We start from the raw sequence: 56389 nt of genomic DNA on the forward strand, positions 1-56389 counted from the left end.
ATCCGGTCACCCGCCAGTGAGCGAAGGCGACATTCAGTCACTCAGAGTGAGCGAAGGCGACATCCGCACACCCGACGCGAGCGAATGTCACATTCGGTCACCCGCCGGTGAGCGAAGGCGACATTCAGTCACTCAGAGTGAGCGAAGGCGACATCCGCACACCCGACGCGAGCGAATGTCACATTCGGTCACCCGCCGGTGAGCGAGGGCGACATTCGGTCACCCACCAGTGAGCGAAGGTGACATTCGGTCACCCACCAGTGAGCGAAGGTGACATTCGGTCACCCCCCCCGCCGGTCTGACCCCCGAACCCCGGACACCCGGAGATACGAGAACACCCCGAATCCGGCCGGGGTGGGGCGGGTTCGGGGTGTTCTGTTCCTGCTGTTCCTACGCGACACCCTCGGCTCGCGCTGCTGCCGCAACTGCGTCCGCAACGGCCGGGGCGACGCGTGGGTCGAGCGGGCTGGGCACGATTTTGTCCGCAGCCAGCTCGTCGCCGAGAACCGAGAGGATTGCCTCGGCAGCGGCGAGTTTCATGCCTTCGGTGATGCGGCGTGCGCCGGCGTCGAGTGCGCCTTTGAACACGCCGGGGAAGGCGAGCACATTGTTGATCTGATTCGGGAAGTCGCTGCGTCCGGTGGCCACGATCGAGGCATACAGTGCTGCTCGTTCCGGGTGGATTTCCGGGTCGGGATTGGACAGCGCGAACACGATCGACTGCGGCGCCATCGAGGCGATGAAGCTTTCGTCGATCTGGCCTGCCGAGACGCCGAGGAATACATCTGCTCCGGCCAATGCTTCGGCTGCGCCGCCGGACAGTCCGCGCGGATTGGTGCGTGCTGCGAGGTCGCTCTTCACGCTGTTCAGATCCACACGATCGGACGAGACGATGCCTTTCGAATCCAGCACTACGACGTCGGGGATGCCGGCGAGAAGCAGAATGTTCGCGCATGCGACGCCTGCAGCGCCTGCACCGGAGATGACGATCTTCAGGCCTGAGGTGCTCCGGCCCTGAACTTTGGCCGCTCCGTTGAGGGCTGCGAGAACGACGATCGCGGTTCCGTGCTGGTCGTCGTGCATCACGGGGCAGTCGAGGGCCTCGATGACACGCTTTTCGATCTCGAAGCAGCGAGGTGCCGAGATGTCTTCCAAGTTGACCGCGCCGAAGCTGTGACGAAGGCGAACGATGGTCTCGACGATCTCGTCGACGTCGTTGGTGTCGAGCACGATCGGAATCGAGTTCAGGCCCGCGAAGTTCTTGAACAACGCGGCCTTGCCCTCCATGACGGGAAGCGACGCGCGGGGACCGATGTCGCCGAGACCGAGCACAGCCGAACCGTCGGTGATGACCGCGACCAGACGATCGGTCCACGTGTACTGCTTGGCGAGCGAGGAGTCCTGCGCGATGGCCCGGCTGACCTGGGCCACTCCGGGCGTGTAGGCGATGGACAGATCGCGCTGCGTCTCGAGCGGAGCCGTGAGCTCGACCGAGAGCTTTCCGCCGACGTGGCCGAGGAAGATCTCCTCCTCGGTGATTGCGGACAGGTCTGCAGCGTTGTTTGTCGGTTGGGTCACAGTCGTCACGTTATAACTCCTCGGTGGCCGAGACGAGATCGGCGGTCGAATCGAAGAAGAAGAAATTCGGAGTGCGCCCGTACAAGGCTGCGACCACCGAAGAACTGGTAGGACGTGAGGCGTGTGCGCCGTCACCGTCCAGCATGGCGCTGTGGCGCCACTGCGGTGGACCAAGTGTGCCACCGCAGCGGCGGAGTGTGCAAACTTCTCATCCCCACCATTGTGTCCACAGAAGCACCCCGGCGATGACGAACACCAGCACAGATGCGACGACCGACACCGCGCGTGTTCGATGGTCCGCGAAGTGCTGCACGACGACGGCCAGCACAGCCGCAGCGATGTGAGCGGCGACCGATACCGTGCCTGGCCCCGGGAATTCCCGCTGGCTGCCGATGTACTGCGCACCGACGACGACAACTGCCAGCACGACCAGTCCTGCCGTGACTGCTCCACTCAGACCCCGAAGCAACCCGTCATCCTCCTGTGATGAATCCGCGGACCGAATCCGCAATGAGCTGAACCGCAATCGCGGCCAGCAACAGACCTGCGATGCGGGCCAGCAGCGTGATGCCGCCCTCACCGAGGATCCTGATCAACACCGTCGAGAACCTGAGCACCAGAAAGAACAGTAGGTGAATGGTCACGATGGCGAGTCCTACGGCAAGTAGTGACCCTACGTGCCCGCCGGCTTGGCTGACGTAGACGATGACCGCCGCGATCGCTCCCGGGCCCGCCATCAACGGCGTGCCGAGGGGCACGAGCGCGACATTGACGTCCTCTGCTTCCGATCCGCTGCCTGCGCCGCGACCTGTGAGCAGCGACAGCGCAATGATGAGCAGCAGCAGACCTCCAGCGCCCTGCAATGCCGGGATGCCGATGTGCAGGTATTCGAGGATCGCCTGGCCACCGATCGCGAACACCGTGATCACCGTCAACGACACGGCGGGCGCCTGCCAGGCCGCCTTGTTTCGCGCTTGTCTGCTCTTGCGTCCGACGAGCGAGAGGAACACCGGAATGGCTCCCGGTGGATCCATGATGACGAACAGTGTGATCAGAACCGTCAGGTAGAGGGTGGTATCGAAACTCATACTTCGATACCGGACGACTGCGCGAGAAGTCGCTCGTACTGCTCGACGGCGGTGGTGTGCTGGCCGAGCCGCAGTGTCTTGTTGTCACCGTGATAGTCGGAGGATCCCGTCGCGATGAGGTCGAGTTCCTCGGCGAGGTCACGCAGTATCCGCGTGTCCTCGGCGTCGTGGTCGGCGTGTTCGACTTCGAGGCCACCGAGACCATGCCCGACGAGCTCGCGCACGTGCTCCAGATCGAGCAGACGTCCCCTCGCCCGTGCGCGTGCATGAGCGACGACGCTGACGCCTCCCGCGGTGCGAATCATCGCCACGGCCCGCTCCAGCGGGGTGTCGATCTTGGCGACGTAGTAAGGGCTCTTCGTCGCCAGTGGCCCGTCGAATGCAGCCTGCACGTTCGCTACGGCACCGGCGGCGACGAGGGCACGCGCAAGGTGCGGCCGGCCTGCCGACGGGCCGATCGCGGCGAGAATCGCGTCGGGTTCGATCATCGGATAATCGGTCGCCAGACGTTCGGCCATGAGGCGGATCCGCTCGGTTCGCTCGCCGAGCAACCGGCTGCGTTCCGCCGCGAACACCTCGTCCTCCGGGTCGAACAGGTACGCGAGCAGATGCACCGGGACGGGATCGCCGTCCTCTCCCCTGCCCTCGCACGACATCTCGATCCCCCGTACGACGGTCAATCCGGTGGGCGCGGCGCCCAGAGCCTCGGCCCATCCGTCCGTGGTGTCGTGATCGGTGAGTGCGACGACGTCCAGTCCTGCGTCTGCCGCCGCTCGGACCAACTCTGCCGGGGTGTCGGTGCCGTCGGAGACGGCAGAATGGGTATGGAGGTCGATGAGCACGAGAGCCAGTCTCTCAGGCACACGAGCAGTTCGTATCCCAGGCGTACGATTGCGCGTCGCGCGTCCGCTCGACCCGAAGGAGAGCCGCCCATGCCATCGTTACCACCGCGGCCGTCGTTGCCGTCCCTGCATTCACTGCGTCCGACGGGCCGCAGCCAGGCGGCAGGGCCGAAGGTCCCCGTGCCCACCGCACGTGCGATCGTCGACTGCGCGATCTACGTCGACGGTGTTCGACTCCCCGGCAAATTCACTCACTCGGCTGCGATAGCGGAGGTCCGTAAGCGCGGCGAGGGCTTCGTCTGGCTCGGTCTTCACGCTCCCGACGAAGGGCAGATGAACGGCGTCGCGGAGTGTTACGGCCTCCACGAGCTCATGGTCGAGGACGCCGTCCACGCTCACCAGCGTCCGAAGCTCGAACGATACGACGACGTCTCGTTTCTCGTGCTCCGTACGGTCAGTTACGTCGAGCACGAGTCGGTCACGACCGCCAACGAGATCGTCGAGAGCGGCGAGATCATGGTCTTCCTGGCTCGCGATTTCGTCGTCACGGTTCGGCACGGTGAGCACTCGGGGCTCTCCGGAGTTCGGCATCGGCTCGAGGAAAATCCGGAGCGGCTGGCGCTCGGCCCGTCCGCGGTGCTGCATGCCGTCGCCGATCACGTCGTCGACGAGTATCTGGCGGTGACGTCGTCGATCGAACGCGACGTCGATGTCATGGAAGAAGAGGTCTTCTCCCCGAATCATCATGTCCCGATCGAGAACATCTATCTGCTCAAGCGCGAGGTGGTCGAGCTGCGACGGTCGGTGACCCCGCTGTCGACGCCGCTGAGCCAGCTCGTGCAAGGAGTGGACACACCGATCCCCAAAGCGGTTCGACGCTATCTACGCGACGTGCAGGACCATCACACGACGGTCGCCGAGCGGGTCGCCGAGTTCGACGAGGTGCTGAGTTCTCTCGTCGATGCCGCGTTGGCTCGGGTGACGATGCAACAGAACATGGACATGCGCAAGATTTCGGCGTGGGTCGCCATCGCCGCGGTGCCGACGATGGTGGCAGGCATCTACGGCATGAACTTCGACAACATCCCCGAACTGCACTGGACGTACGGGTATCACACCGTCATCGCGGTGGTGGCGATCTTCTGCGTCGGGCTGTTCGCGACCTTCCGGCGCAATCACTGGCTCTGAATCGGGTCTAGAGGGTCACGGCCGACCGGTGGGGATCGCGAACGTCGACGCCCGCTTCGACCCATGCCTCCCGAAGCGCGTCGGCCCCGCGCAGGCGCACCCATGCCGCTTCGGTGCCGGTGATCGGGACGACCGACAGGAAGTGGACGGGGTCGGATGGTTCGGGGAGCGGCAGGTCCGGCACCTCGCTCGCACCGAGGAGCACCGCGGTGAACGGGGCACCGACCCAGAGCGGCTCACCGAGGTCGAGCAGGGCGTCGTCGACCAGGACGACGCCTTCGACGGCAGGTGAGGCCGCGAGCACCGCGAGCTTCTTGTGCACGCCCGATGCGATTCCTGCGCCCCCGACCAGCGTCAACACCAGTTCGGCTCGTGGGCCGCGGTTGGGGTCGGCGACCAGTTCGTTCGGGTCGGCCATGGGGTGCCGGGAGCATCCGAGCGTCGCGTAGCGCACGATGCCGTCGGGGTTGTCCGCGAAACGAAGCACGTCGAGAGATTCCAGTCCGAGAAACGTCACCGACGCCGATGACGGGTTCTCGTCTCCGATCTCCGCGATCAGATGCGCCCGGACCCGGGCAATCACGCTGCCGAAGACACTGTCGCTCACGAACTACATCCAACACCACAGCGGCCCGGTAGCGTCGTCCGAGTGGTCTCCGTCCTCGCAGTTGCCGACGAGACGATCGAAAGCTTGTGGAGCGCACAGGTCCGATCGTTGAGTGTCGATCTCATTCTCGGTGCGGGTGATCTTCCGTTCGATTATCTGGAGTATCTGACCGACGCGCTCAATGCGCCGTGCGTCTTCGTCCCCGGCAATCACGACGCGGACCTGACGGGATATTCCGCGGGACGCGCAGGCTGGATGCGGGCAGGGCTTCCGACGACGTGGCCCGGTCCCGTGGGTGCGGTCAACGCCGATCGCAAGATCGTCTCGGCCGCGGGTCTGCGCATCGCAGGACTCGGCGGGTCCATCCGCTACAACGGCGGCCCCAACCAGTGGACGCAGCGACAGCAGCGGCGCCGGGCGAGGACGTTGACGCGGACCACATCGTGGGCGGAACGGGTGCGCGGCGATCAGCGCGGCATCGACATTCTGTTGACGCACAGTCCCCCGTTCGGCGTCGGTGACGACACCGACCCCGCGCACATCGGTTTCGAGTGCCTCGACGACGTCACGCGCGTTCTTCGCCCCCAGGTACTGCTGCACGGTCACATTCATCCGCACGGCCGGACGCCCGAGGATCTGCGTCTGCACAACTCGGATGTGGTGAACACCGTCGGATACACGTTGCTCGAGATCGAGCCGGGTGGGGAACATCGAGACACAGCTCCCACGATCGTGAGGCGACGCCATGGCACGTGACACCGGATTTCCAGCAGCCGACGCGGAGAACGATTTCACCAGACAACGCAGGCGAGCCGACGTCGCTCGGCTCGTCGGGTGGCTTCGTCGCCAGCCCGACGACGTCAATACGATCCTGCCGTTCGACGAGGTCGTCGCCGCTCTCGGCAAGATCGGCGAGCGGCAGTTGGGCGTGCAGGTCATTCGAGTCGACTCGATCGTCGGGAGTGTCGATCGAACTCGCGATTTCGACCGATTCTTCCGTCCGACGTCGGCGCGCATCAGGGAACGGTGGCAACGGTTGGCGGCCGCGCAACGGCGCGGCGAGTCGATGCCGCCGATCCAGGTCTATCGCATCGGTTCGATGCACTTCGTGCTCGACGGCCATCACCGTGTGTCCATCGCGTTCGCCATGCATCGAACGACGATCGACGCGCTCGTCACCGAAATCATCACCCGGATCTCACCCGAGGGAATTACCCGTCGCGGTGACCTGCTCATCAAGGATCACCGGCGAATCTTCCTCTCCCGTGTGCCACTCGTCGGCAAGGCACGTGAGGCTGTGACCGTGACCGATCCGTTCGAGTACGCCGAGCTCAGCGAATGCGTCGAGGCGTGGGGCTTTCGGTTGATGCAGGAGAAATGTGAGTTCGTCGACCGAGCCACGGTGGCGCGCCGATGGTTCGGTGAGGAATTTCTGCCCGTCGTGCGGATGGTGCGCGCGGCCGACATTCTCGAGGGCCGGACGGATGCGGAGGCGTATCTGTGGATGATTCGGGAGCGTTACCGCCTGGTCCGCGAGCACGTCTGGAACGACGAGATCGTCTCGGAACTGCGCGAGCGGGCCGTCGGCCGAACCACTCGACCACCGCGCTGATAGACGGGATCCTCGCACAGTCACCTTTCAAGTCGGCGGCAAACCTGATAACTACTTAGATGCACACATCAAGCATTCTTGTAATTTGAAATTTGCTCGACCCAAAAATGTGAACGAGGTTCCTCGCCCATGCCTTCGCCTGTCCGCACCGTCGCACGCCAACCAGGCCGCTTGCTGCTTCCCAGCCTCTGCCTCGTCGTCATGACGCTGACCATCCTGCAGACGATGGTCATTCCGATCGTCGGAACCATCGGCACCCAGCTGCACGTGAGCACGACTGCCGCGGGATGGGTGCTCACCGCCAATCTGCTCGCCGCCGTCGTCGCCACTCCCATCATCGGAAAGCTTGCCGACCTGCACGGCAAGCGGCCCGTCCTGCTTGCCGTTCTCGGCCTCGTCCTCGTGGGCACGCTGATCTCCGCGTTCACCCACTCACTTGCATTTCTGATCGTCGGCCGGGTTCTGCAGGGTGTGTCCTACGCGCTGTTCCCGATCGCGCTGGCGATCCTGCGCGACGAGATGCCGCCGCACAAGTTGGTCGGGTCGATGGCGATCCTGTCCGGAACGCTCGGTGTCGGCGGCGGATTCGGGTTGGTCCTGACGGGCCTGTTGACCGCAGACGGCGCCGACTATCACCGTGTCTTCTGGCTGACCGCCGTCTTCGTCGTCGTCACACTCGTGTTGGCGTGGTTCGGGCTTCCCGCGCGGCCGCGCAGCGGTACCGGCACCGTCGATTGGGTGGGCGCCCTGTTGCTCGCCATCGGGCTGATCCTGCTGTTCCTCGCGCTCACGCAGGGTCGCTCGTGGGGCTGGGCGTCGGCGTTGACGATCGGCTGCGCGGTCGTCGGCGCCGCGACACTGGCAGTGTGGTGGATCTTCGAACGCAGGATTCCTGCCCCACTCGTCGCACCCCGGCTTCTGACGCACGGACCATTGCTCGCGACGAACATCGCCACGCTGTTCATCGGCATCGCGATGTTCGTCAGCTTTCTGTCCAGCTCGTACTTCGTGCAGACGCCGCGTGAGATCGCCGGATACGGATTCAGCGCGGACGTGCTGAGCGCCAGCGTGGTGTACCTGCTGCCGGGAGCTGTGGTGGGCGTCATCGCAGCGAGCTGCGCAGGCGCATTGATCCGACGCTTCGGCGGGCGCCGCGTACTGATCTCCGGCGCCGTCATCGGGTTCTTCGGGTTCGTTTTCGTCGCCGTCTTCCACGAATTCTCCTGGCAGATCATCGTCGGAACGATGGTCGTGAACATCTTCGTCAGTTTCGCGTTCGCGTCGATACCCAATTTGCTGATGGCCGAGGTGTCCGCCCGCGACACCGGAGTCGCGAACAGCGTCAACTCCATCGTGCGCACCGTCGGAACCTCCATCGCCAGTGCACTTCTCACCACGATGTTGGCCACCTACACGATATCGGGAACCGCGATTCCGCTCGAGGCCGTGTTCGTCTTCGCGTTCGCGGCGGGGGCGATCGCCTGCGTCGTCGTCGCCTGCGCAGCAGGTGCGATTCGTGTCGTTCCGCGGGACTCGAACGATGCCAGCACATTCACAGGCAACCCGACGGATGCGGCGTCCCAGGACCAGGGCAAACACCGCGAAACCGCAGCAAGCGGGGCACTGGCAGAGGACTGCTGAGGTCCTGGGAGAGTCCCGTTCTCCCTTTCGCCACCGGGTGCGGCGAGCCTACTTTCGAGCATGCAGAACGCAGTCACTCGAAAGGGAAATACATGAACACCCGAAAGATTCTCACCCGCACCGCAATCACCGGCGCACTCGTCGCAGTACCTCTCGTCGCAGTCGTCGGCACCGCGTCGGCGGATCCGATCCACGACGACCACGGCCAGCAGAACCAGCAGAACCAACAGTCACCGCAGTGGGAGTGGCCGCAGTTCGAGCTGCCGCAGTTGCCGAATCTGCTGCCGCAGCAGCATGATCCGGCACCGCAACCCGCGCCCGCACCCAACGAGGTACCGAGCTTCGCCCCTGGCTTCTTCCAGAATTTCAGCACCGGCTCCGCCGGATAGGCCGCGCGACTCGGGCGCCGACACCCGGCGCCCGAGATCGCAGCCCTACAGCGTCAGATTGTTCCCGGACGCGTGATCGAACACCGACACCTTGGCCGGGTCGAACCACAACTCCACCTGACGCCCCTCGGCGGCCTTCGATTCGGCAGCCAGACGCGCGACCACCTGTGCGCCACCGAGATTGGCGATGCCCGCATCGGCCGCAAGTTCCTGCAGCTCGGCGGACTCGACCTGTGCGCCCTTGAGGGTGAAGTAGGCGTACTTGTCGCTTCCCATCGATTCGAGGACATCGACGTCGGCAGTGAAGGTTGCGCCGTTGATCTTCTGGTAGGAGTCGATCAACGCCGCATCCTCGAAGTGCTCGGGACGGATACCGACGACGACCTCCTTGCCCGGATTCTTGGACGCGATCAGCTGCAGGCGATCGGCAGGCAGTTCGATGTCACCGAGGTCGGTCTTCACCCCGTGCGCCGTCAGCTCGCCCGGTACGAAGTTCATCGAGGGCGATCCGATGAAGCCGCCCACGAAGAGGTTTCGCGGCTTGTCGTACAACTCCTGCGGTGATCCGATCTGCTGCACCAACCCGCCGCGCAGCACCACCACACGATCACCGAGCGTCATGGCCTCGGTCTGGTCGTGCGTGACGTACACCGTCGTGGTGCCGAGACGCTTCTGCAGACGCGAGATCTCGGCGCGGGTCTGCACACGCAGTTTCGCGTCGAGGTTGGACAACGGCTCGTCCATCAAGAACGCCTTCGGCGTGCGAACGATGGCTCGGCCCATGGCAACTCGCTGTCGCTGACCACCGGACAGGTTCGCCGGCTTGCGGTCGAGATGCTGGCTCAGATCCAGAATCTTCGCCGCTTCCTCGACCTTGGAGTTGATCTCGCTCTTGCTGAGCTTGGCGAGAGTCAGCGGAAAGGCGATGTTCTGACGCACCGTCATGTGCGGATACAGCGCATAGGACTGGAACACCATCGCGATATCGCGATCCTTCGGTGCCCGCTCGTTGACGCGCTCCCCCGCGATCCGCAGCTCACCCGACGAGATGTCCTCGAGCCCTGCGATCATGTTGAGCGTCGTGGACTTTCCACACCCCGACGGCCCGACGAGGATGATGAATTCACCGTCGGCGATGGTGATGTCGACGTCGCTGACTGCAGCTGCGCCGTCCGGGTAGAGCTTGGTGACTTTGTCGAGAACGATTTCGGCCATGACGGTTATCCCTTCACTGCGCCGGACGTCAAGCCCGCCACGATACGTCGTTGGAAGAACAGCACGAAGATGATGATCGGAATGGTGATGACGACTGCGGCTGCAGCGATCGATCCGGTGGGCTCCTCGAACTGCGAGCTACCGGTGAACTGAGAGATCGCGGCAGGCACCGTGATCGACCGCTCCGTCGCGGTCAACGAGATGGCCAGCAGCAGGTCGTTCCACGCGAAGATGAACACCAGGATCGCGGCGGTGACGATGCCCGGCGCCGCGAGAGGCGCGATGACCTTGCGGAACGCCTGGGCGGGCGTCGCGCCGTCCATTTTCGCGGCTTTCTCGAGCTCCCACGGAATCTCACGGAAGAATGCCGACAGCGTGTAGATCGCCAGCGGCAGAGCGAACGTGATGTACGGGATGATCAGGCCCAGCCATGTGTCGAACAACCCGAGCTTGCGCTCGATGTCGAACAACGGTGTCACGAGCGAGATCTGCGGGAACATCGCGATGAGCAACGCAGCTCCGACGAGCAACTTCTTGCCGGGAAAGTCGAGGCGCGCGACGGCGTAGGCGGCCATCGTGCCGATGACGACGGCAATGACCGTGGTGATCAGCCCGATTCCGATCGAGTTGATCAGCGCCGAGGTGAACTGGTTGGTGGAGAAGATGCCCTTGTAGTTGTCGAAGGTGATGGACTGCGGAATGAACCTGCCGTCGGCGATGGTGGCCGTCGACTTGAAGGACAAGCTGATGATCCAGGCGAGCGGTATCAATGCGTACAGAAGCACGAGCACATTGATGACGGTCCAGCCGACCTTCTTTCGAGGCGTTACGGTCGTCATTACTTACGGCCTCCGTCGTCCGAGCCCGGTGCCGATGCACCGAACAGCTTGATGAACACGAACGCGATGATGGCGACGCAGAAGAAGATGAGCACGCTGATCGCCGAGCCGAGTCCGAGGTTGAATGCGCCGAACAGGTTGTCGTAGCCGAGAATCGACACCGATCCGGTGCCGTTGCTGCCCTTGGTGAGCACGTAGATGTTGTCGAAGATCCGGAACGCGTCGAGCGTGCGGAACAGCAACGCGACCAGGATTGCCGGTTTCATCAACGGAATCGTGATGCGACGCAGGCGAGTCCAGGCGCCTGCGCCGTCGACCTCGGCTGCCTTGAGAAGGTCGTCGGGTACGAGGGCGAGTCCTGCGAGCAACAGCAGCGCCATGAACGGCGTCGTCTTCCACACCTCGGCGAGAACGACGATCGCGAGCGAGGGCAGCTGCTCGGTCAACGGCGCACTGCCGTCGGGAAGCAGATTGGCGAGATATCCGGTGCCCGGCGTCCACGCGTAGTACCAGCTGTACGCGGCCGCGACGGTCACGATGCCGTACGGGATCAGCACGACGGTGCGCACCAATCCGCGCCCGAAGATGGTGCGGTGCATGATGAGTGCGACCGTGAGGCCGAGTACGAACTCGATGATCACCGACACGATCGTGATGCCTGCGGTGACGCCGAACGCCGTCCACCAGTAACCGTCGGTGAGCACGGTGACGTAGTTGGAGAGGCCGACGAACTGCCGATCGTCCGGGAAAGCCAGGTTGTACTTCTGGAAGCTGAGCCAGAACGCGTAGACGATCGGGTAGCCGGTGACGGCGATCATCATGATCGCCGCGGGTGCGATCAACATCAGGCCCAGCCTGCGCTCGGCCTTCTTGCCGTCGGAAATGTGCTCGAGTACTTCTTGCTTGTCGACGCTGTCGCGCTCGGTCGTAGGTGCGCTCATGGAATCAGCCCTTCGGAATTGACTGCCTTGGAGACGAGGTCGGCGAGCTTGTCCACGTCCGCCACCGGATCGATGTTCTGCGGCGGATTGAGCGCGTCGGCGAGCAGGATCGAAATGCTCTGGTAGGCGGGCGAAACCGGGCGAACCGCAGCATTCTCGATGGAGTTCAGCACGCCCTCCCATGCGGGGTAGACCGCCTGGAACTCGGGATCGGAGTAGAGCGACTTCATGACCGGCGGGACGCCGCCGTCGACGGCGTTGTTGCGCTGGTTCTGCTCGTCGGTCAGGCACGCGACCGCTTCCCAGGCGAGATCCTCGTGCTGCGTGGTCTTGGCGACACCGATGTTGAACCCGCCGATGGTCACCTTCGCCGGGGTGTTCGGCTCGACGGCCGGGTACGGCGCACTGCGGAACACCTCCGCGATCTTCGCATCCTGTTGATCCGCCGGGACATTGGTGAGGTCGAGGAACGGAACCGCGCCCGCGGCCGCGTTCTCCTTGATTCCGGGAAGAACGAACGGATAGTTGACCTGGAATGCCGAATTTCCGGCCTCCATGCCCAACCGGGCGGTGGCCTCGTCGGTCTGCGAGATCGACGGGTCGTGGCCGTCGGCGGTGGCCACCCGCTTCATGATCTCCAGCGTCTTCTCGGTCGCCGCGCGATGCTCGGGGGTGTCGTTGAGCGTGACGGTCGTACCGTCGTCCGCGACGACCTGCCCGCCCGCGCTGACGAGGAGACTGTTGAACCAGACCATCAAGCCCTCGTACTGCTTGGCCTGAACGCCGATGTACGCGGGTTTGCCCTCGGCAGCGTTGGATTCGGCCATGTCGACCATCTCGTCCCACGTCTGCGGGGGCTGGCCCCCGGGCACCACGTCGGGGCGATACCACAGCAACTGCGTGTTCGAGTTGAGCGGAACGGCGTACAACTGGTCCTGCCACTCGGCCGTCGCGAGCGGACCTTCCAGCGTCGATCCGTCCTTCAGCTTCGCCGCGAGGTCGTCCGGGACGGGCAACGCCCACCCCGCCTCGGCGAATTCGGCGGTCCACACGACGTCGAGAGTCATGAGGTCGAGACTGTTGTCGTTGCCCGCAAGTCTGCGGGCCAATTGAAGTCGCTGATCGTTTGCGCTCTTGGGCAGAGTTCGTTGCTCCACCTTGTACCGGCCACCCGACGCGGCCGAACAGGCTTCCGCCGCGGCGGCATACTGTTCGGCACCGTCTGCTGCGGTATAGAAGCTCAGCACCGGAGTGCTGCTGTCGGACGATCCGCAGGCGGCGAGCAGAGGGCTGGCGACCAATGCCGCCGCTGCCAACACGCCTATTCTGGTTGCGTTTCTCGGCCTCGGACCACGCTGTCTCGGCACTTTCCGCCTCCGTATTTTCGGTTGCTCGTACATGGCTTCTTCACCTACTGCCCTGCACGTAAAGAAACGTAACCGAACTACTCGAACTCGAGGGGGAATTGGGACAATTCCGTGACCTCCACGAAACTACAGCGAGAGCTTCGCGAGCATGTCCCGAGCCTTCTCCGCAGTTTTCGGTTCGCAGAGTACGTCGTAACGACCTGCGACCAACTGCATGCTCGACGCGAAGTCACGCTGTCCGCGCGTGGCCGCGTACGGAATCGCCGTGGAAATGAGACCGAAGATTATGCCACCGATGATGCCGATGACGAGGGCGCCCAGGATATTGCCGTTGGTGAAGATTCCCAACACCAGGCCGAGGAACAGGCCGAGCCACGCGCCTGAAACAATGCCTCCGCCAATGACTTTGGCCCATGTGAGGCGACCGAGGACACGTTCGACCTGCATCAGGTCGACGCCGACGATGGTCAGGTCCTGCACCGAGAACTGTTGATCGGACAGGTAGTCGACAGCCTTCTGTGCCTCTGCGTACGTCGGATAGGAACCGATCGGCCAGCCCGACGGCGGCGTCGGCAGCCCCTGGCCACCGCGGCCCGGCTGCGAAAGTGGGTTCGTCATGCCCCTATTGTGCCCCTGATGTCCGGTTCGCATCGTCACTGCGTGCCATTCCTGCTGCCCGGCCCTTCGCGGAGACGACCAGTGCCATCTTTCGGCTCGCCTCGTCGATCATCTCGTCGCCCAACATCACCGCGCCCCGGCCGCCGCCCGCAGCGGACGTATGGAACTCGTATGCCTCGAGAATCTGTTCGGCCTTGTCGAAATCGACCTGGCGGGGGCTGAAGATCTCGTTGGCGGCGTCGATCTGCGTCGGATGCAGCACCCATTTGCCGTCGAACCCGAGACCGGCCGTGCGCCCCGCCGCGCGGCGGAACGCGTCGAGATCACGAATCTGCAAATACGGGCCGTCGATGGCCTGCAGGCCGTGCGTACGCGCGGCGAGAAGGATGGTCATCAAGATGTGATGGTAGGCATCGCCGGTGTCGTAGCCCTGCGGCTGCTCCCCCACTACGAGTGTGCGCATATTGACACTTGCCATGAGGTCGGCCGGGCCGAAGACCAACGTCTGCACTCGTGGGCTGGCGGTGGCGATCTCGTCGATGTTGCGCAGACTGCGCGCACTCTCGATCTGCGGTTCGATGCCGATGGCGCCGACGGGCAGCCCGGCAACCTTCTCCACCTGCGTCAGCAACAGATCGAGCGCATGAACATGGGAGGCCGTCTCGACCTTGGGGAGCAGAATCGCATCGAGGTTGGCGCCCGCACCGGACACGACATCGATGACGTCGCCGTGCGTCCACGGCGTCGTCCAGTCGTTGACGCGCACGACCTTGATCTGGCTTCCCCAGCCTCCCGAGTTCAATGCTTCGACGACGCGTCCGCGGGCCTCGGCCTTGGCGATCGGCGCGACTGCGTCCTCCAGGTCGAGGAAGATCTCGTCGGCGCCCAGGCCCTTGGCCTTCTCGATCATCTTGGCGGAGCTACCGGGAACTGCCAGAACCGAACGCCTGGAACGACCACTTTCCACCGAACTCACCTTCGCAGCGCTCCTTGTCGATTCTCTGGTTGGTACTTCCACGCTCTAACCTTGCCATCATGGCAGCACTGAGCAAGGTATTCGCCGCCAGGCTCGCAGGTCTGGTGGTACTCGGACCGGACGGTGAATCCATCGGCCGAGTTCGAGATCTCGTCGTCACCATGAGAGTCGGGCGCGCGCAGCCGCGCGTACTCGGACTCGTGGTCGAACTCGCTACGCGCCGAAGAATTTTCGTGCCCATGCTGCGGGTGACGAGCATCGAACCCAACTCGGTGCAACTGACGACCGGCAACGTGAGCCTGCGTCGATTCAGCCAGCGCGCGAACGAGATCCTGGTGTTCGCGCAGATTCTCGACTCGAAGGTACGCGTCGACGATCCCGAACTCGAGGAGCTCCACGACGGCGACTCCATCGTGGTCGACCTCGGTATCGAACTGACCCGAACCCGCGACTGGCTCGTCGCCCGCGTCGCCGTTCGCCGACAGCGCGGCAGGCTCGCCCGGCGCGGTGCTATCCACGTCGTCGACTGGCAGCACGTGCAAGGACTGACGCAGAACGCACTCTCGCTGCCCGGGCAAGGCGTCGCGCAGCTGTTGATGCAGTTCGAGGATCTTCGTGCCGCCGACGTCGCCAACGCGATGCGCGAGCTTCCGGTGAAACGGCGCATGGAGGTCGCGCTGGCGCTGGACGACGAGCGGCTCGCCGACGTGGTCCAGGAGCTGCCCGACGACGATCAAGTCGAGATGATGCACTACCTCGGCGTCGAGCGCGGCGCGGATGTGCTCGAAGCGATGGACCCGGACGATGCCGCCGACCTTCTCGGTGAACTCCCCGAACCCGAGGCCGAGTCGTTGCTCCGGTTGATGGACCCCGAGGACTCCGCGCCCGTGCGACGACTCCTCGAGCACTCCCCCGACACCGCTGGTGGCCTCATGACCACCGAGCCGGTGGTGCTGACGGCGTCGACGACGGTCGCCGAGGCGCTGGCGCGGGTCCGAAACCCCGACCTGACGCCTGCCTTGTCCTCGCTCGTGTTCGTGGTGCGTCCGCCGACAGCGACACCCACCGGCGCGTATCTCGGGTGTGTCCACCTGCAGCAACTGCTGCGCGAACCACCGGCAAGCCTGGTCGGCGGAGTTCTGGACAAGGCACTGCCGCGGCTCACCCCGGAGGACAGCCTGACGGCAGTCACCCGATACTTTGCGACGTACAACCTCGTCTGCGGGCCCGTCGTCGACGACGAGGATCATCTCGTGGGCGCCGTGACCGTCGACGACGTGCTCGATCATCTCCTTCCCGAGGACTGGCGAGATCAGGAGGTGGCAGGACAGTGAAGGAATCCGCACGCGCCCGGATGGACACCCCGCGGGGCTCACGGCTGCTGAATTTCCATCTCGACGTCGATCTCGGCCGGTCGGGAGAACGCGCCGCCCGCTTCCTCGGAACGGGGCGCTATCTGGCCATCCAGACGATCATCGTCGTCGTCTGGATCTTCTTGAACGTCGCGGTGATAGCGCTGCGGTGGGATCCCTATCCCTTCATCCTGCTCAACCTGGCGTTCTCGACGCAGGCTGCCTACGCCGCACCGCTGATCCTGCTCGCGCAGAACCGTCAGGACGACCGTGACCGCGTCTCGCTCGAAGAGGACCGCGCACGTGCCCAGCAGACCAAAGCGGACACCGAGTTCCTCGCTCGGGAGCTGGCGTCGCTGCGTCTCGCGGTCGGCGAGGTCGCCACACGCGACTACCTTCGCCGCGAGCTCGACGAGATCAGGGAGATGCTGGAACAGCTGAGCGGGGAGCCTCAGGTGCCGACCAAGAAGGCCCGGAAGAAGTCGGGCCGTCACACTCAATCCGCGGAATCCATCCTGGGAGAGCATCCGGAACTGTAACGTGTGTCAGTTATGCGGCCACGGCGGAGGATTCGCAGGCGAACCGGCACGCTGACCATGTCCACCATCGTCTTCGCTTCGGTGGCGGGAGCAGCGGCGTCGGCGTCGCTTGCGGCCGATCCGGCCCCTGTACCCGTGGTCTCGCCCGCGCCTCTTCCTGACTCGACGACACTGCTGGACTCGCTGCCGAACTCGAAGACGGTGGCAGGCTTGGCGGCGCCGACTCCGAGGCCGGCGCAGACTCTCAGTGCGTACACGCCTGCACTTCCGGAGATCGAGGAGCAGGCCCCCACCGAGGAGGAGCCGGTGCGCAGCGTCGCCGTGTCCACTCCCGTCGTCGGCTCGTTCGGCATCCCGGACTCGGTCCTCGCGGCATATCGAAGCGCCGAGTCCGCCATGGCGTCGGAATCTCCGTCGTGTCACCTGCCGTGGAATTTACTGGCCGGGATAGGTCGCATCGAGTCCGGCCACGCGCGCGGCGGGCAGGTCGACGACGACGGCACGACGATCTCGCCCATCCTCGGCCCGATTCTCGACGGACGACGAGCCGGCAACACTGTGATCCTCGACACCGACCACGGAGATCTCGACGGTGACTCCGCACACGACCGAGCCGTCGGACCGATGCAGTTCATTCCCTCGACGTGGTCTCGGTACGCATCCGACGGAAACGACGACGGGATCGAGAACCCCGACAACATCTACGACGCCACCCTCGCCGCCGGCAGGTACCTGTGTTCCGGCGGAGAAGATCTCGCCGAAGCGGCAGACGAGAGCGCTGCGGTGTTCCGCTACAACAACTCTCCGGTGTACGTCGCCGACGTCCTGGCATGGTCCGCGGCGTACCGATTGGCAGGCGATTCGGTGTCCGACGAGCCGGTCGACGTCGCGGCGCCCCCTCCGCCGCCCGAGCCCCTTCCGCCGACTGAGCCCCTTCCGCCGCCCGGGCTGGTTCAGGCGCCTGCCCCCGACACTCGTCCAGCGCCGACCGTCGCTCCGACTACCGACACGCCCGCGCCGCCGCCGCCCTTCGTGCTGCCGACGCTGCCACCCTTGCCCTGCCTGATCTTCTGCCCTCCTGCTTGATTTGCCGGACCAGGTCCGGGAGCGGAGCCTGCGGAGTGACCCATCGAAGACCGGGAGCGGAGCCTGCGGAGTGACCCTCGAGCACCAGAGCGGAGCCTGCGGAGTGACCCATCGAATACCGGGAGCGGAGCCTGCGGAGTGACCCTCGAGCACCGGGAGCGGAGCCTGCGGAGTGACCATCCTGAACACCAGAGCGGAGCCTCGTTGTTACCTTCGCAATCGCTGCATAACGGTCAGATAACAGAAACATCTCGAATCATGTAACCTCGACTCCGGTTCTTGTCGGAGGCCCCAGAAATAGGGGCAATTTGGAGGTTTCAAGGCGTGGGACGTCACAGAAAAGCATCGAATTCCACAGTTCGCCGGAATTCGGTGATTGCTCTGACAGGACTTGTCCCCGCCGGGCTCGTCACCGCGGCAACATCGGCAGGCGCAACGGAGTACATCCCGTTCCTGACGTCGAGCACCACGAATCAGGCAGCCGAGCCGGTCGTCGAGACGCCGCAGCCGATCGCCGACCCGGCCGATGCGCAGCCCGTCGCGCAGACCGAAGCCCCCGTCGCCCAGCCGGCACCCGCACCGGCGCCGCAGCCCGAGATCGCGCCGACACCCGAGTTGCCGACCAACCTCGCGGCCAGCCCGATCGCCATTCCGACCGTCAACGTCTCGGCATACAAGAACGCCGAGCGCATCCTCACTGCGACGCAGCCGGGCTGCGGCATCAGCTGGACCGTCATCGCGGGCATCGGCCGCGTCGAGTCCACACACGCCAACAACGGCAAGGCCGACGACCTCGGTCAGCTCCTCGAACCGATCCTCGGACCCCGACTCGACGGATCACTGGCAGGTAACAACGTCATCGCCGATACCGACGGCGGCGCACTGGACGGCGACCCCAACTTCGACCGCGCAGTCGGCCCCATGCAGTTCCTGCCCGAGACGTGGAACCACTACCACGCCGACGGCAACGGCGACGGCGTCTCCGACCCGCAGAACCTGTACGACGCAGCGCTCGCCACCGGCGACTACCTGTGCGACGACGGGCTGAACCTGCGCGATCTCGGCCAGACGACCAAGGCGATCCTGCGGTACAACAACTCGATGGCATACGTGGCCAACGTGCTCGCGTGGTCCACCGGATACGCCACCGGCATCGTGCCCACCTCCGACGAGCTCCCCCGTATCCACTGAGCACTGCGGGACCGCATAGCATGAAGTAATGGCAGTACTGACGGAATCCGACGTTCGAAGCGCGCTCTCGAAGGTCATCGATCCGGAAATTCGTAAACCGATCACCGATCTCGGAATGGTCAAGGGCGTCACGATCGGTGACGGCGGTGCCGTCGACATCGGCATCTACCTGACCACCGCAGGGTGCCCGATGAAGACCGAAATCGAGGGCCGCGTCACCAAGGCCGTCGCCGACGTCGCCGGGGTCGGAACCATCACCGTCGAACTCGACGTCATGAACGACGAGCAACGCACCGAACTCCGTAAGTCACTGCGCGGCGATTCCGCAGAACCAGTCATCCCCTTCGCGCAGCCGGGCTCGCTGACGCGGGTGTACGCGGTCGCGTCGGGCAAGGGCGGCGTCGGAAAATCGAGTGTGACGGTCAATCTCGCTGCATCGCTGTCCGCTCGCGGACTCTCCGTCGGTGTTCTCGACGCCGATATCTACGGCCATTCCGTCCCCCGCATGATGGGCAACGACGCGAAGCCGACACAGGTCGAGAAGATGATCATGCCCCCGCAGGCACACGGCGTGAAGTTCATCTCGATCGCACAGTTCACCCAGGGCAACACTCCCGTCGTCTGGCGTGGACCGATGCTGCACCGAGCGCTGCAGCAGTTCCTCGCCGATGTCTTCTGGGGCGACCTCGACGTCCTGCTCCTCGATCTCCCGCCCGGCACAGGCGATATCGCGATCTCCGTCGCTCAGTTGATCCCCGGAGCCGAGATCCTCGTCGTCACCACTCCGCAGCAGGCGGCCGCCGAGGTCGCCGAGCGGGCGGGCGCCATCGCGCTGCAGACGCGTCAGCGCATCGCCGGTGTCGTCGAGAACATGTCGTGGCTCGAAGAGGCCGACGGCAGCCGTCGATACATCTTCGGATCAGGAGGCGGACAGGACGTCTCGGATCGACTCACCAAGGCCGTCGGCGCGAAAGTTCCTCTACTGGGCCAGGTTCCACTGGAGGAAGCAGTCCGCGAAGGCGGCGACGACGGAATGCCCATCGTCCTCGGACACCCCGAGTCGGCCGCGGCGCAGGCACTGGAGACGATTGCCGGCAAGCTCGCGGTACGTGAGCGTGGCCTCGTCGGTATGTCGTTGGGGATCGACACCACGCGGCATCTCTGACTCGCCCGCCCCAACCTGAGACTTGCCTGAGAGCCGCTCTTCGATGAAGAGTGGCACCCATGACAATCCCGCACAGAGACGGCCGTGGCGTCGTTGCCACGGCTTTCCTCCTGTTCTCCCTCCTGCTGGGATCGGTGCTCGCTCCCTCCATCGCGTCCGCTCAACCTGCTCCGCCGCCCGGCCAGAACTACCTGATCGCGACCGATGTCACGTTCGCCCCATTCGAATTCCAGGACGAGAGCGGCAACCTCGTCGGTATCGACATGGATCTGCTGAAGGCGATCTCGGAAGACCAGGGCTTCGATTACGACGTCAACGCAGTCGGATTCGACGCCGCACTGCAGGGTGTCACCGGCGGTCAGTTCAACGGCATGATCGCGGGTATGTCCATCACGGACGCCCGCAAGGCAACGTTCGACTTCTCCGATCCCTACTTCGAATCCGGCGTCCAGATGGGCGTTCTCGACACCGACGATGCAGTGTCCTCCTACGAGGATCTGAAAGGCAAGACCGTCGCCGTCAAGAACGGCACCGAAGGTGCGACGTTTGCCGAGTCGATCAAGGACCAATACGGCTTCAGCACGCGGTATTTCGCCGATTCGTCGTCGATGTTCGACGAGGTTCGCACCGGTAACTCCGCTGCCGTCTTCGAGGACTATCCCGTTCTGGCCTACGGCATCAAGCAGGGCAACGGATTCAAGACCGTCACCGACAAAGAGCCAGGTGCCAGTTACGGATTCGCGGTCGCGAAGGGCCAGAATCAGGATCTACTGCAGGAGTTCAACGCCGGCCTCGCCAACCTGAAGGCCAGCGGGCAGTACGACGAAATCCTCGATACCTACCTCAATTCCGATGCCAGCACCGACGACAACTCGATCATCGGGCTCATCAAGAGCACCTGGAAGTTGCTGCTCGAAGGCCTGTGGTTGACCGTTCTGCTGACGGTCATCTCCATTGCGATCGCTCTCGTCCTCGGCGGCATCTTCGGACTGTTCCGAGTCTCGACCAACATCGTGCTCCGCGGAATCGGTACCACCTACGTCGATGTCTTCCGCGGCACCCCGCTTCTGGTGCAGGCGTTCTTCATCTACTTCGGTATTCCTGCCGCACTGGACTTCCAGATGTCGGCATTCACCGCAGGTGTCATCACCCTCTCGCTCAACGCGGGTGCGTACATGGCCGAGATCGTGCGCGGCGGAATCCTCTCCGTCGACAAGGGACAGATGGAGGCATCACGCAGCCTCGGTATCAGCTACCTCAAATCGATGCGAAAAGTCGTCATGCCGCAAGCGGTTCGCACGATGATCCCGTCGTACATCAATCAGTTCGTCATCACGCTGAAGGACACGTCGATCCTGTCCGTCATCGGTCTGGCCGAGCTGACGCAGACCGGACGCATCATCATCGCCCGCAACTTCCAGTCCTTCAACATGTGGCTGATCATCGGCGTCATGTACTTCATCATCATCATGGCTCTCACCAAGCTGAGCAATCGTATCGAGAAGAGGATCAACAAATGACGGTCGACGACAAGATCGGGGTCAAGATCGCGGTCAAGGATCTCCACAAGGCGTTCGGCGACAACGAAGTACTCAAAGGCATCGATGCCGACGTCGTCAACGGTGAGGTCGTCTGCGTCATCGGGCCGTCCGGATCGGGCAAGAGCACATTCCTGCGATGCCTGAACAAGCTGGAGGACATCACCTCGGGGACCGTCGTCGTCGACGGACACGACCTGACCGACAAGAAGGTCGACCTCGACAAGGTTCGTCAGCACATCGGCATGGTGTTCCAACACTTCAATCTGTTTCCGCACATGACGGCTCTCGAGAACGTCATGCTCGCCCCGGTCGAAACGAAGCAGCAGACGAAGGCAGAGGCGAAGGAGTCGGCGCTGAAGCTTCTCGATCAGGTCGGACTGTCCGATCGTGCGCACTACAAGCCTGCGAACCTCTCGGGTGGGCAGAAGCAGCGCGTCGCCATCGCCCGAGCCCTGGCGATGAGCCCGTCGATCATGCTGTTCGACGAGGCGACATCGGCACTCGACCCCGAAATGGTCGGCGAAGTGTTGCAGGTGCTGCGCGACCTCGCGAAGGGCGGCATGACGATGGTCGTCGTGACACACGAGATGGGCTTCGCCCATGAGGTCGCCGATCGAGTCATCTTCATGGCCGACGGCGTCATCGTCGAAGAAGGAACGCCCGAGCAGATCTTCGGAAGCCCGCAGCACTCACGGACTCAGGACTTCCTGAACAAGGTGCTGTAATTCTGACCGCTTGAAAATTCTGACCGCTTGAGAATTCTGACCGCTTGAATGGTTCATTCATACGATCTACCAGCATGAATGAACCATTCAAGCGATAGAAAGACGGGTCAGGTGGCGTCGGAATCTATCGGCGGCGTCTGACCGTACGGCAGCTTCTTCTCGAGCGATGGCGTAGGCGACGTCGGTTTCGCAGCCGTCGGTTTCCCAGCCGTCGGGTTCGCGGACGTCGGTTTTGTGGACGGGGCGGAGCTGCCGTTGACCGATTTCTTCGAGTCGAAGTTGCCGGTGAAGATGGAATCGTCGCCGTCGAGCAGGTGCTTGGTGATGACGGCGCGCGGGGTCATCCCACGAAGCTGATTGAGATCGGCGAGCGGCTTGCGCAGGTCCTCGAAGTCGGTACCCAGCTCGTCCTTGAGCTGCTGACTCGCGCCGTTCGCGTACTCCTTCACCTGACGGATCGACTTGGTGACCCAGGAGATGGCACCGGGCAGTCGGTCGGGACCGAGAATGACGAGTGCTGCTACCAGGAGAATGACGAGTTCTCCCCAGCCAATGTTGCCGAACACCGGTTCAGACTACTTCGGAAGTCTGTGAACCTGCCATGTGAACGCTCACCGCTCAGTCCGACACCGGCGTGACGGAGACGTCGACGAGCCGCCCCGACCGAATCAACTGCACGGGTGTCGGCTGGCCGATCGCGCTGGACTGCACCGCAACCACCAATTCGTCGGCGCTGGTGACAGTGCGATCACCGACCTTGGTGATGACATCGCCCTCGACGATTCCTGCCTGCTGCGCGGGACCGGACGAGCGAACGTTGGCCACCTCCGCGCCGGACGTCGCGTCGTTGATCACCGAGCGTGCATTGATCCCGATGTCCGGATGCTTCATCTCTCCGGTGCGGATGAGGGACTGAGCGACTTTGGTGACGTCGTCGATCGGGATGGCGAAGCCGAGTCCGACCGAACCTCCGCTCTCACTTCGAATCGCGGAATTGATTCCGATGACGCGGCCCTCCGCGTCGATCAACGGTCCACCGGAATTGCCCGGGTTGATCGCGGCGTCGGTCTGCACGGCATCGATCACGGCGTCGGTGTCGGTGCCTTCACCGGAGAGCCGGACGGGACGATCGAGTGCACTGACGATGCCGCGGGTGACGGTCTTGCTCAGACCGAGAGGAGAACCGACGGCGACGACGTCCTCGCCGACCTGTACGTCGGCCGAGTTGCCGAGCTCTGCCACCGTCAGACCACCGACGTCCGTCTTCAACACCGCGAGGTCCGTCTTGGTATCGCGGCCGACGATCTGTGCCGGAACCTTGGTACCGTCCGAGAACGTGACCTGCAGAATCGCCTTGCCCGGGTTGGTCGCGGCCATCGAGATGACGTGGTTGTTGGTCACGATGTAACCGTCGCCGTCGATGACGACGCCGGATCCGGTACCCGCATTGTCACCGAGGGTCACCTGAATGGACACGACCGCGGGAAGGACCGCGTCGGCGACCTTGGCCACCTGCCCCTGCGGCAGGTCTTCACCGCTCGACTGCGTCAGATTGACCTTCTGGCTGGTCAGCGCGCCGGTCACTTCCGCGGTCTCCCGGCCGATCAGACCTCCGACGAGCCCGATCGCCAACGCGAGAACTCCCAGAACGACAAGGGCACGCGGAGCCACGCGGTCACCGAACAGCACCTCGCGCACGCCGAGCTTGAGTCCGGCAGGACGCTCGACGGGCTCGGGGGTCTGTGCACCTGCCGGGCCGAGACGTACGGGCGAGTGCGGATCACGCCACGGATCCTCGGGCTCGGGCTCCGGTTCCGCCTGGACGGACGCGTCGGGATCGCGTTGAAGGGACGAGGGAGCATCTGCCGGACGACCGAAAGCCTCCGCCAGAACCGGATCGGGGATACGCACACCCAACTTCGGCGACGGCGTCGCGCGATCGGCGGACGGAGTGAACGAACCCCGCACGTCACGTGGTCTTCCGAAGGCTTCAGCAGAGGCGCTGTCCACCGCGGGCCGATGGACAGGCCTGGGAGGCAAACGCGGCGCCTCGGGATCGGTGTGTGTGCGTGAGTCGGTCACAATCGCCCAGGCTACCGACGGCGGCGGCGAATACCGACAACCGAGGTGACGATCGCGCGTTTGCGACGCTCGATGGCGTCCTTCGCCTCGATCGGTTCACACATCGGAATCTGGCTGAGCAGCCCCAACAACGAATGCGGCATCGACATGTCGCCCGAACTCTTCAACGCACTCCGCGCTTGCTGCTGCGCGTCCACTTCGGCGGCGCATTCGGGGCACTCGGAAATATGATGCGCGGCACGCAGATATGCCGCCATGCGGAGCTCTCCGTCGGCGAACGCCGCGACGGCCTCACTGGCCAGATGCTCGGTCGAGCTGAACCGCCGTGGCTTACGCGCCTGCGTCATCCAACCCTCCTGGTAGCTACTGGGCACTTGCGTGAGAAGAGTCGACCTTCCCGTTCACTCGAAGGTACTCGCGCAGTGCCGCACGTCCTCGGTGGATCCTGCTGCGAACCGTACCGAGCTTGACTCCCAGTGTTGCACCGATCTCCTCGTACGACAGACCTTCGATGTCGCACAGCACGATCGCGGCACGGAATTCCGGTGCCAGCGAGTCGAGCGCGGACTGCAGGTCCGGGTCGAGACGAGCGTCGTGGTAGATCTGCTCGGGATTGGGAGTATCCGAGGGCACGCGGTCGTAGTCCTCAGGCAGCGCCTCCATCCGGATGCGGTTGCGCCGACGAACCATGTCGAGGAACAAGTTGGTGGTGATGCGGTGCAGCCATCCCTCGAACGTGCCTGGCTGGTAGTTCGACAGTGACCGAAACACCCGAATGAACGTGTCCTGAGTCAGATCCTCGGCATCCTGAGCATTGCCGGAGAGCCGGTATGCAAGGCGGTAGACGCGGTCACCGTGCTCACGCACCAGCTCGTCCCACGACGGCATCGTGTTCTCTTCGCCGGTAGCATCGAACACGGCAGTTCCGCTGAGTTCTTCGGCCGCGGCCTCGGACAGAAGCGAGGTGTCGCGATCTCCGTTGATCTTGTAGATGGCTGGATCCTCCTGCTCAGGAACACGTACTGGTGCGGCTCCCGCTGCCGTGTACAACCCCCGGCACCGTCGAGTTGTTCCTGTTCGTGTTGCTTGTCGATCAAGCGATCTCCCGTAGCCTCTCGTACCCGCGTGTGGCGACCGTATGAATTACCTGAGGCGCTGCTGAGAAAATCGGACACAGGCTACTCGCAGATCGACCGCGTCGATCCCCGAGCTCCGCGCACAGCGCGATAATGTCGCCTTGTGCCGACAAATGCCGAGAAGTTGCTTGCGTACGCCGAAGACTCTGCACAGGAGGACGACGTGCTCGTTGCAGCGCGAGAGCGCGGTGAAGAACTGGGAGCGTCACCGGTACCGCCCTCCGTCGGGGCAGTCCTGTCGATCTTCACCCAGATGCTGGGCGCCAAGACTGTCGTCGAGATCGGTACCGGAGCCGGAATCTCCGGCCTGTGGCTGCTCGACGGCATGCGCGACGACGGTGTCCTCACCACGATCGACACCGAGCCCGAACATCAGCGCGCAGCCAAAGAGGCCTTCCGTGCGGGCGGAATCCCGCCGTCACGGACACGCCTGATCAACGGATGGGCACTGGACGTCCTGCCACGCCTGGCAGATGACACCTACGATCTGGTGTTCATCGACGCCAGCCCCGTCGACCACCTTCACTTCGTCGAGGAGTCCGTGCGTCTGCTCCGCCCAGGCGGCGTCCTGGTACTGCACAACGCCTTGCTCGGAGGACGCGTCCCCGACTCCACCCAGCGCGACGCCACCACCGTGGCAGTGCGCGCCGCGGCCCGCGCCATCGCCGAGGACGAGCGTCTGACGACGATCCTTCTCCCCCTCGGCGACGGCCTGATCTGCGCGTCCAGAAGCTAGCGCACTAGATCCAGACACCCTTTCCGACCGAGACGACGCCGCCGGCGGAGACATTGAATCGTTCCTTGTCCCGCTCCAGATCGACTCCGATGATCTCACCGTCGCCGACGACGACGTTCTTGTCCAGAATCGCCCGACGCACCACGGCGCCCTTGCCGATTCGGACCCCCGGCATCAGCACGCTGCCTTCGACGGTCGCGCCGCTGTCGATCATGACGTTGGAGCTGAGAACCGAATTGCGTACCGTCGCCGCGGACAGGATGCAGCCCGCCCCGACGACCGATTCCTGTGCGAGTCCACCCTGGACGAACTTGGCGGGAGGCAGATTCTCGGCGGAGCCGCGGATGGGCCAGCGGCGGTTGTAGAGGTTGAAGATCGGGTGCACGGACACCAGATCCATGTGCGCGTCGTAGAACGCGTCGATCGTTCCGACGTCACGCCAGTAGCCGCGATCTCGTTCGGTGGCACCGGGAACGATGTTGTCGTTGAAGTCGTACACGGATGCGACACCAGCCTCGACGAGCGCGGGGATGATGTCGCCGCCCATGTCGTGGTCGGAGTCGGTGTTCTCCGCGTCGGCCTTGATAGCGTCGACGAGCACCTTGGTGGTGAACACGTAGTTGCCCATGGACGCATAGGTGACGTTCGGGTCGTCGGGTGTACCCGGCGGCTGCGCAGGTTTCTCGAGGAACTGCGTGATCTTGCCGCTCTCGTCGCTGTCGATGCAGCCGAAAGCGAACGCCTCGCTTCGCGGAACCCTGATGCCTGCCACGGTGACGCCCGCGCCGGAGTCGATGTGCTGCTGCACCATCTGTTCCGGATCCATGCGATACACGTGGTCGGCACCGAACACCACGATGTACTCGGGGTCTTCGTCGTAGACGAGGTTGAGTGATTGGAAGATCGCGTCGGCGCTTCCCGTGTACCAGCGCGGACCGAGACGTTGCTGCGCCGGCACCGGAGTGATGTACTCCCCCGCGAAACCGGACAGGCGCCAGGTCTGCGAGATGTGTCGGTCGAGCGAATGCGACTTGTACTGAGTCAACACGCACAACCGGAGGTAACCGGCGTTGACGAGATTGCTCAGAACGAAGTCGATCAGTCGATATGCGCCGCCGAACGGGACGGCTGGCTTGGCTCGGTCCGCGGTCATCGGGTAAAGACGTTTACCCTCACCGCCGGCAAGCACGATCCCTAGTACGTGCGGTTGTGTCCTCACATTGCCAACCTATCCGCACCGGATGAACCTTGCTAGCAGTACACGCGTTTCGCCGAAGGAATGTAGGTTGACAGTTGTGCGCGTGGCAATGATGACAAGGGAATATCCGCCTGAGGTGTACGGCGGCGCAGGTGTCCATGTGACCGAACTGGCGGCACAGTTGAAATCGCTGTGCGAGGTGGACATCCACTGCATGGGCGCCCCACGGGACACCGCGCAGGTCCACGATCCGGATCCCGCACTCGCCGGCGCCAACGCCGCGTTGACGACGCTGTCCGCCGAACTGCGGATGGCAAACGCCGCGGCAGGTGCGGACGTGGTGCACTCACACACCTGGTACACCGGCCTCGCCGGACATCTGGCAGCCGAACTGTACGGAGTGCCACACATTCTGACGGCCCACTCCCTCGAGCCGAGGCGACCGTGGAAGGCCGAGCAACTGGGCGGCGGCTACCGCATCTCGTCGTGGTCGGAGCGCAATGCCGTCGAGTACGCCGATGCCGTGATCGCAGTGAGCGAGGGTATGGCCAAGGACGTTCTCGACGCGTACCCGCGCCTGGACCCGAGCCGAATTCACGTGGTGCGCAACGGAATCGACACCTCGAACTGGCATTCCGGACCGGCTGCCGATCCGACGGATTCCGCACTGGCGGCAATCGGCGTCGACCCGAACAAGCCGATGGTCGCGTTCGTCGGCCGTATCACCAGACAGAAGGGCGTCGGGCATCTTATCGCCGCTGCCCACCATTTCGATCCCTCGATCCAACTGGTCCTGTGCGCGGGCGCTCCCGACACTCCCGAGATCGCCGCAGAAACCGAACGCGCGGTTCACGATCTACAACAAACTCGCACCGGAGTCTTCTGGGTCCGCGAGATGCTGCCGACCGAGAAGATTCGCGAAATCCTCTCGGCCGCAGATGTCTTCGTGTGCCCTTCGGTGTACGAGCCCTTGGGTATCGTCAATCTCGAAGCGATGGCCGCGGAGACGGCAGTGGTGGCATCCGACGTCGGCGGCATCCCCGAGGTCGTGAACGACGGAATCACCGGCAGGCTCGTGCACTACAACTCGTACGAACCGCAGGTGTTCGAGGAGTCGCTCGCCGCAACCGTCAACGAGATCGCGCTCGATCCGGCCACCGCGACGGCGATGGGCACGGCAGGCCGCGCGCGAGCCGTCGCCGAATTCTCCTGGGCCGCAATCGCACAGCAGACCATCGAGGTCTACGAGGCGGCGCTCGCGCGGCGCCGATGACGCGGAGTCAGAGCGCCCGATAGGTCCCGACGGTCACCGACGCCGTCACCTCGACAGTGTCCGGCAACTGTGCAACGGCGGTGCGCCGAGGTGCGTCGGTGGTGTGCCGCGCCGACGGCCCCATCGCCACGAGCGCCTCGACGCTCGCGTGATCGAGCGACATCACGAATTCGACGACACGGCGGTCCGCCTGCTCGAACCTGCCTGCCAGTGAATCACCGAGCCTGCGCGCCTTGTTCTCGTCGACCCCGATGAGTCCGAGAGCCGGCACCAACTCCTGCTGGTGACGTGCGGTCGGCGTCACCACGACCAGTACGCCTTCGGGGCTCAGGACGCGGCGCAGTTCGCCTGCGTTACGCGGGGAGAAGACACACGTGACGGCGTCGACGGCGGATGCGCGGATTGGAAGGCCCTGCCACACATCGGCAACCACCGAGCCCAGACGTGGGTGCGCACGAGCGACGCGCCTGGCGGCTGCCTTGGATACATCGATGCCGATTCCGCGCGAACCTTCGGCACCATCGAGTACCGCTGCGAGGTAGTGCCCGGTGCCCGCCCCGACTTCCACGACCGTCGCGACCGCGCCCACTGCGTCGCACACGGCCGCGGAGATCGGCTGAAAGTGGCCCGCGTCGAGAAACTCCGCGCGCGCGGAGATCATCTCGGCGGAGTCTCCGGTGATCTTGCCTGCACCCCCGGATTGCAGACCGACGTAACCCTGCCGCGCGATGTCGAACGTGTGCCCTCGGTCGCACAGCAGCGACTTCTCTTCGGCGAAGTCCAGATCGGACCCGCAGACCGGGCAGATCAACAGCTCGATCACATCAGCAAGCATCGCCACCCACCTTTCCCGACCCGCGCATCACAAAGCCCCGCCTGCCTGATCGGCATGCGGGGCTCGGCGCAGAAATCAACGAGCAGTTAACCGGTGACGCCCTTCAATTCTTCTCCGAGTGCTGCTGCCTCATCGGGGGTGAGTTCGACGACGAGACGGCCACCACCTTCCAGCGGCACCCTCATTACGATCCCTCGTCCTTCTTTGGTTGCTTCGAGGGGACCGTCCCCGGTCCGGGGCTTCATCGCCGCCATCCTCTGCTCCCTCCAGATCTGCGCCACTCGTGCATGCGCGTCGGCCAAAAAAGATGTTCTCGCCGCGGGGCGACGAGGTTCTTGACACCTATTCTTCCCTATCGAGACCGATACCGGGAACTGGAGTCGGTATTCGGTGCCTCGACTAGGCAGCCGGACAGGTGATCGTCCACCATTCCGGTGGCCTGCATCAACGCATAGGCCGTGGTGGGGCCGAAGAATTTGATCCCGCGCCGCTTCAGTTCCTTGGCCATCGCGATCGACTCCGCAGTGGTCGCGGGCACTTCCGATATGTCACGGAGCCGCTGCGCGCGCGGCGGCGGCGCAAAGGACCACAACACGGAGTCGAGGTCCGGCGCCATCTCCAGCACAACGCGGGCGTTGGCGATCGCTGCCACGATCTTCGCCCGATTTCGTACGATCGACTTCTCTGCCATGAGGCGCTCGACATCCGCATCGTCGAAGCGCGCGACCTTCTCGGGATCGAATCCGGCGAAGGCAGACCTGAAGCTCTCGCGTTTACGAAGGATCGTGATCCAGGACAGCCCCGACTGGAACGCTTCGAGACACAGCCGCTCGTACAGTGCGTCCCTGCCATGGAGCTCTCTGCCCCACTCCGTGTCGTGATAACTCCGATACAGCTCGTCGTCTCCGGCTCCCCATGGACATCGGAGCTTGCCATCGGGACCAGGTATCGCTGTCACTGCTCGTCGCGGTCGTCGTCGCGGTCGGGTTCGAGCCGAGATCTCAGCAGGTCGATCTCCGCGCCGAGACGGTCGAGAGCCCAATCGACCTCACTCGGCTTGTACCCGCGCAGAGTCTGCTGGAACTTGAGGACCCGGACATCGTCTCCGGTCACACCGTCGGCAGGCAATACCGTCGCGGTCGTGCCCTCCGGCAGTGGTTCGAGCTGCTCACCGCGTCCGAAGACAGCACTCGCCACAAAGAAGAGCAGGGCTGCGATGACGGCAATGATGACGACGTACAACAGGAGCGTCAGCATCGCTAGATCGTCTCACGCAGCCCCGCCCGTCACACGTGCAAGGTGTTGATCGCGGGCCGATCGGCCAACGACACCTGGGTCGAGAACGGTACGAACGAATCACCGTCGACACGGAACTGCAGCAGTCCCGCACCGGAATCGACCATCCCGCAGCGGCCGAGCATGGTGCCGACGATCTGGCGACTCATCGCCCCCAACTCGACCAACGGACGGTTTCGATGCTTGCGAACACCGAGATTGACCTGCCCGATAGCGTTCAGACCGAGCCGGTCGTACGTATCGAGCAGCAGCCCGATCTCGACGCCGTACCCGGGTGCGAACGGCACCGCGGACAACAGCTCCCTGGTGCCCGCGTATTCACCACCGAGCGGCTGGATGACTCCGGTCAGCTCGGGACGCATCGCAGCGAGCAGTGGTCGTGCGACGAGTTCGGTGACCCTGCCGCCGCCGTTCGCGTCCTCGGTGCCCGACGTGCGCAGCGGGCGACGGTAGTAGCCCTTCACCAGATGGATGCCGTCGCCCATCAGCAGCGGGCCGAGAAGCTTCGGGACGAACGCGGGATCCGGATTGATCAGATCGGAGTCGACGAACGCGATGAGATCACCCGTCGACGCCGCAACCGATCGCCACAGCACCTCACCCTTCCCTGCCACCGGGTCGAGACCGGGTATCGCTTCCTCGCGGGTGATGACACGAGCGCCCGCAGCGGTCGCCCGTTCGGCTGTCGCGTCGGTCGAACCGGAGTCGAGCACGATCAACTCGTCGACGAGACCGCCCAGTAGAGGATGAATGGTGTCGACCACCGCAGCGACGGTCTCCTCCTCGTCGAGTGCGGGCAGCACCACCGAGACCGTGCGGCCTCCCTTGGCGGCCTCGAGCTCCGCCAGAGACCACGCCGGGGCATCCCAGCTGTTGGTGTCCGCCCATGATGTCGTCACCGATGTCGGGTCGGCAAGAGTCATGCCAGCCCCCTGACCGTCCGAGCTGGAGCCCGTGTTCCCTGTATTGCCGCAACCATGTCGACGACTCTTCTGGTCGACGCAACCTCGTGCACCCGGAACATTCGGGCGCCGCCTGCTGCGGCCAATGCTGTCGCTGCCAATGTTCCCTCCAACCGGTCGGCGAGTTCTACACCTAGAGTCTCCCCGATAAAGTCCTTGTTGCTCAGCGCCATGAGCACTGGCCATCCGGTGTTTACAAGAACGTCCACGCGACGCAACAACTCGAGCCCGTGGAAGGTGTTCTTTCCGAAATCGTGGGTCGGATCGATCAGAATCGAGTCCGTCCGAACTCCGGCCGCGACTGCTTTTTCGGCCGCCGCGGTCACTTCGGCAACAACATCGGCCACGGCGTCGTCGTACCGAACACGATGCGGACGCGTCCGAGGCGCGGCCCCTCCGGTATGGGAGCAGACGATGCCGACTCCCTCCGCCCCGGCAACGCCGACCAGATCGGGATCGGCTCCTGCCCATGTGTCGTTGATCATGTCGGCGCCGACGCCACATGCGAGTCTGGCCACCTCGCTGCGCCACGTGTCGACACTGATCAACAGCTCCGGATAGTGCTCACGGATCGCCTCGACGAACGGGATCACCCGGCGGATCTCCTCGGCAGAGTCGACCGTGGCGCCTGGACCTGCTTTGACTCCCCCGATGTCGACCATGTCGGCACCCTCGGCGACGGCCCGATGCACCGACGCCATCGCCGCTTCGTCGCTGAAATTGGCGCCCTTGTCGTAGAACGAGTCGGGGGTGCGGTTGACGATCGCCATCACGAGTGCGCGATCGTCGGCCACCGGCTTGCCGCAGAGGGTGCTCATGAATCCATAGTGGCATTCCCGCCGACGAGTCGAAGCCTCACGGCGTCCGCACCCACATTGGCCCAATGCCGCGTGCCACGGCCACGCTCGTCCAGTTCGATCACATGGAACTGCTCGATCGTCACCGCGCGGCCGTCCGCCGGAATCCCGAACAGCGGCGTGCCGGTATGGGTTCCCCGCATCTCGACCCGCGCGGCCACCCGATAGTCCTCCCCGAAGAGATCCCCGACGGCGACCGCGAGATCGGGCATGGCGGAACGAAACATCCCGATCGCACCCTTCAGATGCGCTGCCATATCCGGTTCGTCGTCGCCGAACGCATGTCGGTCCACCGCCGTGGGAGCGAGCGCCGCGTCGACGACCGATAGATCGCCTCGCCCGAATCCGTCCTCGAAGACCTTCCTGACTCGTACCTTCGCCTGTTGGAGATCCACGACGCCCTCGATTCGTTCAAGTGACACTCGGATGAATGCATATATAGTGAGGCCGGTGAGCGACGACGTCAAGAGGAGCTACAACTCCGCACTCCGACGGGAGCAGGCCGAGGCCACCCGGCTACGCATCATCCGATCGGCACGCACGCTGTTCCTCGAACGCGGCTTCGCCAAGACCTCGGTACCCGCCATCGCAGCAGCCGCCGAAGTATCGGCCGACACGATCTATCACGTGTTCACGAACAAACGCACGTTGCTCGAGCAGCTCGTCGGCCTCGACATCGGCGGCGACGAGGACCCGACGCCCATCATGGAGAGACCGCCGGCACTTGCCGTGCGTGACGCCGCCGATCAGCGCACACAGATCCATCTGTTCGCGGCCGGCATCGCTCAGCAGGTCGCGCGCATACGGCCGGTCGACGACATCCTCATCGGTGCTGCGGCCGTAGATTCTTCGATCGCAGAACTGCGCTCGGACATCCAGGATCGCCAACGCAGGTCAGCGATGACACGAATCGCGTCGTGGATCGCCGAACGGGGGCCATTGGCCGTCGACATCGAGACCGCAGGAACGACCATCTGGTCGTTGACCAGCCCGGAGATGCACCGAATGCTGTGCGATCGCTCGGGCTGGTCGACGGATCGGTATGCGCACTGGCTCACGCACACCCTCACCTCTGTACTGCTGGGAGAGCCGAGCAGCTAACCCTTGGGCGCCTTGCCTGCCGCCACCTCGTCGACGTAGCCGTCGTAGGCCTTGTCGTAACCGCCGGAGCGCCCACGCAGAACGTAGAGCTCACTGTCGGAGTCGTCGCCGTACCCCAGCTTGCGCAAAGCGACCTTCTGGCTCTTGAACGTCGAGGTCTGCTCGAGGCTGTCGACCACGCGGACGAACAGCGGTACCGCATACGCGGGAAGTTTGTCGTAGAGATGCTCGGCGACTGCCTTGCCGTCGAACGACTCCCCGTCTCGCAGCGTGAGAGCAGCCATTCCGGCCTTGCCGTCCGTTCCGTCGATGTCGACGCCGTAGACGACGGCCCCGTCGACCGAGGAGTGCCCGCCGAGAGCACCTTCGACCTGAGTCGTCGCAACGTTCTCGCCCTTCCAGCGGAAGGTGTCGCCGAGCCGGTCGACGAAGGCGACGTGCAGCCAGCCCTGCTTGCGAACCAGGTCGCCGGTGTCGAACCAGCAGTCCCCGTCCTTGAACCCGTCACGAACGAGTTTCTTCTCGGAGGCGTCGTCGTCGGAGTAGCCGTCGAACGGAGCGCGGTCGGTGACCTTGGACAGCAGTAGCCCTACCTCGCCGGTGCCGACTCGTTGCAGCTTGCCGTTCTTGCCACGCTTGGCCTTGCCGCTCTCCTCGTCGTATTCGACGACGGCGTACGGCAGCGGACAGACCCCCGCGGTCTTCTTCACGTTGAGCGCGTTGACGAACGCGATGTTGCACTCGCTCGCACCGTAGAACTCGGCGACGCGCTCGATGCCGAACCGCTCGGTGAACTCCTCCCAGATCTCCGGGCGCAATCCGTTGCCGACGACGAGCTTGATCGTGTTGTCACGATCGGAGTCCTTCTTCGGCTGCGTCAGCAGATAGCGACACAGTTCACCGATGTAGGTGAACGCAGTCGCCTTGTTGACGCGAACGTCCGCCCAGAAATTGCTGACCGAGAACTGTTTCCCGATGGCCATCGTGGCGCCGCCCGCCAGCACCGAGGACAGCGTCACCGTCAACGCGTTGTTGTGATAAAGCGGCAGGCAGCAGTAGATGACGTCGTCGCCGCGCAGGCGGACACCCATGCTGCCGAGACCGGACATGGACTTGAGCCAGCGGAAATGACTCATCAAGCTGGCCTTCGGCATACCCGTCGTACCGGAGGTGAAGATGTAGAACGCCTTCTCCTTGGCCTGGATCTCGGCGGTGACGGCCAGATTGCCTGCGTCCTGCTCGTCGGCGCGTGCGGTGAGCTCCTTCAGCGGAAGCACTGTGCGCGCCTGCGGTTCTCCGTCGAGCGAATCGAGCGCCTCCTGCGCGTCCTCGTCGAGCACGAGTACGGCGGCGTCGAGGATTCCCAGGCTGTGCGCGAGGACATCGCCGCGCTGGTTGTAGTTGAGCATTCCCGCAGTCGCGCCGAGCTTCACCGCCGCCAGTGCGGCGAACAGGGCCTCGGGGCGGTTCTTGCTGAGAACGCCCACGACGTCCCCTCGCTTCACCCCCGAGTCGATGAACACCCGGGCATACCTGTTGACGAGCGCGTTCGCGTCGGCATACGACGTCGACACGCCCTCGAACCGCACGAACGGGTGGTCGCCGCGCTTGGCTGCAGCATCCTGGAAGACCGACCCGATCGATACCGTGTGGTCCGGCTTACGAGCGAAGCCGGCGAGCCCGCGCAGCAGACTCGGCACCTCGGTCACCATCTTCGGCAACGCGACCGCGAGGTCGGTCACACCAATCTTCTGGCGGGCGTCGACAGCCATGAACTCCCCTTATGTCCGATGTGAGATCTGTTACCTTACTCCAGAGTAACCTTCTCCCTCGGCGGGCGAGCACGCATCGAGCGCTTCGGTCACCGTCGACGTTCTGACCAGCGCGTCCAAGGCACGCTGCTGCACGAACCCTGTGGACGACAGACCGTCGATCCACGCCAGCAGCCCGCTGTAGTGATCGACCGGGTCGAGCAGCACGACGGGCTTGTCGTGCATGCCGAGGTACCCGGCCGTCCAGGTCTCGAACAATTCCTCCAGGGTGCCGATGCCGCCGGGAAGGGTGATGAACGCGTCGGCGCGATCCTCCATCACCTTCTTCCGTTCGCGCATGGTGTCGGTGACGATGAGCTCGTCGGCGTCGACGTCGGCGACCTCACGATGCACGAGCGCCTTCGGGATGACACCGATGGTGAACGCGCCCGCCGCACGAGCTGCTTCGGCGACCGCGCCCATCATCGAGACGTTGCCGCCTCCGGACACCAATTGCCAACCGCGACGGCCGATCTCGGTTCCCAGCTCGCGTGCCAGCTCGATGAACGACTCGTCCACCGGTCCGGACGCGCAATAGACACACACACTTCGAGTCACCAGCTCTCCCCCTTCGGCTCGGTGGACGAACCCTTCTGCGATTCCACGACGACCCGCACGGCGTCCTCGACGCTGTCGGTGCAATGGATCAGGTCGAGGTCGGACGGCGACACCTTGCCCTGCGCAACAAGGGTGTCCTTGATCCAGTCGAGCAAACCCGACCAGAAATCCTTGCCCAACAATATGATCGGGAACCGCGTGACCTTCCCGGTCTGGACGAGCGTCAACGCCTCGAAGAGTTCGTCGAGCGTGCCGAACCCACCGGGTAGGCAGACGAACGCCTGCGAGTACTTCACGAACATGGTCTTGCGAACGAAGAAGTACCTGAAGTTGATGCCGAGATCGACCCACTCGTTGAGCCCCTGCTCGAAGGGCAATTCGATCCCCAGTCCGATCGAGTACCCGCCTGCCCCGCTCGCTCCCCGATTCGCGCCCTCCATGACTCCCGGTCCACCGCCGGTCACCACCGCGAAACCCGCCTCGGCGAGCGCGGTGCCCAACTCGACGCTGCGCGCGTACTCCGGGTGATCGGGTGGCGTACGGGCCGAGCCGAAAACCGTTACGGCCTTGGGCACTTCGGCGAGAGCCTCGAATCCCTCGACGAATTCGCTCTGAATACGCAGAACACGCCAGGTGTCGGAGTGGATCCAGCCACCGGTTCCACGCTGGTCCAGCAATCGCTGATCCGACGTCGTGGTCTCGGTGTTGCGTCTACGTCGCAACACCACGGGCCCTTTGTGCGTAGTGGGTTCTGGTTCCATACCGTCCAGGCTAACTGGAGGTCAGGTAGCTCCGAAGCACACCGGTGACGTGTGTGATCTGCTCGACCGGTACCCGCTCGTCGCGCTTGTGCGCGAGGTTGGGATCACCCGGGCCGTAGTTGACGGCGGGGATACCGAGAGCGGAGAACCGCGACACGTCGGTCCACCCGTACTTCGCCCTGAACCGACCGCCCGCGGCCTCGATCAACGCCGCCGCAGCCGGAGCGCCGAGACCGGGAAGCGCACCTGCCGAAGAATCGGTGACCTCGAATCCGAGATCCAATCCGTCGACGACGTCGTGTACGTGAGCGATCGCCTGCTCGACGGATCGGTCAGGCGCGAACCTGAAGTTCACGTCGAGTTCGGCAGCATCGGGGACCACGTTTCCTGCCACGCCACCGGAGATACGGACGGCTTGGAGGCCTTCACGGTAGACGCAGCCGTCGATGTCGACCTGCCGAGCCTCGTACGCCGCCAGCCGATTGAGAACGGCACCGAACTTGTGAATTGCGTTGTCACCCAACCACGACCTGGCACTGTGGGCACGTGTTCCGCTCGCCGACAATCGAACTCGCAGCGTGCCCTGGCATCCCGCCTCGATGAATCCGCCCGAGGGCTCACCGAGAATCGCGACGTCCGCCTGGAGCCATTCGGGTAGTTCACGTTCGATCCGGCCGAGCCCGTTCAACGAGGCAGCGATCTCCTCGCAGTCGTAGAACACGAGAGTGATGTCGTGTGCGGGTTCGGCGATGGTTGCCGCGAGGTGCAAAAACACTGCGTCGCCGGACTTCATGTCCACGGTGCCGCAGCCGTGGATGACGTCGCCTTCCGTGCTGTCGCGCTCACGCCTGCTCGGGACGTTGTCCGCGATCGGAACGGTGTCCAGGTGTCCGGCGAGCATCACGCGGCTCGGTAGTCCGCGGTTCGTCCGCGCCAGCACGGCGTTGCCGTTCCTGACGACCTCGAAGCCACCGGTCTGCTCCCGAAGCGCCGCCTCGACGGCGTCGGCGATGATCGTTTCGTCCTGCGAGACGCTGGGGATGTCGACGAGCGCCGACGTCAGGTCGATGGGGTCGGCGTGCAGATCCAACTGGGGAAAACTCACCCGAGCAGCCTATCGGGTCTACGTGCTGCCGCCCGGGATCTCGTACACCGCGCCGTCGAAGCCTGCCCGGAACAGCCTGCCCGAGGAGAAGCCCTGGTCACCGCGGCCGTAGACGAGAACACTCGACGTCGGAATTCCTCCGCCGAGGACGCACGTTGCGCCCGGTGCGTCGATTCTGACGATCTCTCCTCGCACGTTCATCGGCACCACCGGCCGACCCGCGGAGTCGAGCGTGAGACCGTCGGGCGCGCTCAGCGCTTCGAGCCCGCGCAGATCGAGAATGCTCTCGGGGGCCGAGGGGTTCGCGATCGGAATCCGGCTGACGCCTGGGTTCACGAATGTTCGCGACACGTACAGATAGCTGTCGGTGTTGTCGAGTACGGCGCCGTTGGCGCTCGGGAACACCGCCCACGCAGGATTCACCGTGCCGTCGGGAAGCACCTGACCGATGAGGCTTCCGAAATCGTTCGTCGCGTAGACGGTTCCGTCCTTCGTGACAGCAAGACCGTTGGCCGCGCTCAGTCCGGCCGCGAACGGGGTCACGGCAAGAGTCTCGACGTCGAGTCGCACGATCCCGGCCGCCTTCACGATGTCGCCGACGAGAACCCGAGGGTCGGCGCCGTAGCCGACGAGGAGTGTGCCGTCGGGCATCCAGGCGAGGGCGCCGCCGCCGCCGGGAACCGTGGCGATCGGATACGCGGGCTGCCCCGGTCCATCGATGCGATACACGCGTCCGGTGAGGATGTCGGTCGTGTAGAGCCTGCCCCGATCATCGACGGCAAGGCCTTCGAGCGCGGAGCCGCCGATCTGCGCGACCTTCACCGGCGGCGGCGGAGCGGGACAGTTGGGCGCACCGAGCGCCGTCGCCGGGGCAAGCACCGCCGCCCCTGATGTGAGAAGCACAACCGAAACGATCGCCGACGCCCAACGCCTCATCATCGGGCCGACGCTAGCACCGTATTCTCTTCCCTGTGAGCGCACAGGGAGCATCTGCAATAGGCATTGCCAACATCACGACCAACGGTGTCGTCCTCGACACCTGGTACCCGAGCCCCGAGCTGGGTGAATTCGGCGCGACCGGCACGGTTCGTCTCGAAGGTTCCGACATTCCGGCCGAGTTGGCCGACCTGGTCGGACCGGACACCGCACGCGGCGTCGACGTCGTGGCCGTCCGCACGACCATCGCCTCGATCGACGACGCACCCGTCGACGCCCATGACGTCTACCTGCGGCTTCATCTGCTGTCGCACCGCCTGGTCCAGCCACACGGCGTGAACCTCGACGGCCAGTTCGGCTTCCTCGCCAACGTCGTCTGGACCAACTACGGCCCCGCCGCGGTCGAGGGCTTCGAAACCGTCCGCGCGAAGCTTCGTGCCCGCGGACCGGTCACCGTCTACAGCGTCGACAAGTTCCCTCGCCTCGTCGACTACGTCATCCCGACCGGCGTCCGAATCGCCGACGCCGACCGAGTCCGCCTCGGCGCGTACCTGGCCAGCGGAACGACGGTCATGCACGAGGGCTTCGTCAACTTCAACGCGGGCACGCTCGGAAACTCGATGGTCGAGGGCCGCATCTCCGCCGGTGTCGTCGTCGGTGACGGTTCCGACGTCGGCGGCGGCGCATCCATCATGGGCACGCTGTCCGGTGGCGGAAAGAACGTCATTTCCGTCGGCAAGAGTTGCCTCCTCGGCGCGAACAGCGGCCTCGGAATCTCCCTCGGCGACGACTGCGTCGTCGAAGCCGGCCTCTACATCACCGCAGGCACCAAGGTCGCCGGCCCGGACGGCACCGTCGTCAAGGCGGCGACGCTGACCGGAAAGTCCAACCTGCTCTTCCGTCGTAACTCGGTATCCGGTGCCGTGGAAGTGGTTCCGTGGAAGGGCACCGGCGTCGAATTGAACGCTGCTCTGCACGCCAACGACTGAAATCGGCGTTTCATACTTTTCGCGCCTCCCACCGGGAGGTTTCCCGCGGCTTGACGCTCGGCCCGGACGGTGCACCGATGCTGTGATGTCTTGGCGAGGCAACGAACAATGGGATCGACACTGGTACTCGGTACATCCGGCGGTGCCGGCACCACCACGACGACGGTAGGGCTGGCCAACGTCACTGCTCGTCAAGGGTTGTGCGCGGTCGCGGTGGATGCGACGGTCGGAGGCGGGGATCTGGTCGAACGCGCGGCAGACGGCACGGTTCGTCCGACCACCGTCGAATCGGGCTACATCGACTCCTTCATGTCCGTCGCCAGCACCGGCGCGCAGGTGCTGGGACGGGCGTGGCCGCAGGCGTCGGAACCCGACTACGACCGACTCGACTGGTACCTGCGTAGTCGGACGGACGCCAGGTTCTACGACCTCGGACACACTGCATTCGGACGACACAGCGCGCATCCGCTGCGGAGCCAGCCGTCGGTCGCGCTCGTCCTCGTGGTTCAGGCGCGTCGTGACGCCGTCCATCGCACGCGGACGGCACTGCAGAGCATCGCGCTGACCGCGGGCAGAAAGGTTCTCAGCCGAACCACCGTGGTGCTCACCCACCAGCATCCGGGTGTAAACCTCCTCGACGCCGGGCATTTTCGGCACTGCCTGGACGACGTGGTGTTCGCCGTCGACGAGATTCCGTACGACTCGCATCTGGCGACGGGGTGGACCGTGACGGCATCGGCACTCGAACCGACCACCACTCAGGCCTTCGAGCGACTCCGCGCGACCACCCTGCGTTCGACGTCCGGCACACTGTCGGCGTGAACATCCCTCGACCGCGCTTCCGGTTGCCGCTGCTCGGCGATCTTCTGAGCATCGACGCCGCAAAGCCGACACAGCGTGAACTCCGCATGGCAGCGGAACTGGGCCCGATCTTCGAGAGGAAGATACTCGGGCACCGGCTGGTGGTGGTCAGCGGCGCCGAACTCGTCGCAGAGCTGAACGACGAGACCCGATTCGCGAAGTTTCTCGCCCTTCCGCATCGTAAGCTGCGGGCTCTCGGTGGCGACGGTCTGTTCACCGCGTTCAACTCCGAACCCAATTGGGGCGCGGCACATCGGGTTCTCATGCCCGGTTTCAGCCAGGAGGCGATGCGGCGATACCACGAGGTCATGACCGAGGTGGCCGTGGAGTTGGTCGAGCACTGGCGCACTCGGGCGGACCGGGCCGACCTGGCGATCGACGTCACCTCCGATCTCAACAAGCTGACACTCGAGAACATGGCACGCACCGGATTCGGTTACAGCTTCGGCCCGTTCGACACCGGTGACGACGAATTCGTCGCCGCCATCGGCAGAATCCTCGCCTACGCGAACCGAACGTCCAACGACATGCCGCTGCTCCGGTTGTTCGGGCGCAGTGCTCGCATCCGCAACGAACGCGACATCGCCTACGTCCACCGCGTGGTCGACGATGTCATCGACAGACGTATGCGAGACAACGAGACTCGCCACGACGACCTGCTCGATCTCATGCTGCACACCCCCGATCCCGACACCGGAGAGCTCCTCGACGCAGTCAACATCCGCCACCAAGTGCTGACATTTCTGGTTGCCGGCAACGAAACGACGGCAGGCACACTCGGATTCGCCCTGTACTTCCTCGCCGCACATCCCGAGGTTGCGGACCGCGTCCGAGCGGAGGTGGCCCACCGCGCCTCCGTTTCGTACGAGGATGTGTCGAAGATGCGCTACACCCGAACCGTCGTCGACGAAACCCTCCGTCTGTGGCCGTCCGCTCCCGGATACTTTCGTAAGGCACGCCAGGACACTGCGTTGGCTGCGGGCCGGTACCCGATGAAGTCGGGCGACTGGGCGTTCGTACTGACGCTGGGCCTGCACCGCGATCCCGTGTGGGGCGAGGATCCGGAACGCTTCGATCCGGATCGCTTCTCACCGGCGAGATCTCGCAGCCGGCCTGCGCATGCCTACAAACCTTTCGGGACGGGGTTGCGCGGATGCATCGGTCGCCAGTTCGCGATTCACGAAACGGTGTTGACGCTCGCCGTGTTGATGAGCACGTTCGAGTTCGAACTCGATGGAGGACACCAGTTGGACATTCAGGAATCGCTGACCTTGAAACCGCAGAACCTGCTCATGAAGGTTCGGCGGCGGTGAGCGGGATGCAGCCGGAGTGGTCCCTGATCGAGACCCTGGCCGCAGGTGGAATGAACATCGTCGCCAAGGGCGGTCAGCCGCGAAGCGTCACCGAATCGCTTTCCCTGCAAAGACTGTCACCCGACGCCAAGATCGCGGTGCGGCCGTTTCTGCAACGCGCCCGCGAATCACGCTCCCGCTACGAGGAATTGACCGAAATCCGTACTCGCGGCGGCGGCACGTCGACGTACCGCCTTCTCGCCGTGCCTGTCCTCGGACCCACTGGCGCGGTACACGCTCTGCAATTGTGGATCGGTCATGCCGATCTCGAACCCGAGCCGCCGCGCATCGTCTCGGCGGTGAGCTGGTTGCTGGAGAAAGGCGTCATCGCGCAGACGGTGGAGGCATCGATGATGTCGGGAGTCGAACCGGATGCGCACGTACCCGAAAGGACGCCGGCGGAGTACTACGCGAAATCGATTCGCTTCGACGACACCGCCGGGCTGTTCGCACTGTGCCTCGCACCGACCGCAGGCGGACACTGGGAGGGATCGTTCAGCGTGCTGCACGCCGACGGCCGCATCATGCGATGGCACTGCCACGCGCGCGCATGCCTCGAACCGGGTGAGATAGGAGCCAGGGTCCTGTGGCACGACGTCACCGACACCGTCGCCCCTGACAAGCCGATCCTCGACGTTCTCGCGAGACAGCGCGGGATGGAAGCACTCGGCATCTATCCCGCGCTGTTGACACCCAAGCGCGGCTTTCTGACGATGTGGCTGTGCGAGACACCTGCACCGTGGGTTCAGTGGCGCGATGTCTCCTCCGGTGACGAGGTGTTCCACGCCGAGGACCGACCGGTCATCGAGGCTGCGCACACGCGGGTCCACGACAGCGGCGGCCACGAGGAGATCACCGTCCGTACCAAGGCGAGTGAAGGACCCGAACCCTGGATTTCGACCCGAATGCGAATCTCGTCCTACCCGGGCGACCTCGGCCGGCACCTCGCAGTGGTGGACATGTACCGCGACTAACCGATCGCCTTCAGCGATTCGAGCGTGCGCACGACCGCACGTGCTGCTTCGACGCCCTTCTTTTCCAGGTGGGCCGCGAAGAACTCGTTGTGATCGGCATGCTCGTGGAAGTGGTGCGGCGTCAGTACGACCGAGAACACCGGAACGTCGGTATCCAACTGCACGCGCATCAGACCGTCGATGACGGCAGTCTCCACGAACTCGTGGCGGTAGATTCCGCCGTCGACCACGAGCGCAGCAGCGACGATGGCCGAATAACGACCCGTGCGCGCCAACCGCTGCGCATGCAGCGGAATCTCGAAAGCGCCTGGCACCTCGAATGTATCGACGTCGGATCCGAACTCGGACACGAATCCGTGACGGGCGCGGTCGACAAGGTCGCGATGCCAGGTGGCTTGAATGAAGGCTACGGTTCCAGGCTGCTCGTTCGTCATGGCCATGATGTTAGTCGCCGAGCAGATCGAGAGTTCTCTCGTCCGGCTTACCGTCGAAGTACTTCTCCAGCACGCGGCGAAACACGGTGACATCAGGTCCGGCCTCGGCGAACAGGGTCACCGAAGAATGCAGCTTCAGGTTGTCGGGATAACCGAAGATCTGTTCGACGGTCTTGCCTTCCGTCTTCTCCACCAGCGCAGCCGCATTCTGCAGCCGTGGCCCGAGAACCTCGTGCGACAGATACAGCTGCGCCTCGATCAGGTCTGCGATGCCGAAGCGCTGCGCGGTCGCACTGAGGCCGAGTCCCGCCAATTGCGGAAACACGAACCACATCCAGTGCGTTTCCTTCCGCCCGGCTTTCAGCTCGGCACGCACGGTGCGCCACACGGGGTCCTGCGCATCGACGAATCGCTCGAGATCGTAATCGGTCACCGTCTGTTGCCTTCTTCCTAGCGCCTGCTGCCTAGCGTCTTCTGCGTGAATCGATGACGCCGGTGTCGAATCCTGCCAGGTGGAGTCCGCCGCCGAAACGGGCGTGCTCGATCTTCAGGCATTTGTCCATGACGACGTTCAGCCCGGCGGCCTCCGCGTCACGCGCGACATCGTCGTGCCGAAGACCGAGCTGCAACCAGATGGTTTTCGCGTGTACGGCGATGGCTTCCGCGAGCACGGACGGAAGGTCGTCGTGCTTGCGGAACACATCCACGAGATCCGGTTCGACCGGCAGGTCCGCGAGCGTCGGATACACCGGTGTGCCCTCTATCTCGCTGATCGTCGGATTGACGAGGAAGATCTCGTAGTCGCTCGTCGACGAGAGATACCTGTTCACGAAATAGCTTGCCCTCGACGGGTTCTTCGACGCGCCGACTATCGCCACCGTCTTCGTGGCACGCAGGATGCGCAGTATCTCGGCACTCATGACCGCTCCTGTCCGGTCGCGATAGTCAGAGCTTGGTCGAGATCCCACAGAATGTCCTCGACGTCCTCGAGGCCGACACTGATCCGAACCAGCTCCGGCCCGACGCCTGCACCCTGCAACTGTTCGTCGGTCAGCTGCCGGTGCGTGGTACTACCGGGATGTATGACGAGCGTCCGCACGTCACCGATATTGGCGACATGGCTGGCGATCTGCACACTCTCGACGAACTTCCGACCCGCCGCGCGGCCGCCCTCGACTCCGAACGCGAACACCGCGCCAGGCCCCGCAGGGAAGTACTGCTCGGCTCGTTCGACATGCGGATGGCCCTTCAGCCCAGCCCATCTCACGTAGTCGATTCTGGGGTCTGCATCGAGCCACTCGGCTACCGCACGTGCGTTCTCGACGTGAGCGTCCATCCGCTGAGGCAGAGTTTCGACGCCCTGAATGAGCGTGAATGCCGATTGGGCAGGCAGCGCACCACCGATATCGCGGAGTTGCTCGCTGCGCAGCTTCGTCAGAAACCCGTATTCCCCGAAGTTGCCCCACCACGACAATCCGCCGTAGGAGCCGACCGGATCGGTCATCTGCGGGAATTTTCCTGAGCCCCAATCGAATCTGCCCGATTCGACCACCACTCCCCCGAGCGTCGAGCCGTGCCCACCGAGGAACTTCGTCGCCGAGTGGACGACGATGTCGGCACCGAACTCGATCGGCCGACACAACCAGGGCGTCGCCATCGTGGCATCGACGACGAGGGGAATGCCGTTCTCGTGTGCCACGGCGGCCAGCCCCTCCAGATCGGCGATGTCGCCCGATGGATTGCCGATCACCTCGGCATAGATCAGCTTGGTCCGATCCGTCACGGCCGCAGCATAATCCGCTGGATCGGTACCGGGCACGAACGAGGTGTCGACGCCGAACCGGCGCAACGTCACATCGAGTTGAGTCACCGTACCGCCGTACAGGCCCGCCGCTGCGACGATGTGATCGCCTGAACCTGCGAGCGCTGCGAACACCGCGAACTCGGCGGCGAGACCACTCGCGAACGCCACCGCACCGATCCCGCCTTCGAGGCTGGCGATCCGTTCCTCGAAGGCGGCGACCGTCGGATTGGCGATGCGGCTGTAGACATTTCCGTACTTCTGCAAAGCGAAGAGATCGCCGGCATCCGCCGAGTCCTCGAAGACGTAGCTCGCTGTCTGGTAGATCGGTACCGCTCGCGAACCTGTCGACGGATCGGGACGCGCACCCGCATGAATCGCACGTGTGCGCAGCCCGAACGATCTCTCGCTCATCGGCGTCAGACCGTCTCGAGCGTCGTGCGCACAGGGGTCTGATTGCGAGTGAGGTCGAGAACCGGGCAATGGGCATCGACGGCTTGCTGCAATTCCTCGTAGCGCTCACGCGTCTCGGGACCCGCGACGGTGACCACGACACGAACCTCCCCGAACCCGGGACGAACGTCGTCGTCGAACCCGAAGAATCCTCTGACATCGAGGTCACCTTCTGCCTTCGCCGAGATGTCGTCGACGGCAATACCGAGCTTGTCGGCCCATACCCGCCACGTCACCACCTGGCACGACAGTAGCGATGCCAGGTAGTACTCGACAGGATTGGCGGCAGTGTTCTCACCGCCGAGCGCCGGCGGCTCGTCTACCTCGACGCTGTACTTTCCAAGAGTGACCGTGCTGGCAACCGCGTCGTGGGCAATCGCGGAAGCGCGGAAGACTGCATGAGCATTGTTCGGATCGGAATCGATCGCTTCCCTGGTGGCCGACGTGACCGTACCCAGGTGCGAGAGAGCTGTGGACATGATTGTCCCTTCGTATGGTTGTGAACCGGGCCTGATTGGTTGGATCAGGACCAGCGACAACCGGACGTACAGACAAGTCCGAAGTCGATGACGCGCCGCCGTACCAGCCGCCGAGTAGCGCCTGTCACATGAGTTGCGGTCACCTGACCGACAGTAACAGCCTCAGCTGGGCATGATCCATCCATAGAATTTCTCCACGTCGACGTACAGCACGAGGCGCTTGTCGCGGACCATCGCGGCGCGGTAGTCGTCCCAGTCGGGGTGTTCACCCTGGACCTTGCGGTACAGCGAGATCAATTGTTCGACAGCGTCGTCGTCGGGTTCGGTCGCCACCTCCGACAGGCGGGCGCTGCCCTCGGCGACGGCGTATGCCCCACCCTGCCGAGCGTTGACATACAGGCTGACGCGAGGATCCCGCCGAATGTTCTTGGTCTTCACCCGGCCGTCCGTCACCGAAATAGCGAACTGCCGCGCATCGGGGTCGTAGTGGTAGGTGATGTTGGAGATCTGCGGGCGTCCATCTCGCTTGAGCGTCGACAGCGCAGCGAGGTTCGTTTCGGTGAACAGTTTTTCGATGTCGTCCATGCGGCCCAAGGTTAGCGTCCGACGGCATTCGGCTCGACCGGCATCGCAAGAGTGGTCAGATCGCCGTAGTCCGCAGAGCGAACCACGACCGGCATCGACGGGCCGCCGATGTCGATCATGACCTCGTGTCCCACGGCCGATGCAACGGCCGGGTACAGGGTTGTGATGCTGAACGCCATATCGATGTCGGGGCCGGTAACGGTGGCAGGGATCCTGGTGCCCGACAGGGTCAGAGCTCCGCCTGCCACCCGCAAGGACGAGAACTGCTCGTCGTGTCCCTCCAACGCACGAACCAGAGCCGCGCGCTGCGCCACGACCCGGGTTTCGGCAGCAGGCAGAGCGTCGAGCATTGCTCGATAGTCGGGAAACTCCTCCGCCAGAACGCGGCAGCGCATCGCGGAGCTACCCTCGGCGTGAAAATCGACACCGGTCCCCCGAACCCCCAGCTGGACGCGATGCCGACTGCGTACGAATGACAGCGCAGCCCGTAGATCGTCTCCGTCGACGACCGCCGACCACTCATCGTCGACGCCTTCGACTGCCACCGATCGAGTCGACAGCCGGTAACGATCGGTGGCCGTGATTATCAGTGTGCCGCCGCTCGATTCGAGATACACACCGTCCAACACCGGCATTTCCGGATGACGAGATGTGGCGGTGAGTATCTGGTCCACCGCAGTTGCGAAAACCGGTCCGTTCACTGTGATCATGAGCTGCCTTTCCCTGGTTTCGAGCGCCGTTTTTTCAGCTATGTCGCGCGCGATGCGCTGTGCACGCCGAGCGTCGTCGGCAAGTTGTGCCACGTGTCGGGCCAGTGCCGTCAGGTCACCGGCGATCACCGCGGCAATGTCGTTCAGCGACATCCCGATCCCCCGCAGGAGTCGAATCCGAACAGCCACGTCCACTTGGCTTTCGGTGTAGTAGCGGTATCCCGAGGACCCGTCGACAGCGGCTGGTTCCAACAGTTTCGAATCCGCGTAGAAACGAAGGGCTCCCGGCGTCAGCCCGGTAGATCGGGCGAACACCCCGATGGTCATCGATTCGGTTGTGGTCACGCAGTTCATCATCGGGTCTCCGGTAGGTCGAGAGTCAAGCGGTGCATCAGTATTCGGCTGGGGTGAAGTAGTGGTTGCCGAGTGGGTCGGTGGTGTGGATGACGTCGCCGGGGAGTTTTTCGGTGTGCCAGTGTTTGGTGGTTTTGAGGTTGTGGTGGGTTCGGCAGTAGGGCGCGAGGTTGCTGGTGATGGTCCAGCCGCCGGCTTCGGGGTTGTGGTGGTCGAATTCGACGATGTGGTCGAGGTCGCAGCGTGAGGACGGTACGGCGCAGCCGGGGTGGCGGCAGGTGGGGTAGTGGGAGCGGACCCACATGGCCAGTGCGGCTCCTGGGGTGTAGGTTAGCGCTCCCGGTGGTGGGTCGGGGTGTCCGCCGTGTCCGTCGGGGTGTTCGGCGTGTGGGTGGTCGGGGTTGTCGGTGATGTGTGCGCGCCAGAGGTCGGCGACAATCCCCGGTGACGGTGTCCGGTTGACGCCGTTGGTGTTGCCGGGGTCGTTGGTGCCGCCCGGGTCGTTGGTGCGGTTGGTGGGGTTCGTTGGCCGGGGTGTCGGGGGCGGCGGTAGGTATCCGGCGCGGAGTTTTCGGGTGCGGCCGAGTATCAGGTCGGGGGTCGAGCTCTCGGCGTGGGCGGCGTCGAGGAAGTCGGCGATCTGTGGGTTCGGATGCGATCGGGGTGGTGCGGGGCGCGGCGGGGTGCCGCGAGTGTCAGCCGCGGTACTGCAGGTGCACGTGCAGTGCGGGCGGTGGTCGGTCCCACTTCCCGGCCCAGGTGGTGATGTCGATGGTGATGATGATGGTGATGGTTGTTGTTGTGGGTTGGGGTGCGCGAGGTCGGTGAGGGTGTCGAGGTAGCGGCGGCTGGTGGTGAAGATGATCTGCCAGGTGGCGTCGGCGGCGAGAGTGTGCACGGTGGCGGGGTCGATCGGTCCGTAGCCGTGGAGGTAGGCGTTGCGGTTGTGGAGTCCGAGAACGGTTTCGAGGTCGGCACTGATGACGATCGACGGTTTCCCCAGAGCCGACTCCGGCGGTCTCTGGCTCGCCGAAGCAGTCTCAGAAACAGCATCGGTGTCAGAAGCATCGGTGTCAGGGCGATCGGTGTCAGGGCGATCGGAATTGCCACCGGCAGAAGTCGAATCTGCTCCCGCCGTGACAGTTTCGCCGGAATCTGCGTCTGCATCTGCAGTAACGGCCGCAGGGCAATCGGTTTGGCTGCATTCACAGGTGAGGTGGCTGCCCTTCACCAGAGCGACGAAGGCGTCCGACCGCTGGGTGTCCAGAGTGCGCGGGTCCAGTCGGCAGGCTCGGACGAGTTCGGCGTCGATCAGCGCTTCTGCTTCCGCGCTGTGGACAGCACCGATCGTCGCCGAGAGCCGCGCCATCCCCCGGGGAAGTGTGGTGACTCGCACCTTCTTCGTCGTCGACTTCGCGCGGCGTCGAGCTTTGGCGTCCCAGTCGGGGTCGTGGGCAGCGATCATTCGATCGATTTCTTTGCCCAAGCGGGTCGTGGTGAAATGCCGAGCCGCAGCGATGATGTCGAGTTCGAGCGCGGCCAGGATCTTCGCCGTCGCACCGAGGGTGTGATCGCGGATAGTTCTGAGCACCTCGAGGGACATGTCCCCGAGTGCGAACAGTTCGCGGTAGCAGCAGCGGCTACCCCACCAGATTCCTAGCCGTTCCTCCACCTTCTTGGCAGGAATGTTCAACGCACAGGCAATCTCTGCGATCGCCGAGGTATGCGCGACACGTTCTGGATCGAGCCGACTCGACACCGACGAGGCATCGAACGCAGCCATACGAGCGTCGTAGAACCGCTCCATGACAACGATCGAGGCAGCCGACATGGCGTTGACCGCGCATTCCGCGGCAATCAGATCCCCGACCGCGGCACGGTCGGTGTCGATGTCGGCCTCGGTGTCGTTGTCGGCCTCGGTGTCGCTGTCAGCCTTGGTGTCGAAGTCGAGACTCACGACTCAGGTCACCCCCCAGTGACTCGATCAAAATTCGTACCGTCCAGATTCGTGCTGTCCACATTCGTGCTGCCCAAATTCGCACTGTCGAACCTATGTTCGACCAACATCAACCTAACCCACCCCACCGACAGGTTCGGATCTCTGAGTTCGCTCCACAAACCAGCCGGTACATTCGATGGATGACCGTCGAAGCCCCCGCGCGCAAGAGCCACAGAACCGTCGGCTGGATCGCGGGGATTCTGGCCGCCGTGGTCGTGGTTGCCGTGGGGGTCCTCGCGGTTGCGCCGAGCAGATACCTCCCCTGGGATACCACGCCGTTTCCCGACGTCGATGCATCGGCATTGACGACAGGGCAAGCCACCGTCGTCGAACTTCTACGCGACGAGCACGAGCGGCAGCGCCCTGGCACCTTCTATTCGGACGGCGTCGAGGAGGCGTGGTGCGCCAACTTCGTCAGCTGGGTGATGCGCGAGGCCGGGCAGCCGCTGAGCAATCCGAACTCGGGCAGTTGGCGGATCCCCGGGGTCTACACGCTCACCGAGTACTACCAGGAGCAGGGAAGATTCGAGCCGAAGGGCTACTCCCCCGGCGTCGGTGACGTCGTGCTGTACGACAACAGCAGCTGGGTCGGGCAGCACACCAATATCGTCGTCGCCGTCGACGGCGACACAGCTACGACTGTCGGAGGCAACGAACTGGGCAAGATCCGCGTCCACACCGTCGATGTCCAGTCCGACTCTGCGATAGTCGGATTCGGCCGGCTCACCTGAGGCAGGCTCACCTGAGGCAGGGCCGTGTCCGAGGCCCGTCCCGCCTAGATCAGCTGCTTCTTCTGCACCTTGCCCATGGCGTTGCGGGGCAGGGAATCGACGACGCGGATTTCTCGCGGCCGCTTGTGGTTCGAGAGTGCCGAGGCCACCAGGTCGATCAGTACCGCCGACTCGACGCCGCTGCCGACGACGAAGGCGACGATTCGTTGGCCCAGATCCTCGTCGGGGATTCCGACGACGGCGACCTCGTCGACGCTCGGGTGCCCGAGCAGCACGGTCTCGATCTCCCCTGCTCCGACGCGGTAGCCGCCGGTCTTGATCAGGTCGGTCGAGGCGCGCCCGACGATGCGATGGAATCCGTCCGGCTCGATCGCGGCGACGTCGCCGGTGTCGAACCAGCCGTCGTCCGTCCATGACTTCGCCGTCGCGTCCGGGTTGTTCAGATAGCCGTCGAACAGCATCGGTCCGCGCACTTGGAGTGCGCCGATCGCCTCGCCGTCGTGCGGGAGGATTTCCCCTGCTTCTCCGCGAAGACGAGTCTCGACGCCGCGCACCGGCAGACCGACCGAGCCGGGCCGTCGTTCGCCGTCGAAGCGGGTGGACAACGTGATCAGTGTTTCGCTCATCCCGTAACGCTCCACCGGAGCTTGCCCGGTCAGCGAGCGCAGTTTCTCGAACACCGGTACCGGCAGCGGCGCGCTGCCCGAGACCAGCAGCCTGGCGCCGCTGAGCGCCCGGGCCGACTTCTCGTCGGCTGCGATACGCGACCACACCGTGGGAACACCGAAGTACAGCGAGCCACGAGCTGCTGCGTACAGCTCGGGTGTCGGTTTTCCGGTGTGTACGACGGGGCTGCCGACCCGAAGTGGCCCGAGCAGTCCGAGGATGAGTCCGTGCACGTGGAACAGCGGAAGTCCGTGGACCAGTCTGTCTTTCCAGGTCCACTGCCACGCCTCGGCGAGTCCGTCGATTCCGGCCGCGATGGCGTTGCGGGAAATCAGAACGCCCTTGGGCGGGCCCGTCGTTCCCGAGGTGTAGAGCACGAATGCGATGGAGGACGGGTCGGGGTCGGGGTAACTGTGCCACGACCGCGCGTGCTGCCTCACCGGGAGCACCGTCAGACCAGCGGCGTCGTCGGGCGCCTCACCGAGCCACGCCTGCGCGCCCGAGTCCCGCAGGATGTGTTCTCGCTCGGCCTGGCCTGCATCGGGTGGGACCGGCACCACCGTGACTCCGGCTATGAGACAGCCGACTACTGCCAGGACCGTCTTGACCGATGGTGTCGCCAGCACGGCCAGTCGCTCTGCCTGTGACACGCGTTCGGCGACAGATGTCGCGGCACCGAGAATGTCGCCTCGGGAGAGCGTGACGCCGTCGATGGTGACGGCGTCTGGAATATCGTCTCCGCGAGCGACGGCGAGTGGATTCAATGATCGAAGCAGCACATGGTTACCGTACATACATGGATGCCGACGGAATCGACTCCGGTGACTACGCCGAATACATGACGGTGCCTGCAGGTGATCTCCGTCCGGGGGTGTACCTGATCGGCACCGATGCCGAGCAGGACGCCGACACGGAAGACGAACTCGACGACGACCTAGAGAACGAGGAGGACATCGAGGTCTCGCACATGTCCGACGGCGCCCCACGGCTCGTGTATTCGGTCCAGTCGGACGACTTCTGGACGCGCGTCGAGCTGGCCGACCTCCGCGCGACGCAGATCTACGAGGAAGACCACGCCAGGAACCCGACGATGAACACCGAGCCGAAGCGATTCACGACGGTCGAGGCCTTCGGAAGCAACGAGCTCGTCTACATCCTGCGCATCCGGCGCGGCGGCTGGGACGTAGGTTAACGCGCGAGCAGTTCCGTCAGCTCCTGCGCGTACGACAACTTGGTGCGCAGGTTCTCGCACGCGGCTTGCGCTTTGGCATGACATTCGTCGACGAATGCTTCTGCTTCGGCGCGCTCGTCACCGTCCGCTGCGATCGTGTCGAGCGAGTCGAGCAGCCGACGCATCTCGTCGAGTGTGAATTCGAGAGGTTTCATCCGGCGAATCACGATGAGTCGCGCCAGATCTGCTTCGGTGTACAACCGGAATCCGCCTGCGCTTCGCTCGGACGGTGGCACGAGACCGACCTCGTCGTAGTGGCGGAGGGTTCGAATCGACAATCCCGTACGTTCGGCGATTTCACCGATCTGCATGTGGCCGTCCACGATTCAGCCTTCCCCACCCAATCGGCCGGTGAGTCGCTCGTGCCTGATCTTGCTCGGCCCGTGCAGTCCGACGATCGAGACGGACTTGCCGTATTTGGCGTACTTGGTCGTCACGGCGTCGAGGGTAGCAACGGTCGACGCGTCCCAGACGTGTGCCTCGGACAGGTCGATGACGATGTTCTGTGGGTCTGTGGCGTACTCGAACCGATGGATCAGATCGTTGCTCGAGGCGAAGAACAGCTCGCCGCGGACGCCGTACACCCTGGTATCGGCGTCGGGGTGCGCGATCTCGACGACCTCGGTGACGTGCGCGACGCGTCTGGCGAACAGAATCATCGCGACGACCACACCGACGACCACGCCGTAGGCGAGATTGTCGGTCAGTACTGTGACGGCGACCGTGGCCACCATGACCGCGGTCTCGCTCAGAGGCATGCGGCGCAGCGTCTTCGGGGCGATCGAGTGCCAGTCGAACGTCGCGACACACACCATGATCATGACGGCTCCGAGCACCGCCATCGGGATTCGCGCCACCACGTCGCCGAACACCACGACGAGCACGAGCAGAAATGCACCTGCGAGGAACGTCGAGATACGGGTGCGCGCACCCGAGATCTTGACGTTGATCATCGTCTGCCCGATCAGCGCGCAGCCGCCCATGCCGCCGAAGGCCCCGGTGACGATGTTCGCGACTCCGAGGCCTGCACCTTCCCGAGTCTTGCTCGACGGCGTGTCGGTGATGTCGTCGACGAGCGTGGCGGTGAGCAGCGATTCGAGCAGCCCGACGAGTGCCATGGCGAAAGCGAAGGGCGCGATGATCTTCAGCGTGTCGAGATTCACCGGAAGATCGGGCATGAACAGCGAGGGCAACGACGACGGCAGCTCGCCCTCGTCGCCGACATTCGGCACGTGCACGCCGAACACGACTGTCACGAGCGTGAGGGCGGCCACGGCGACGAGCGGTGCAGGGATCGCTGTCGTCAGCCGTGGCAACACCACCATGATCACGATCGCGGCGACGGCGATCGGAAAGACGAGCCAGGAGACGTCGACGAAATACCGAAGTTGGGCGATGAAGATCAGGATCGCGAGTGCATTGACGAAGCCGACCATCACGCTGCGCGGGATGAATCGCAGAAGCTTGACCGCCCCGAGCGCGGTGAGCGCGATCTGCATCACGCCACCGAGCAAGACCGTCGCAACGAGATAGTCGAGGCCGTATTGGGGAACGATCGGCGCGATGACGAGTGCAACGGATCCGGTTGCCGCCGAAATCATCGCGGTGCGGCCACCGACCAGTGCGATGGTGACGGCCATCGTGAAGGCCGAGAACAATCCGACACCGGGGTCGACGCCGGCGATGATCGAGAACGAAATCGCTTCCGGGATGAGAGCGAGCGCGACGACGAGCCCGGCGAGCACCTCGGTTTTCAACAGTTTCGGTGACCGCAGCGCGGACAGGACGTCGGTAGGCACGTGGCGCTACTCTACCCTCACGTGAGGGTAGAGTCTGCACTCATACCGACGAGGCAACCGTGCCTGCGCCGAGTGCCGCCAGTACTCCCGCGCTGATGCGGTCGAGCCAGTCGGTCACCCTGGGCCTGCGCAGCAGCTCGACAGCCCGCGAGGCCGCAAAGGAGAAGGCGCCCATGACAATTGCGGCGACGACGACTTCCACGACACCGAGCGCCATCGCTCCAGCGAACGTGACCACCGTCAAGAACTGCGGTACGACGGCGAGGTAGAACAGGCCGACCTTGGGATTGAGAGCGCAGGAGAGCGCGCCCGCACCGAACGCCGATCGCATCGACGCGGCCACCGGAGCCGCAGGCACTCCTCGCGTGGCACTCTTCTTTCGTGCCATGAACGCACGAACACCCAGGTACAACAGGTACAGGCCGCCGAGAATCTTGATGACACGGTATGCCGCCGCGGACTGTTCGACGATCGCGGCCAACCCGACGGCGACCAGCACGGCCCAGAACAGCCCGCCGATTGCGACGCCCATGGCAGCGGCGATACCAGGCTTCGATCCTCCGATGCTGTAGCGCAGCACCAGGAACGAATCAGGTCCCGGCAGTATCGCCAACAGAAAGCACACGCCGGCGAAGCTGAGCAGCAGGCTGAGAGTCATGCACGCACCTTAGACTGCGAGGCGCTCCGCGGCCGAATGGATTCTCTCGTCGGTCGCCGTCAAAGCAATCCGAACGTGCTGCGAACCGGACGGGCCGTAGAACTCACCCGGGGCGGCGAGGATTCCGCGTTCGGAGAGCCAGGTGATCGTGTCGCGGCACGGCTCACCTCGGGTTGCCCACAAGTACAGTCCCGCTTCGGAATGATCGACGGTGAAGCCTGCCTTCTCGACAGCGATCTTCAATTCGGTGCGTCGGGCACGGTAACGCTCGCGTTGAACACGCTCGTGCTCGTCGTCCGACAGCGCCGCAGTCATCGCTGCCTGAATCGGCGTCGGCACGATCATGCCCGCATGCTTGCGCACCTCGAGCAGTTCCTTGACCAGAGCGGAGTCGCCGGTGACGAATCCGGCGCGGTAGCTCGCGAGATTCGAGGTCTTGGAAAGCGAGTGCACTGCAAGCAGATTCGTATGATCACCGTCACACACACGTGGATCGAGAATCGAGGTTGCTTCGGCTTCCCAGGTCAGGCCGAGGTAGCACTCGTCGGACACCACGATTGCGTCACGCTCACGGGCCCATGCGACGACCTTGCGCAGGTGGTCGACACCGAGCACCTTGCCTGTCGGGTTGGACGGAGAATTGACGAAGACGAGCGATGCACGTTCGGGGCCGAGCCGGTTGAGCCCGTCCGCGCGCGTGACACGCGTGCCCGCGAGCAGCGCACCGACCTCGTACGTGGGATACGCCAGTTCGGGGATCACGACCAGATCGCCCGCGCCAAGACCGAGCAGCGACGGCAACCAGGCGATCATTTCCTTGGTGCCGATGGCGGGAAGCACGGCGTCGGTGCCCACTCCGGTGACGCCGTACCGACGTTCGAGTGCCGCTACCGCCGCCTCACGCAGAGCCGGAGTGCCTATCGTCGTCGGATATCCGGGCTCGTCCGACACCGATGCCAGTGCGTCGCGGATGATCGGCGCGACCGGATCCACGGGTGTACCGACCGACAGGTCCACGATCCCGCCGGGATGGGCACGAGCTTTTTCCTTGGCGGCGGTGAGGGAGTCCCACGGAAAGTCGGGGAGTCCAGCTGCCATCGACAATCGGGCCAAGGTCAGTGCTCACCCATCGGAGGCAGCGCTTTGATGAAGGGAGGGTCGTAGTC

63 protein-coding genes (1 of these 63 cut by a window edge) are annotated in these 56389 nt (G+C 64.3%); 21 read left to right on the forward strand and 42 right to left on the reverse strand.

Annotated features, from left to right (window positions below):
* Positions 1 to 390: 390 nt before the first annotated feature.
* From RY1_RS18335 to RY1_RS18350, 4 genes are all read right to left on the reverse strand, one after another.
* The gene (locus tag RY1_RS18335) at positions 391 to 1587 is read right to left on the reverse strand and encodes an NAD(P)-dependent malic enzyme (protein ID WP_072805477.1); all 1197 of its coding nucleotides are present in this window, start codon (positions 1585 to 1587) and stop codon (positions 391 to 393) included.
* A 199-nt stretch (positions 1588 to 1786) separates the two neighbouring features.
* Complete coding sequence (locus tag RY1_RS18340) at positions 1787 to 2047, reverse strand: hypothetical protein (RefSeq protein WP_245819745.1); 261 nt, start codon at positions 2045 to 2047, stop codon at positions 1787 to 1789.
* A gap of 4 nt (positions 2048 to 2051) precedes the next feature.
* Positions 2052 to 2666, reverse strand: a complete 615-nt coding sequence (locus RY1_RS18345; RefSeq protein WP_072805478.1) for a MarC family protein — start codon at positions 2664 to 2666, stop codon at positions 2052 to 2054.
* The gene (locus RY1_RS18350; RefSeq protein WP_072805637.1) at positions 2663 to 3508 is read right to left on the reverse strand and encodes a PHP domain-containing protein; all 846 of its coding nucleotides are present in this window, start codon (positions 3506 to 3508) and stop codon (positions 2663 to 2665) included. Before RY1_RS18350 ends, RY1_RS18345 begins: the two co-directional genes overlap by 4 nt.
* Before the next feature lie 90 nt (positions 3509 to 3598).
* On the opposite strand from RY1_RS18350, the gene RY1_RS18355 reads away from it, so the two are divergent.
* Positions 3599 to 4696 carry a magnesium and cobalt transport protein CorA gene (locus RY1_RS18355; protein WP_072805479.1) on the forward strand — a complete coding sequence of 366 codons (1098 nt, stop codon included), beginning with the start codon at positions 3599 to 3601 and terminating at the stop codon, positions 4694 to 4696.
* Positions 4697 to 4703: 7 nt separating this feature from the next.
* Here RY1_RS18355 and RY1_RS18360 read toward each other — a convergent pair whose 3' ends face one another.
* Entirely contained in the window at positions 4704 to 5276 is a 573-nt protein-coding gene (locus RY1_RS18360; RefSeq protein ID WP_072805639.1) for a suppressor of fused domain protein, read from the reverse strand.
* 69 nt (positions 5277 to 5345) lie between these two features.
* Between RY1_RS18360 and RY1_RS18365 the strand changes: the two genes are divergently transcribed.
* The 4 genes from RY1_RS18365 to RY1_RS18380 all read left to right on the forward strand — a co-directional run bounded on the left by RY1_RS18365 (position 5346) and on the right by RY1_RS18380 (position 8945).
* The gene (locus RY1_RS18365; RefSeq protein WP_072805480.1) at positions 5346 to 6059 is read left to right on the forward strand and encodes a metallophosphoesterase family protein; all 714 of its coding nucleotides are present in this window, start codon (positions 5346 to 5348) and stop codon (positions 6057 to 6059) included.
* Positions 6049 to 6915, forward strand: a complete 867-nt coding sequence (locus RY1_RS18370; RefSeq protein ID WP_072805481.1) for a chromosome partitioning protein ParB — start codon at positions 6049 to 6051, stop codon at positions 6913 to 6915. The genes RY1_RS18365 and RY1_RS18370 overlap by 11 nt, the downstream gene beginning before the upstream one ends.
* Before the next feature lie 129 nt (positions 6916 to 7044).
* Entirely contained in the window at positions 7045 to 8556 is a 1512-nt protein-coding gene (locus RY1_RS18375) for an MFS transporter (RefSeq protein ID WP_072805482.1), read from the forward strand.
* Positions 8557 to 8648: 92 nt separating this feature from the next.
* Positions 8649 to 8945 carry a hypothetical protein gene (locus tag RY1_RS18380; protein WP_072805483.1) on the forward strand — a complete coding sequence of 99 codons (297 nt, stop codon included), beginning with the start codon at positions 8649 to 8651 and terminating at the stop codon, positions 8943 to 8945.
* 45 nt (positions 8946 to 8990) lie between these two features.
* Here the strand turns inward: RY1_RS18380 and RY1_RS18385 are convergent, their stop codons facing one another.
* From RY1_RS18385 to RY1_RS18410, 6 genes are all read right to left on the reverse strand, one after another.
* On the reverse strand, positions 8991 to 10160 hold the full coding sequence (locus RY1_RS18385) for an ABC transporter ATP-binding protein (protein ID WP_072805484.1): 1170 nt from the start codon (positions 10158 to 10160) through the stop codon (positions 8991 to 8993).
* Between the two features lie 5 nt (positions 10161 to 10165).
* Positions 10166 to 10999 carry a carbohydrate ABC transporter permease gene (locus RY1_RS18390; RefSeq protein WP_072805485.1) on the reverse strand — a complete coding sequence of 278 codons (834 nt, stop codon included), beginning with the start codon at positions 10997 to 10999 and terminating at the stop codon, positions 10166 to 10168.
* Entirely contained in the window at positions 10999 to 11940 is a 942-nt protein-coding gene (locus RY1_RS18395) for a carbohydrate ABC transporter permease (RefSeq protein ID WP_072805486.1), read from the reverse strand. The genes RY1_RS18390 and RY1_RS18395 overlap by 1 nt, the downstream gene beginning before the upstream one ends.
* On the reverse strand, positions 11937 to 13259 hold the full coding sequence (locus tag RY1_RS18400) for an ABC transporter substrate-binding protein (protein ID WP_072805487.1): 1323 nt from the start codon (positions 13257 to 13259) through the stop codon (positions 11937 to 11939). The genes RY1_RS18395 and RY1_RS18400 overlap by 4 nt, the downstream gene beginning before the upstream one ends.
* A gap of 174 nt (positions 13260 to 13433) precedes the next feature.
* Positions 13434 to 13925, reverse strand: a complete 492-nt coding sequence (locus RY1_RS18405; RefSeq protein WP_072805488.1) for a YflT domain-containing protein — start codon at positions 13923 to 13925, stop codon at positions 13434 to 13436.
* A gap of 4 nt (positions 13926 to 13929) precedes the next feature.
* Entirely contained in the window at positions 13930 to 14901 is a 972-nt protein-coding gene (locus tag RY1_RS18410; protein ID WP_072805489.1) for an HpcH/HpaI aldolase/citrate lyase family protein, read from the reverse strand.
* Positions 14902 to 14960: 59 nt separating this feature from the next.
* Here RY1_RS18410 and RY1_RS18415 point away from each other — a divergent pair, with 59 nt between their 5' ends.
* The 7 genes from RY1_RS18415 to RY1_RS18445 all read left to right on the forward strand — a co-directional run bounded on the left by RY1_RS18415 (position 14961) and on the right by RY1_RS18445 (position 22500).
* Positions 14961 to 16235 carry a magnesium transporter MgtE N-terminal domain-containing protein gene (locus RY1_RS18415; protein ID WP_072805640.1) on the forward strand — a complete coding sequence of 425 codons (1275 nt, stop codon included), beginning with the start codon at positions 14961 to 14963 and terminating at the stop codon, positions 16233 to 16235.
* Between the two features lie 20 nt (positions 16236 to 16255).
* Positions 16256 to 16792 carry a DUF1003 domain-containing protein gene (locus RY1_RS18420; protein ID WP_072805641.1) on the forward strand — a complete coding sequence of 179 codons (537 nt, stop codon included), beginning with the start codon at positions 16256 to 16258 and terminating at the stop codon, positions 16790 to 16792.
* Between the two features lie 57 nt (positions 16793 to 16849).
* Positions 16850 to 17878, forward strand: coding sequence for a lytic transglycosylase domain-containing protein (locus RY1_RS18425; RefSeq protein ID WP_139279912.1), 1029 nt, complete (start codon positions 16850 to 16852; stop codon positions 17876 to 17878).
* A 324-nt stretch (positions 17879 to 18202) separates the two neighbouring features.
* Positions 18203 to 19069 carry a lytic transglycosylase domain-containing protein gene (locus tag RY1_RS18430; RefSeq protein WP_072805491.1) on the forward strand — a complete coding sequence of 289 codons (867 nt, stop codon included), beginning with the start codon at positions 18203 to 18205 and terminating at the stop codon, positions 19067 to 19069.
* A gap of 28 nt (positions 19070 to 19097) precedes the next feature.
* Complete coding sequence (locus RY1_RS18435) at positions 19098 to 20234, forward strand: Mrp/NBP35 family ATP-binding protein (RefSeq protein WP_072805492.1); 1137 nt, start codon at positions 19098 to 19100, stop codon at positions 20232 to 20234.
* Positions 20235 to 20293: 59 nt separating this feature from the next.
* Complete coding sequence (locus RY1_RS18440) at positions 20294 to 21754, forward strand: amino acid ABC transporter substrate-binding protein/permease (RefSeq protein ID WP_072805493.1); 1461 nt, start codon at positions 20294 to 20296, stop codon at positions 21752 to 21754.
* Entirely contained in the window at positions 21751 to 22500 is a 750-nt protein-coding gene (locus RY1_RS18445; RefSeq protein WP_072805494.1) for an amino acid ABC transporter ATP-binding protein, read from the forward strand. Before RY1_RS18440 ends, RY1_RS18445 begins: the two co-directional genes overlap by 4 nt.
* 107 nt (positions 22501 to 22607) lie before the next feature.
* Here RY1_RS18445 and tatB read toward each other — a convergent pair whose 3' ends face one another.
* Genes tatB through sigE form a run of 4 tightly spaced genes read right to left on the reverse strand, consistent with a single transcriptional unit; the run spans position 22608 to position 25575 of the window.
* Positions 22608 to 23066 (reverse strand): Sec-independent protein translocase protein TatB, encoded by a 459-nt coding sequence (tatB, locus tag RY1_RS18450; RefSeq protein ID WP_072805495.1) that lies wholly within the window; start codon positions 23064 to 23066, stop codon positions 22608 to 22610.
* Between the two features lie 52 nt (positions 23067 to 23118).
* On the reverse strand, positions 23119 to 24585 hold the full coding sequence (locus RY1_RS18455; RefSeq protein WP_072805496.1) for a S1C family serine protease: 1467 nt from the start codon (positions 24583 to 24585) through the stop codon (positions 23119 to 23121).
* Between the two features lie 8 nt (positions 24586 to 24593).
* A complete protein-coding gene (locus tag RY1_RS18460; protein ID WP_072805643.1) occupies positions 24594 to 24929 on the reverse strand; it encodes a hypothetical protein in 336 nt (111 codons plus the stop codon).
* 16 nt (positions 24930 to 24945) lie between these two features.
* On the reverse strand, positions 24946 to 25575 hold the full coding sequence (gene sigE / locus RY1_RS18465; protein ID WP_072805642.1) for an RNA polymerase sigma factor SigE: 630 nt from the start codon (positions 25573 to 25575) through the stop codon (positions 24946 to 24948).
* Positions 25576 to 25821: 246 nt separating this feature from the next.
* Here sigE and RY1_RS18470 point away from each other — a divergent pair, with 246 nt between their 5' ends.
* Positions 25822 to 26454, forward strand: a complete 633-nt coding sequence (locus RY1_RS18470; protein ID WP_174565418.1) for an O-methyltransferase — start codon at positions 25822 to 25824, stop codon at positions 26452 to 26454.
* A gap of 4 nt (positions 26455 to 26458) precedes the next feature.
* Here the strand turns inward: RY1_RS18470 and glgC are convergent, their stop codons facing one another.
* On the reverse strand, positions 26459 to 27673 hold the full coding sequence (gene glgC, locus RY1_RS18475) for a glucose-1-phosphate adenylyltransferase (protein WP_072805497.1): 1215 nt from the start codon (positions 27671 to 27673) through the stop codon (positions 26459 to 26461).
* Positions 27674 to 27749: 76 nt separating this feature from the next.
* Here glgC and glgA point away from each other — a divergent pair, with 76 nt between their 5' ends.
* A complete protein-coding gene (gene glgA / locus RY1_RS18480) occupies positions 27750 to 28925 on the forward strand; it encodes a glycogen synthase (RefSeq protein ID WP_072805498.1) in 1176 nt (391 codons plus the stop codon).
* A gap of 7 nt (positions 28926 to 28932) precedes the next feature.
* Here the strand turns inward: glgA and RY1_RS18485 are convergent, their stop codons facing one another.
* The 7 genes from RY1_RS18485 to RY1_RS18515 form a co-directional block, all read right to left on the reverse strand.
* Positions 28933 to 29760, reverse strand: a complete 828-nt coding sequence (locus RY1_RS18485; RefSeq protein ID WP_072805499.1) for a putative RNA methyltransferase — start codon at positions 29758 to 29760, stop codon at positions 28933 to 28935.
* Positions 29761 to 29846: 86 nt separating this feature from the next.
* Positions 29847 to 30014: a DUF3117 domain-containing protein gene (locus tag RY1_RS18490; RefSeq protein WP_068369835.1), complete on the reverse strand. Its 168-nt coding sequence runs from the start codon at positions 30012 to 30014 to the stop codon at positions 29847 to 29849.
* Positions 30015 to 30112: 98 nt separating this feature from the next.
* Entirely contained in the window at positions 30113 to 30718 is a 606-nt protein-coding gene (locus RY1_RS18495; RefSeq protein WP_072805500.1) for a DNA-3-methyladenine glycosylase I, read from the reverse strand.
* Positions 30715 to 31017 carry a DivIVA domain-containing protein gene (locus RY1_RS18500; protein WP_072805501.1) on the reverse strand — a complete coding sequence of 101 codons (303 nt, stop codon included), beginning with the start codon at positions 31015 to 31017 and terminating at the stop codon, positions 30715 to 30717. Before RY1_RS18500 ends, RY1_RS18495 begins: the two co-directional genes overlap by 4 nt.
* Before the next feature lie 29 nt (positions 31018 to 31046).
* Complete coding sequence (locus RY1_RS18505; RefSeq protein ID WP_072805502.1) at positions 31047 to 31979, reverse strand: glucosyl-3-phosphoglycerate synthase; 933 nt, start codon at positions 31977 to 31979, stop codon at positions 31047 to 31049.
* Positions 31976 to 32836 (reverse strand): dihydropteroate synthase, encoded by an 861-nt coding sequence (gene folP, locus RY1_RS18510; protein WP_072805503.1) that lies wholly within the window; start codon positions 32834 to 32836, stop codon positions 31976 to 31978. The genes RY1_RS18505 and folP overlap by 4 nt, the downstream gene beginning before the upstream one ends.
* Positions 32833 to 33297, reverse strand: a complete 465-nt coding sequence (locus RY1_RS18515) for an ester cyclase (protein ID WP_218019820.1) — start codon at positions 33295 to 33297, stop codon at positions 32833 to 32835. Before RY1_RS18515 ends, folP begins: the two co-directional genes overlap by 4 nt.
* A 28-nt stretch (positions 33298 to 33325) precedes the next feature.
* Between RY1_RS18515 and RY1_RS18520 the strand changes: the two genes are divergently transcribed.
* A complete protein-coding gene (locus RY1_RS18520; RefSeq protein ID WP_169914751.1) occupies positions 33326 to 33976 on the forward strand; it encodes a TetR/AcrR family transcriptional regulator in 651 nt (216 codons plus the stop codon).
* Here the strand turns inward: RY1_RS18520 and RY1_RS18525 are convergent.
* Genes RY1_RS18525 through RY1_RS18545 form a run of 5 tightly spaced genes read right to left on the reverse strand, consistent with a single transcriptional unit; the run spans position 33973 to position 39150 of the window.
* On the reverse strand, positions 33973 to 35748 hold the full coding sequence (locus RY1_RS18525; protein ID WP_072805504.1) for a long-chain-acyl-CoA synthetase: 1776 nt from the start codon (positions 35746 to 35748) through the stop codon (positions 33973 to 33975). The two genes, RY1_RS18520 and RY1_RS18525, sit on opposite strands and share 4 nt — an antisense overlap.
* Positions 35749 to 35778: 30 nt before the next feature.
* Positions 35779 to 36345, reverse strand: a complete 567-nt coding sequence (locus RY1_RS18530; RefSeq protein WP_072805505.1) for an LOG family protein — start codon at positions 36343 to 36345, stop codon at positions 35779 to 35781.
* Positions 36342 to 37106, reverse strand: coding sequence for an LOG family protein (locus RY1_RS18535; protein WP_072805506.1), 765 nt, complete (start codon positions 37104 to 37106; stop codon positions 36342 to 36344). Before RY1_RS18535 ends, RY1_RS18530 begins: the two co-directional genes overlap by 4 nt.
* 10 nt (positions 37107 to 37116) lie before the next feature.
* Positions 37117 to 38211: a succinyl-diaminopimelate desuccinylase gene (gene dapE / locus RY1_RS18540; protein ID WP_072805507.1), complete on the reverse strand. Its 1095-nt coding sequence runs from the start codon at positions 38209 to 38211 to the stop codon at positions 37117 to 37119.
* Positions 38212 to 38229: 18 nt separating this feature from the next.
* Entirely contained in the window at positions 38230 to 39150 is a 921-nt protein-coding gene (locus RY1_RS18545; protein ID WP_072805508.1) for an SMP-30/gluconolactonase/LRE family protein, read from the reverse strand.
* A gap of 32 nt (positions 39151 to 39182) precedes the next feature.
* Between RY1_RS18545 and dapD the strand changes: the two genes are divergently transcribed.
* The 4 genes from dapD (at position 39183) to RY1_RS18565 (ending at position 43323) form a co-directional block, all read left to right on the forward strand.
* Complete coding sequence (gene dapD, locus RY1_RS18550; RefSeq protein ID WP_072805509.1) at positions 39183 to 40136, forward strand: 2,3,4,5-tetrahydropyridine-2,6-dicarboxylate N-succinyltransferase; 954 nt, start codon at positions 39183 to 39185, stop codon at positions 40134 to 40136.
* A 108-nt stretch (positions 40137 to 40244) separates the two neighbouring features.
* Positions 40245 to 40958: a hypothetical protein gene (locus RY1_RS18555; protein ID WP_072805510.1), complete on the forward strand. Its 714-nt coding sequence runs from the start codon at positions 40245 to 40247 to the stop codon at positions 40956 to 40958.
* Positions 40955 to 42310, forward strand: a complete 1356-nt coding sequence (locus tag RY1_RS18560) for a cytochrome P450 (RefSeq protein WP_072805511.1) — start codon at positions 40955 to 40957, stop codon at positions 42308 to 42310. Before RY1_RS18555 ends, RY1_RS18560 begins: the two co-directional genes overlap by 4 nt.
* Before the next feature lie 5 nt (positions 42311 to 42315).
* A complete protein-coding gene (locus RY1_RS18565; RefSeq protein WP_072805512.1) occupies positions 42316 to 43323 on the forward strand; it encodes a GAF domain-containing protein in 1008 nt (335 codons plus the stop codon).
* Here the strand turns inward: RY1_RS18565 and RY1_RS18570 are convergent.
* The 8 genes from RY1_RS18570 to RY1_RS18605 form a co-directional block, all read right to left on the reverse strand.
* Complete coding sequence (locus RY1_RS18570) at positions 43320 to 43763, reverse strand: 6,7-dimethyl-8-ribityllumazine synthase (protein ID WP_072805513.1); 444 nt, start codon at positions 43761 to 43763, stop codon at positions 43320 to 43322. The two genes, RY1_RS18565 and RY1_RS18570, sit on opposite strands and share 4 nt — an antisense overlap.
* Positions 43764 to 43767: 4 nt before the next feature.
* Complete coding sequence (locus RY1_RS18575) at positions 43768 to 44190, reverse strand: DUF1810 domain-containing protein (RefSeq protein ID WP_072805514.1); 423 nt, start codon at positions 44188 to 44190, stop codon at positions 43768 to 43770.
* A 31-nt stretch (positions 44191 to 44221) separates the two neighbouring features.
* Positions 44222 to 44677 carry a CoA-binding protein gene (locus tag RY1_RS18580; protein ID WP_072805515.1) on the reverse strand — a complete coding sequence of 152 codons (456 nt, stop codon included), beginning with the start codon at positions 44675 to 44677 and terminating at the stop codon, positions 44222 to 44224.
* Positions 44674 to 45972 carry an O-acetylhomoserine aminocarboxypropyltransferase/cysteine synthase family protein gene (locus tag RY1_RS18585; RefSeq protein WP_072805516.1) on the reverse strand — a complete coding sequence of 433 codons (1299 nt, stop codon included), beginning with the start codon at positions 45970 to 45972 and terminating at the stop codon, positions 44674 to 44676. The genes RY1_RS18580 and RY1_RS18585 overlap by 4 nt, the downstream gene beginning before the upstream one ends.
* Positions 45973 to 45977: 5 nt before the next feature.
* A complete protein-coding gene (locus RY1_RS18590) occupies positions 45978 to 46490 on the reverse strand; it encodes an OsmC family protein (protein WP_072805517.1) in 513 nt (170 codons plus the stop codon).
* Positions 46491 to 46652: 162 nt separating this feature from the next.
* Complete coding sequence (locus RY1_RS18595) at positions 46653 to 47075, reverse strand: PPOX class F420-dependent oxidoreductase (RefSeq protein WP_072805518.1); 423 nt, start codon at positions 47073 to 47075, stop codon at positions 46653 to 46655.
* Positions 47076 to 47086: 11 nt separating this feature from the next.
* Positions 47087 to 48130 (reverse strand): DNA polymerase III subunit beta family protein, encoded by a 1044-nt coding sequence (locus RY1_RS18600; protein ID WP_072805647.1) that lies wholly within the window; start codon positions 48128 to 48130, stop codon positions 47087 to 47089.
* A 46-nt stretch (positions 48131 to 48176) separates the two neighbouring features.
* Positions 48177 to 50096, reverse strand: a complete 1920-nt coding sequence (locus RY1_RS18605) for an HNH endonuclease signature motif containing protein (RefSeq protein WP_072805519.1) — start codon at positions 50094 to 50096, stop codon at positions 48177 to 48179.
* Positions 50097 to 50278: 182 nt separating this feature from the next.
* Between RY1_RS18605 and RY1_RS18610 the strand changes: the two genes are divergently transcribed.
* Positions 50279 to 50869: a CHAP domain-containing protein gene (locus tag RY1_RS18610; RefSeq protein WP_072805520.1), complete on the forward strand. Its 591-nt coding sequence runs from the start codon at positions 50279 to 50281 to the stop codon at positions 50867 to 50869.
* A 44-nt stretch (positions 50870 to 50913) separates the two neighbouring features.
* Here the strand turns inward: RY1_RS18610 and RY1_RS18615 are convergent, their stop codons facing one another.
* Entirely contained in the window at positions 50914 to 52329 is a 1416-nt protein-coding gene (locus tag RY1_RS18615) for an acyl-CoA synthetase (RefSeq protein ID WP_072805521.1), read from the reverse strand.
* 2 nt (positions 52330 to 52331) lie between these two features.
* Between RY1_RS18615 and RY1_RS18620 the strand changes: the two genes are divergently transcribed.
* On the forward strand, positions 52332 to 52727 hold the full coding sequence (locus RY1_RS18620; protein WP_072805522.1) for a hypothetical protein: 396 nt from the start codon (positions 52332 to 52334) through the stop codon (positions 52725 to 52727).
* Here the strand turns inward: RY1_RS18620 and RY1_RS18625 are convergent.
* The 5 genes in view from RY1_RS18625 to fdxA are tightly spaced (at most 40 nt apart) and all read right to left on the reverse strand, a layout consistent with a single transcriptional unit that may run on beyond the window.
* Positions 52724 to 53077: a MerR family transcriptional regulator gene (locus RY1_RS18625; RefSeq protein ID WP_072805648.1), complete on the reverse strand. Its 354-nt coding sequence runs from the start codon at positions 53075 to 53077 to the stop codon at positions 52724 to 52726. The genes RY1_RS18620 and RY1_RS18625 overlap by 4 nt on opposite strands.
* 15 nt (positions 53078 to 53092) lie before the next feature.
* Entirely contained in the window at positions 53093 to 54565 is a 1473-nt protein-coding gene (locus RY1_RS18630) for a SulP family inorganic anion transporter (protein WP_072805523.1), read from the reverse strand.
* A 40-nt stretch (positions 54566 to 54605) separates the two neighbouring features.
* Complete coding sequence (locus RY1_RS18635) at positions 54606 to 55223, reverse strand: LysE family translocator (RefSeq protein ID WP_072805524.1); 618 nt, start codon at positions 55221 to 55223, stop codon at positions 54606 to 54608.
* Positions 55224 to 55232: 9 nt separating this feature from the next.
* Positions 55233 to 56321, reverse strand: a complete 1089-nt coding sequence (dapC, locus tag RY1_RS18640) for a succinyldiaminopimelate transaminase (protein ID WP_174565419.1) — start codon at positions 56319 to 56321, stop codon at positions 55233 to 55235.
* A gap of 17 nt (positions 56322 to 56338) precedes the next feature.
* Positions 56339 to 56389: the final stretch of a ferredoxin gene (gene fdxA / locus RY1_RS18645; protein ID WP_072805526.1), read on the reverse strand. It continues 273 nt past the right edge of the window; 51 of the gene's 324 nt are visible here — the last part of the coding sequence; its start codon lies beyond the right edge, outside the window; it ends in the stop codon at positions 56339 to 56341.

The sequence above is a fragment of the Rhodococcus yunnanensis NBRC 103083 genome (assembly GCF_001895005.1).
In the GTDB taxonomy this organism is placed as follows: domain Bacteria; phylum Actinomycetota; class Actinomycetes; order Mycobacteriales; family Mycobacteriaceae; genus Rhodococcoides; species Rhodococcoides yunnanense.

Bases quoted from the DNA above. Each gene is read 5' to 3' on its own strand.
- RY1_RS18345 (WP_072805478.1), bottom strand. From the start codon at position 2,666: ATGAGTTTCGATACCACCCTCTACCTGACGGTTCTGATCACACTGTTC.
- RY1_RS18355 (WP_072805479.1), top strand. From the start codon at position 3,599: ATGCCATCGTTACCACCGCGGCCGTCGTTGCCGTCCCTGCATTCACTG.
- RY1_RS18370 (WP_072805481.1), top strand. From the start codon at position 6,049: ATGGCACGTGACACCGGATTTCCAGCAGCCGACGCGGAGAACGATTTC.
- RY1_RS18375 (WP_072805482.1), top strand. From the start codon at position 7,045: ATGCCTTCGCCTGTCCGCACCGTCGCACGCCAACCAGGCCGCTTGCTG.
- RY1_RS18380 (WP_072805483.1), top strand. From the start codon at position 8,649: ATGAACACCCGAAAGATTCTCACCCGCACCGCAATCACCGGCGCACTC.
- RY1_RS18385 (WP_072805484.1), bottom strand. From the start codon at position 10,160: ATGGCCGAAATCGTTCTCGACAAAGTCACCAAGCTCTACCCGGACGGC.
- RY1_RS18390 (WP_072805485.1), bottom strand. From the start codon at position 10,999: ATGACGACCGTAACGCCTCGAAAGAAGGTCGGCTGGACCGTCATCAAT.
- RY1_RS18395 (WP_072805486.1), bottom strand. From the start codon at position 11,940: ATGAGCGCACCTACGACCGAGCGCGACAGCGTCGACAAGCAAGAAGTA.
- RY1_RS18405 (WP_072805488.1), bottom strand. From the start codon at position 13,925: ATGACGAACCCACTTTCGCAGCCGGGCCGCGGTGGCCAGGGGCTGCCG.
- RY1_RS18415 (WP_072805640.1), top strand. From the start codon at position 14,961: ATGGCAGCACTGAGCAAGGTATTCGCCGCCAGGCTCGCAGGTCTGGTG.
- RY1_RS18420 (WP_072805641.1), top strand. From the start codon at position 16,256: ATGGACACCCCGCGGGGCTCACGGCTGCTGAATTTCCATCTCGACGTC.
- RY1_RS18425 (WP_139279912.1), top strand. From the start codon at position 16,850: ATGTCCACCATCGTCTTCGCTTCGGTGGCGGGAGCAGCGGCGTCGGCG.
- RY1_RS18435 (WP_072805492.1), top strand. From the start codon at position 19,098: ATGGCAGTACTGACGGAATCCGACGTTCGAAGCGCGCTCTCGAAGGTC.
- RY1_RS18440 (WP_072805493.1), top strand. From the start codon at position 20,294: ATGACAATCCCGCACAGAGACGGCCGTGGCGTCGTTGCCACGGCTTTC.
- RY1_RS18445 (WP_072805494.1), top strand. From the start codon at position 21,751: ATGACGGTCGACGACAAGATCGGGGTCAAGATCGCGGTCAAGGATCTC.
- RY1_RS18460 (WP_072805643.1), bottom strand. From the start codon at position 24,929: ATGACGCAGGCGCGTAAGCCACGGCGGTTCAGCTCGACCGAGCATCTG.
- RY1_RS18485 (WP_072805499.1), bottom strand. From the start codon at position 29,760: ATGCTTGCTGATGTGATCGAGCTGTTGATCTGCCCGGTCTGCGGGTCC.
- RY1_RS18490 (WP_068369835.1), bottom strand. From the start codon at position 30,014: ATGGCGGCGATGAAGCCCCGGACCGGGGACGGTCCCCTCGAAGCAACC.
- RY1_RS18500 (WP_072805501.1), bottom strand. From the start codon at position 31,017: ATGCTGACGCTCCTGTTGTACGTCGTCATCATTGCCGTCATCGCAGCC.
- RY1_RS18505 (WP_072805502.1), bottom strand. From the start codon at position 31,979: ATGACTCTTGCCGACCCGACATCGGTGACGACATCATGGGCGGACACC.
- folP (WP_072805503.1), bottom strand. From the start codon at position 32,836: ATGAGCACCCTCTGCGGCAAGCCGGTGGCCGACGATCGCGCACTCGTG.
- RY1_RS18525 (WP_072805504.1), bottom strand. From the start codon at position 35,748: ATGGCTGTCGACGCCCGCCAGAAGATTGGTGTGACCGACCTCGCGGTC.
- RY1_RS18535 (WP_072805506.1), bottom strand. From the start codon at position 37,106: ATGGAACCAGAACCCACTACGCACAAAGGGCCCGTGGTGTTGCGACGT.
- RY1_RS18545 (WP_072805508.1), bottom strand. From the start codon at position 39,150: ATGATGAGGCGTTGGGCGTCGGCGATCGTTTCGGTTGTGCTTCTCACA.
- RY1_RS18555 (WP_072805510.1), top strand. From the start codon at position 40,245: ATGGGATCGACACTGGTACTCGGTACATCCGGCGGTGCCGGCACCACC.
- RY1_RS18565 (WP_072805512.1), top strand. From the start codon at position 42,316: ATGCAGCCGGAGTGGTCCCTGATCGAGACCCTGGCCGCAGGTGGAATG.
- RY1_RS18570 (WP_072805513.1), bottom strand. From the start codon at position 43,763: ATGGCCATGACGAACGAGCAGCCTGGAACCGTAGCCTTCATTCAAGCC.
- RY1_RS18580 (WP_072805515.1), bottom strand. From the start codon at position 44,677: ATGAGTGCCGAGATACTGCGCATCCTGCGTGCCACGAAGACGGTGGCG.
- RY1_RS18585 (WP_072805516.1), bottom strand. From the start codon at position 45,972: ATGAGCGAGAGATCGTTCGGGCTGCGCACACGTGCGATTCATGCGGGT.
- RY1_RS18590 (WP_072805517.1), bottom strand. From the start codon at position 46,490: ATGTCCACAGCTCTCTCGCACCTGGGTACGGTCACGTCGGCCACCAGG.
- RY1_RS18595 (WP_072805518.1), bottom strand. From the start codon at position 47,075: ATGGACGACATCGAAAAACTGTTCACCGAAACGAACCTCGCTGCGCTG.
- RY1_RS18610 (WP_072805520.1), top strand. From the start codon at position 50,279: ATGACCGTCGAAGCCCCCGCGCGCAAGAGCCACAGAACCGTCGGCTGG.
- RY1_RS18615 (WP_072805521.1), bottom strand. From the start codon at position 52,329: ATGTACGGTAACCATGTGCTGCTTCGATCATTGAATCCACTCGCCGTC.
- RY1_RS18620 (WP_072805522.1), top strand. From the start codon at position 52,332: ATGGATGCCGACGGAATCGACTCCGGTGACTACGCCGAATACATGACG.
- RY1_RS18625 (WP_072805648.1), bottom strand. From the start codon at position 53,077: ATGCAGATCGGTGAAATCGCCGAACGTACGGGATTGTCGATTCGAACC.
- RY1_RS18635 (WP_072805524.1), bottom strand. From the start codon at position 55,223: ATGACTCTCAGCCTGCTGCTCAGCTTCGCCGGCGTGTGCTTTCTGTTG.
- dapC (WP_174565419.1), bottom strand. From the start codon at position 56,321: ATGGCAGCTGGACTCCCCGACTTTCCGTGGGACTCCCTCACCGCCGCC.